This is a genomic window from Piscinibacter lacus, assembly GCF_016735685.1.
Lineage (GTDB): Bacteria > Pseudomonadota > Gammaproteobacteria > Burkholderiales > Burkholderiaceae_C > Aquariibacter > Aquariibacter lacus.
Genome location: NZ_JAERRA010000002.1, coordinates 57672 through 112457, shown reverse-complemented (window position 1 = coordinate 112457; position 54786 = coordinate 57672). Strand labels below are relative to the sequence as shown.

The 54786-nt window shown below is 71.8% G+C and carries 54 protein-coding genes and 2 tRNA genes (2 of these 56 running past the window's edge); 20 read left to right on the top strand and 36 right to left on the bottom strand.

Annotation, left to right across the window (positions count from 1 at the left end; translation table 11 throughout):
• The 4 genes in view from JI742_RS10800 to JI742_RS10785 are tightly spaced (at most 35 nt apart) and all read right to left on the bottom strand, a layout consistent with a single transcriptional unit that may run on beyond the window.
• Positions 1-957, bottom strand: the 5' portion of a protein-coding gene (locus JI742_RS10800) for an efflux transporter outer membrane subunit (RefSeq protein WP_201826763.1). The gene continues 531 nt to the left of window position 1, outside the view; 957 of the gene's 1488 nt are visible here — the first part of the coding sequence; its start codon is at positions 955-957; the stop codon falls past the left edge of the window.
• Positions 954-1655: a CerR family C-terminal domain-containing protein gene (locus JI742_RS10795; protein WP_201826761.1), complete on the bottom strand. Its 702-nt coding sequence runs from the start codon at positions 1653-1655 to the stop codon at positions 954-956. Before JI742_RS10795 ends, JI742_RS10800 begins: the two co-directional genes overlap by 4 nt.
• Positions 1656-1690: 35 nt before the next feature.
• Positions 1691-2746 carry a tRNA glutamyl-Q(34) synthetase GluQRS gene (gene gluQRS / locus JI742_RS10790; protein ID WP_201826758.1) on the bottom strand — a complete coding sequence of 352 codons (1056 nt, stop codon included), beginning with the start codon at positions 2744-2746 and terminating at the stop codon, positions 1691-1693.
• Between the two features lie 10 nt (positions 2747-2756).
• On the bottom strand, positions 2757-3737 hold the full coding sequence (locus JI742_RS10785) for a LysR family transcriptional regulator (protein WP_201826757.1): 981 nt from the start codon (positions 3735-3737) through the stop codon (positions 2757-2759).
• A gap of 172 nt (positions 3738-3909) precedes the next feature.
• On the opposite strand from JI742_RS10785, the gene JI742_RS10780 reads away from it, so the two are divergent.
• The 4 genes from JI742_RS10780 to JI742_RS10765 all read left to right on the top strand — a co-directional run bounded on the left by JI742_RS10780 (position 3910) and on the right by JI742_RS10765 (position 6808).
• Positions 3910-4611, top strand: coding sequence for a pirin family protein (locus tag JI742_RS10780; protein ID WP_201826755.1), 702 nt, complete (start codon positions 3910-3912; stop codon positions 4609-4611).
• 105 nt (positions 4612-4716) lie between these two features.
• Positions 4717-5268, top strand: coding sequence for a flavodoxin family protein (locus JI742_RS10775; protein WP_201826753.1), 552 nt, complete (start codon positions 4717-4719; stop codon positions 5266-5268).
• 175 nt (positions 5269-5443) lie between these two features.
• Positions 5444-6028, top strand: coding sequence for an NADPH-dependent FMN reductase (locus JI742_RS10770; protein ID WP_201826751.1), 585 nt, complete (start codon positions 5444-5446; stop codon positions 6026-6028).
• Positions 6029-6061: 33 nt separating this feature from the next.
• A complete protein-coding gene (locus JI742_RS10765; protein ID WP_201826749.1) occupies positions 6062-6808 on the top strand; it encodes a DUF599 domain-containing protein in 747 nt (248 codons plus the stop codon).
• Between the two features lie 25 nt (positions 6809-6833).
• Here the strand turns inward: JI742_RS10765 and JI742_RS10760 are convergent, their stop codons facing one another.
• The 8 genes from JI742_RS10760 to JI742_RS10725 all read right to left on the bottom strand — a co-directional run bounded on the left by JI742_RS10760 (position 6834) and on the right by JI742_RS10725 (position 16294).
• Positions 6834-7496: an HAD family hydrolase gene (locus JI742_RS10760; RefSeq protein ID WP_286184283.1), complete on the bottom strand. Its 663-nt coding sequence runs from the start codon at positions 7494-7496 to the stop codon at positions 6834-6836.
• Between the two features lie 29 nt (positions 7497-7525).
• Positions 7526-9622, bottom strand: a complete 2097-nt coding sequence (locus JI742_RS10755) for a chorismate-binding protein (protein WP_201826747.1) — start codon at positions 9620-9622, stop codon at positions 7526-7528.
• A gap of 10 nt (positions 9623-9632) precedes the next feature.
• Positions 9633-10166 carry a formaldehyde-activating enzyme gene (gene fae, locus JI742_RS10750; protein ID WP_201826745.1) on the bottom strand — a complete coding sequence of 178 codons (534 nt, stop codon included), beginning with the start codon at positions 10164-10166 and terminating at the stop codon, positions 9633-9635.
• 130 nt (positions 10167-10296) lie between these two features.
• Complete coding sequence (locus JI742_RS10745; RefSeq protein WP_201826743.1) at positions 10297-11157, bottom strand: formylmethanofuran dehydrogenase subunit C; 861 nt, start codon at positions 11155-11157, stop codon at positions 10297-10299.
• Positions 11154-12155 (bottom strand): formylmethanofuran--tetrahydromethanopterin N-formyltransferase, encoded by a 1002-nt coding sequence (gene fhcD / locus JI742_RS10740; RefSeq protein WP_201826741.1) that lies wholly within the window; start codon positions 12153-12155, stop codon positions 11154-11156. Before fhcD ends, JI742_RS10745 begins: the two co-directional genes overlap by 4 nt.
• Complete coding sequence (locus tag JI742_RS10735) at positions 12152-13855, bottom strand: formylmethanofuran dehydrogenase subunit A (protein WP_201826739.1); 1704 nt, start codon at positions 13853-13855, stop codon at positions 12152-12154. Before JI742_RS10735 ends, fhcD begins: the two co-directional genes overlap by 4 nt.
• Positions 13852-15192, bottom strand: a complete 1341-nt coding sequence (locus JI742_RS10730) for a molybdopterin-binding domain-containing protein (protein WP_201826737.1) — start codon at positions 15190-15192, stop codon at positions 13852-13854. The genes JI742_RS10735 and JI742_RS10730 overlap by 4 nt, the downstream gene beginning before the upstream one ends.
• Before the next feature lie 340 nt (positions 15193-15532).
• On the bottom strand, positions 15533-16294 hold the full coding sequence (locus tag JI742_RS10725) for a HisA/HisF-related TIM barrel protein (RefSeq protein WP_201826735.1): 762 nt from the start codon (positions 16292-16294) through the stop codon (positions 15533-15535).
• Between the two features lie 36 nt (positions 16295-16330).
• Here JI742_RS10725 and JI742_RS10720 point away from each other — a divergent pair, with 36 nt between their 5' ends.
• Genes JI742_RS10720 through JI742_RS10710 form a run of 3 tightly spaced genes read left to right on the top strand, consistent with a single transcriptional unit; the run spans position 16331 to position 19087 of the window.
• Positions 16331-17365 (top strand): ATP-grasp domain-containing protein, encoded by a 1035-nt coding sequence (locus JI742_RS10720; RefSeq protein ID WP_201826733.1) that lies wholly within the window; start codon positions 16331-16333, stop codon positions 17363-17365.
• Positions 17359-18468, top strand: coding sequence for a hydantoinase/oxoprolinase family protein (locus JI742_RS10715; RefSeq protein WP_201826731.1), 1110 nt, complete (start codon positions 17359-17361; stop codon positions 18466-18468). The genes JI742_RS10720 and JI742_RS10715 overlap by 7 nt, the downstream gene beginning before the upstream one ends.
• A gap of 1 nt (position 18469) precedes the next feature.
• Positions 18470-19087: an amino acid kinase family protein gene (locus tag JI742_RS10710; RefSeq protein WP_201826729.1), complete on the top strand. Its 618-nt coding sequence runs from the start codon at positions 18470-18472 to the stop codon at positions 19085-19087.
• Between the two features lie 22 nt (positions 19088-19109).
• On the opposite strand, the gene JI742_RS10705 is transcribed toward JI742_RS10710, so the two are convergent.
• The 3 genes from JI742_RS10705 to JI742_RS10695 form a co-directional block, all read right to left on the bottom strand.
• Positions 19110-19625 (bottom strand): c-type cytochrome, encoded by a 516-nt coding sequence (locus JI742_RS10705; protein ID WP_201826727.1) that lies wholly within the window; start codon positions 19623-19625, stop codon positions 19110-19112.
• Between the two features lie 4 nt (positions 19626-19629).
• Entirely contained in the window at positions 19630-20232 is a 603-nt protein-coding gene (locus JI742_RS10700) for a pentapeptide repeat-containing protein (protein WP_201826725.1), read from the bottom strand.
• A 77-nt stretch (positions 20233-20309) separates the two neighbouring features.
• Positions 20310-22184, bottom strand: a complete 1875-nt coding sequence (locus tag JI742_RS10695; RefSeq protein WP_201826723.1) for a methanol/ethanol family PQQ-dependent dehydrogenase — start codon at positions 22182-22184, stop codon at positions 20310-20312.
• A 578-nt stretch (positions 22185-22762) separates the two neighbouring features.
• Between JI742_RS10695 and JI742_RS10690 the strand changes: the two genes are divergently transcribed.
• Positions 22763-24208, top strand: a complete 1446-nt coding sequence (locus JI742_RS10690) for a sensor histidine kinase (RefSeq protein WP_201826721.1) — start codon at positions 22763-22765, stop codon at positions 24206-24208.
• Positions 24205-24834, top strand: coding sequence for a response regulator (locus tag JI742_RS10685; RefSeq protein WP_201826719.1), 630 nt, complete (start codon positions 24205-24207; stop codon positions 24832-24834). The genes JI742_RS10690 and JI742_RS10685 overlap by 4 nt, the downstream gene beginning before the upstream one ends.
• Before the next feature lie 75 nt (positions 24835-24909).
• Here the strand turns inward: JI742_RS10685 and JI742_RS10680 are convergent, their stop codons facing one another.
• On the bottom strand, positions 24910-27243 hold the full coding sequence (locus JI742_RS10680) for a TonB-dependent receptor (protein WP_201826717.1): 2334 nt from the start codon (positions 27241-27243) through the stop codon (positions 24910-24912).
• A 298-nt stretch (positions 27244-27541) separates the two neighbouring features.
• Between JI742_RS10680 and JI742_RS14145 the strand changes: the two genes are divergently transcribed.
• Positions 27542-29152 (top strand): histidine kinase, encoded by a 1611-nt coding sequence (locus JI742_RS14145; protein WP_201826715.1) that lies wholly within the window; start codon positions 27542-27544, stop codon positions 29150-29152.
• Positions 29149-29790, top strand: coding sequence for a response regulator transcription factor (locus JI742_RS10670; protein WP_201826713.1), 642 nt, complete (start codon positions 29149-29151; stop codon positions 29788-29790). The genes JI742_RS14145 and JI742_RS10670 overlap by 4 nt, the downstream gene beginning before the upstream one ends.
• A gap of 47 nt (positions 29791-29837) precedes the next feature.
• Here the strand turns inward: JI742_RS10670 and JI742_RS10665 are convergent, their stop codons facing one another.
• From JI742_RS10665 to pqqB, 13 genes are all read right to left on the bottom strand, one after another.
• The gene (locus JI742_RS10665) at positions 29838-30827 is read right to left on the bottom strand and encodes a tripartite tricarboxylate transporter substrate binding protein (RefSeq protein ID WP_201826709.1); all 990 of its coding nucleotides are present in this window, start codon (positions 30825-30827) and stop codon (positions 29838-29840) included.
• 2 nt (positions 30828-30829) lie between these two features.
• Complete coding sequence (locus JI742_RS10660) at positions 30830-31588, bottom strand: hypothetical protein (protein ID WP_201826707.1); 759 nt, start codon at positions 31586-31588, stop codon at positions 30830-30832.
• A 2-nt stretch (positions 31589-31590) separates the two neighbouring features.
• Positions 31591-32100, bottom strand: a complete 510-nt coding sequence (locus JI742_RS10655; RefSeq protein ID WP_201826705.1) for a hypothetical protein — start codon at positions 32098-32100, stop codon at positions 31591-31593.
• 4 nt (positions 32101-32104) lie between these two features.
• Complete coding sequence (locus JI742_RS10650; protein ID WP_201826703.1) at positions 32105-32707, bottom strand: hypothetical protein; 603 nt, start codon at positions 32705-32707, stop codon at positions 32105-32107.
• A gap of 1 nt (position 32708) precedes the next feature.
• A complete protein-coding gene (locus JI742_RS10645; protein ID WP_201826701.1) occupies positions 32709-33422 on the bottom strand; it encodes a MotA/TolQ/ExbB proton channel family protein in 714 nt (237 codons plus the stop codon).
• Between the two features lie 4 nt (positions 33423-33426).
• On the bottom strand, positions 33427-34302 hold the full coding sequence (locus JI742_RS10640; RefSeq protein ID WP_201826699.1) for an ABC transporter permease: 876 nt from the start codon (positions 34300-34302) through the stop codon (positions 33427-33429).
• Between the two features lie 51 nt (positions 34303-34353).
• Positions 34354-35526 carry a type 1 periplasmic-binding domain-containing protein gene (locus JI742_RS10635; RefSeq protein ID WP_201826697.1) on the bottom strand — a complete coding sequence of 391 codons (1173 nt, stop codon included), beginning with the start codon at positions 35524-35526 and terminating at the stop codon, positions 34354-34356.
• A gap of 8 nt (positions 35527-35534) precedes the next feature.
• A complete protein-coding gene (locus JI742_RS10630; protein WP_201826694.1) occupies positions 35535-36536 on the bottom strand; it encodes a PQQ-dependent catabolism-associated beta-propeller protein in 1002 nt (333 codons plus the stop codon).
• Between the two features lie 39 nt (positions 36537-36575).
• Complete coding sequence (locus JI742_RS10625) at positions 36576-37289, bottom strand: ABC transporter ATP-binding protein (protein ID WP_201826692.1); 714 nt, start codon at positions 37287-37289, stop codon at positions 36576-36578.
• A 237-nt stretch (positions 37290-37526) separates the two neighbouring features.
• Positions 37527-38795 carry a pyrroloquinoline quinone biosynthesis protein PqqE gene (gene pqqE / locus JI742_RS10620; RefSeq protein WP_201826690.1) on the bottom strand — a complete coding sequence of 423 codons (1269 nt, stop codon included), beginning with the start codon at positions 38793-38795 and terminating at the stop codon, positions 37527-37529.
• On the bottom strand, positions 38779-39072 hold the full coding sequence (gene pqqD / locus JI742_RS10615) for a pyrroloquinoline quinone biosynthesis peptide chaperone PqqD (protein ID WP_201826688.1): 294 nt from the start codon (positions 39070-39072) through the stop codon (positions 38779-38781). Before pqqD ends, pqqE begins: the two co-directional genes overlap by 17 nt.
• Positions 39069-39851, bottom strand: a complete 783-nt coding sequence (pqqC, locus tag JI742_RS10610) for a pyrroloquinoline-quinone synthase PqqC (RefSeq protein ID WP_434057647.1) — start codon at positions 39849-39851, stop codon at positions 39069-39071. The genes pqqD and pqqC overlap by 4 nt, the downstream gene beginning before the upstream one ends.
• Positions 39848-40780 carry a pyrroloquinoline quinone biosynthesis protein PqqB gene (gene pqqB, locus JI742_RS10605; protein ID WP_201826684.1) on the bottom strand — a complete coding sequence of 311 codons (933 nt, stop codon included), beginning with the start codon at positions 40778-40780 and terminating at the stop codon, positions 39848-39850. Before pqqB ends, pqqC begins: the two co-directional genes overlap by 4 nt.
• A gap of 243 nt (positions 40781-41023) precedes the next feature.
• Here pqqB and JI742_RS10600 point away from each other — a divergent pair, with 243 nt between their 5' ends.
• The gene (locus tag JI742_RS10600) at positions 41024-42130 is read left to right on the top strand and encodes an alpha/beta fold hydrolase (RefSeq protein WP_201826682.1); all 1107 of its coding nucleotides are present in this window, start codon (positions 41024-41026) and stop codon (positions 42128-42130) included.
• Between the two features lie 40 nt (positions 42131-42170).
• Here the strand turns inward: JI742_RS10600 and JI742_RS10595 are convergent, their stop codons facing one another.
• Positions 42171-44456 (bottom strand): sigma-54-dependent Fis family transcriptional regulator, encoded by a 2286-nt coding sequence (locus JI742_RS10595; protein WP_201826680.1) that lies wholly within the window; start codon positions 44454-44456, stop codon positions 42171-42173.
• Positions 44457-44790: 334 nt separating this feature from the next.
• Here JI742_RS10595 and pedF point away from each other — a divergent pair, with 334 nt between their 5' ends.
• From pedF to coaBC, 8 genes are all read left to right on the top strand, one after another.
• Positions 44791-45288, top strand: a complete 498-nt coding sequence (gene pedF / locus JI742_RS10590; RefSeq protein WP_201827880.1) for a cytochrome c-550 PedF — start codon at positions 44791-44793, stop codon at positions 45286-45288.
• Complete coding sequence (locus tag JI742_RS10585; RefSeq protein WP_201826678.1) at positions 45288-46157, top strand: substrate-binding periplasmic protein; 870 nt, start codon at positions 45288-45290, stop codon at positions 46155-46157. Before pedF ends, JI742_RS10585 begins: the two co-directional genes overlap by 1 nt.
• A gap of 212 nt (positions 46158-46369) precedes the next feature.
• The gene (locus tag JI742_RS10580) at positions 46370-46840 is read left to right on the top strand and encodes a 4Fe-4S dicluster domain-containing protein (protein ID WP_201826676.1); all 471 of its coding nucleotides are present in this window, start codon (positions 46370-46372) and stop codon (positions 46838-46840) included.
• A 13-nt stretch (positions 46841-46853) separates the two neighbouring features.
• The gene (locus JI742_RS10575; RefSeq protein ID WP_201826674.1) at positions 46854-48701 is read left to right on the top strand and encodes an aldehyde ferredoxin oxidoreductase family protein; all 1848 of its coding nucleotides are present in this window, start codon (positions 46854-46856) and stop codon (positions 48699-48701) included.
• Between the two features lie 134 nt (positions 48702-48835).
• Complete coding sequence (locus JI742_RS10570) at positions 48836-50224, top strand: NAD(P)/FAD-dependent oxidoreductase (protein ID WP_201826672.1); 1389 nt, start codon at positions 48836-48838, stop codon at positions 50222-50224.
• A gap of 135 nt (positions 50225-50359) precedes the next feature.
• Positions 50360-50614 (top strand): sulfur carrier protein ThiS, encoded by a 255-nt coding sequence (gene thiS, locus JI742_RS10565; protein ID WP_201826669.1) that lies wholly within the window; start codon positions 50360-50362, stop codon positions 50612-50614.
• Positions 50615-50762: 148 nt separating this feature from the next.
• The gene (locus JI742_RS10560; protein ID WP_201826667.1) at positions 50763-51062 is read left to right on the top strand and encodes a hypothetical protein; all 300 of its coding nucleotides are present in this window, start codon (positions 50763-50765) and stop codon (positions 51060-51062) included.
• A gap of 73 nt (positions 51063-51135) precedes the next feature.
• The gene (coaBC, locus tag JI742_RS10555; RefSeq protein ID WP_201826665.1) at positions 51136-52395 is read left to right on the top strand and encodes a bifunctional phosphopantothenoylcysteine decarboxylase/phosphopantothenate--cysteine ligase CoaBC; all 1260 of its coding nucleotides are present in this window, start codon (positions 51136-51138) and stop codon (positions 52393-52395) included.
• 151 nt (positions 52396-52546) lie between these two features.
• Here coaBC and JI742_RS10550 read toward each other — a convergent pair.
• The 6 genes from JI742_RS10550 to JI742_RS10525 form a co-directional block, all read right to left on the bottom strand.
• Positions 52547-52622 (bottom strand) — tRNA-Thr (locus tag JI742_RS10550).
• Positions 52623-52660: 38 nt separating this feature from the next.
• Positions 52661-53533 (bottom strand): transglutaminase-like domain-containing protein, encoded by an 873-nt coding sequence (locus tag JI742_RS10545; RefSeq protein WP_201827877.1) that lies wholly within the window; start codon positions 53531-53533, stop codon positions 52661-52663.
• 307 nt (positions 53534-53840) lie between these two features.
• Positions 53841-54032 carry a hypothetical protein gene (locus JI742_RS10540; protein WP_201826663.1) on the bottom strand — a complete coding sequence of 64 codons (192 nt, stop codon included), beginning with the start codon at positions 54030-54032 and terminating at the stop codon, positions 53841-53843.
• Between the two features lie 106 nt (positions 54033-54138).
• Positions 54139-54229, bottom strand: a tRNA-Ser gene (locus tag JI742_RS10535).
• Between the two features lie 44 nt (positions 54230-54273).
• Positions 54274-54678: a DUF2237 family protein gene (locus JI742_RS10530; RefSeq protein WP_201826661.1), complete on the bottom strand. Its 405-nt coding sequence runs from the start codon at positions 54676-54678 to the stop codon at positions 54274-54276.
• Between the two features lie 23 nt (positions 54679-54701).
• A protein-coding gene (locus JI742_RS10525; protein WP_201826659.1) for an SPFH domain-containing protein crosses the window boundary here: on the bottom strand, positions 54702-54786 show its final stretch. It continues 854 nt past the right edge of the window; only the last 85 of its 939 coding nucleotides appear in the window; its start codon lies beyond the right edge, outside the window — the gene reads right to left on this strand; it ends in the stop codon at positions 54702-54704.

The following is a 54786-nucleotide window of genomic DNA, read 5'->3' as shown; positions in this document are numbered from 1 at the left end:
GTCGGCGTCGGCCGCGGCGGCCTCGACGGCGGCGCGGGCGGCATCCACATCGGGCCGCTGGCCCAGCAGCTCGGCCGGCAGGGGCAGGGGGCCGAGGCCGGGGGTCTGCGGCAAGCGGCCCGCGCCTTCGGCCAGTTCGCGGCGCAGGGCCGGCTCGGTCCAGTCGCTCAGCTCGACCAGGCCCTTGACCAGGGTGTCGCACTGCGCCTGCTGGGCACGCACCGCGCTGGCGGCCTGCGCCGCCCCGGCCCGGGCCAGGGCGGCGTCGGCCGGCGCGGTGAAGCCCGCACGGGCCGATTGCTCGCTGAGCCGGGCCGTGGCCTCGCGCGAGCGGGCGTCGGCCTCGGTCTGCACAAGCTGGGCTTCACAGGCCCGCAGGCTGATGTAGGCCGTGCCGACCTCGGCGGCCAGCGCCACCCGGGCGGCATGCCAGCCGGCCTCGGCATGGCGCAGTCGCGCAGCGGCGGCCCGCACGCTGGCGGCCACGCCGCCGAAGAGGTCGATCTCCCAGCTCGATTGCAGGCCGATCTGGCGGCTGTTGCTGACGCCGCCGAAGCCGAAGCCGCCGGCCCCGGCCGCTGAACCACCCGAGGCCGGCAGGCTGCGGCTGCGCTGGGCGCTGGCGTTGGCCTCCACCTGGGGCAGGCCCTGGGCCTCGCTGCCCGCCAGGCCGGCGCGGGCCCGGGCGATGCGGGCCTGCGCCGCGGCCAGGTTGGGGCTGCCGGCCTGGGCGGCCTCGACCAGGCGGTTCAGCAGCGGATCGTCGAACAGCGGCCAGCCCGCCGGGCGCGCAGCCCCGGGGTCCGATGGCAGGTCGGCCGGCGGCCGCGGCGCCTGCCAGGCCGCAGCCTGCGCCGCCGCCGGCAGGGTCGCCGGGGGGCGGTCGACCGGCGTGGCGCAGCCGGCCAGCAGGACGATGGAGAGGGCGAACAGGGCGCCGGTCGGGCAGCGGCTCATGACACGGTGTCCTTGGGGGCAGGCGGGGGCGGCGCGCGCCGCCGGGCTTCGGCCTCGACCATGGCCAGGGCGGCTTGCACCAGGGTCTGCTGCCAGCGGTCGAGGGCACCGGGCGCGGTGTTCACGCCGGGGGCGAGGGCCTCGTTGATGTCCAGGCCCACATGCAGGTGCACGCCCAGGCCGGCGATGCACAGGGCCAGGCGCTGCAAGGCCTCGTCGGCTGCCGGCAGGCCGAGCTGCCGGGTGAGCAGGCCGAGCAGGGCATCGTGCAGGGGCTGGATGCTGGCGACCAGGCCGTTCTCGACCAGGCCGGTGCTTTCCAGCATCTCGCGCAGATGCAGCTTGGTGCACAGCCGCGCCTCGTCGCCGTGCCGCAGCGGTTCCAGGAAGCCCGCATAGAAGCCGGCCAGGGCGGCTTCCAGGGGCAGGGCCGGGTCGGTGAAGCGGGCCAGGTCCTCGGTGGGGTCCATGGGCTCCAGGAAGGCCGCGCGGTAGAGGCCGGCCTTGTCGCCGAAGTAGTAGCTGATGGCCGCCACATTGACCTGTGCAGCCTCGGCCAGCTCGCGGGTCGAGGTGCGGCTGTAGCCCTGCTGCGCGAACAGGCGGATGGCGGTGCCGAGCAGGCGGGCACGCGCGTCAGTGCCTTCGGCCGTGGCCGGGGCATGCGCTGGGGGCGGGGGCGGGGCGGAAGGGCTCACGGCGCGGATGCTAAGCCCTTAATCAAACGTTTGTTTTAACCCGGCACTCCGTCGGGCTTTCCCTCGGACATTCGGTCGGGCATGCCGCGCCCGGCGCCGGGCCCCCAGCGCGTGGCCCAGGCGCGCACGGCCGCCGCGCGCCAGTCCGCCGCGCTGCCGGCCCAGCGGCCGGGCGGCAGGTCCAGGCCCAGCACGCGGCCGGCGGCCTGCAGGGCGGCCAGCACCTCGTCGGCATCGCGCAGGCCCAGGCCGGGCGCGCCGTGCTGCTTGCTGAGCTTCTCGCCGTCCGGCCCGCGCACCAGCGGCGTGTGCAGGTAGACGGGGGTCGGCAGGCCCAGCGCGCGCTGCAACAGGATCTGGCGCGGCGTGTTGTCGGTCAGGTCCTCGCCGCGCACGATATGGTTGATGCCCTCGGCGGCATCGTCCACCACCACCGCGAGCTGATAGGCCCAGAGGCCGTCGGCCCGGCGCAGCACGAAGTCGCCGCAGAGGGCGGCCACATCCTGCTGCTGGGGGCCGAGGCGGCGGTCGGTCCAGGCCAGCGCCGCGTCGTCGGACAGGCGCAGGCGCCAGGCCACCGGGCGTATGCCGGGACCGGGTGCAGGGGCAGGCCAGGCCCCGGTCCCTGCCCGCCGATCGCAGCTGCCCTCGGCCCTGCCGGCTGTGCCGCAGTCCCGCCCCGGCCGGCAGGTGCCGGGGTAGGGCCGCTCGACATGGCGCTGCGGCGGCCCGAAGCGCGCCGCCTGCGCCGCGGCAATCTGCGCCCGGGTGCAGTCGCAGGGGTAGGCACGGCCGGCCTCGACCAGCGCTTGCAATGCCGCCGCATAGCGCGCCCCGTGCTGCGACTGGCGGCTGGGCGGCGCGTCGGCCCGCAGGCCCAGCGCGTCTAGCTGGCGCAGGATCTCGGCCTCCGCGCCGGGCGGGCAGCGCGGCATGTCGACATCCTCGATGCGCAGCCGCCACCGGCCGCCGTGCGCGCGCGCATCGAGCCAGCTCGCCAGGGCCGCGACCAGCGAGCCCGCATGCAGCGACCCGGTGGGCGAGGGCGCGAAGCGGCCGACGTAGTCGCCCCCGCCAGGCGCCAGGCTCATGGTCCGAGCCTCACAGCAGCAGGCCGGCGTGCCGCTCCAGCAGCGCGCGGCGGGTCACAGGCTGCGCGAGCTGGTCCAGCCACCACTGCAGGCCCAGGCCGACCGGGCCCTGCGCCGGGCTGCGCCAGCCGTAGTGCAGGCGGACGTGGCGGGCGGGCGTCTCGGTGGCCTTGCGCACGAGGCGGCCGGCCTCGACATGGCGCTGCACCAGCGGCTCGGGCATCCAGCCGCAGCCCAGGCCGCGCAACTGGGCTTCGAGCTTGGCGGCGAGGCTGGGCACGGTCAGCACATCCTGGCCGGGCTGCACGCCGGTGGTGATCGGTGCCATGCGGTGGGCGGTGTCGGCGATCGCGACGATGCGGTGCGCACCGATGCATTGCGGCGTCAGCGGCTCGGCCGCGGCGGCCAGCGGATGGTGCGGCGCCACCGTGAAGCACATCGCGATCTCGCCCAGCGGCGCAATCTGCAAGCCGGGCTGGCTGACGGGGTCGAAGGCGCCGCCGATGGCGAGGTCGGCCTCGCCAGTGACCAGGGCCTCCCAGGTGCCCGACAGCACCTCGCTGCGGATGCGCAGCCGGGTCGGCGGGGCCGTGGCCGCGCCCCCGCCGGCCGGGGTGAGGCGCAAGGCATAGAAGGCCTCGACCAGGTCGTAGATCGCGCTGGGTGCGAGGATCCCGTCCAGCGCCAGGGTGAGCTGCGTCTCCCAGCCGGTGGCGATGCGGCGCACGCGGTTGGCCACCGCGTCCAGCTCGGTCAGCAGGCGGCGGCCCTCGCGCAGCAGTTCCTCGCCGGCGGCGGTCAGGCGGGCCTGGCGCGAGCTGCGGTCGAAGAGCAGCACGTCGAGCGCATCTTCCAGTTGCCGCACGCTGTAGGTGAGGGCCGAGGGCACCTTGCCCAGCTCGCGCGCTGCCGCGGCGAAGCTGCCGCTGCGCGCGATGGCATCCATCATCGTCAGGGCTTCGGGGCTCAGGGCGTGGCGGCGGTCGCTCATCGTCGGACAGGGCAGGGCGTGGGCAGGTCAGCAGGCGGTGGCGGGATTCTCATGCCTTCAAGCCGTTTGAACGGGGCCGTCAAGCGCGCGCAGCCCTGGCGGCGGGGGGCCTGCCTACAGTTCTCCCATCGTCACCGGATGCCCCGGTGCCCACCCCGAAAGGAGCCCCGCCATGATGACCCTGCGACGCTCGGCCGAACGCGGCCATGCCGATCACGGCTGGCTGAAGAGCGCCCACAGTTTTTCCTTCGCCGACTACTTCGACCCGGCCCAAATGGGCTGGGGCAATCTGCGCGTCATCAACGAGGACTGGATCGCGCCCGGCACCGGCTTCGGCATGCACCCGCACCGCGACATGGAGATCGTCACCTACGTGATGCAGGGCGCCCTGGCGCATGAAGACAGCCTGGGCCATGGCGAGACCATCCGCCCCGGCGATGTGCAGCGCATGAGCGCCGGCACCGGCGTGCGCCACAGCGAGTTCAATGCCGCCGACACCACCACCCACCTGCTGCAGATCTGGATGCTGCCGCACAGCCGCAACCTGGCCCCGGGCTATGAGCAGACCCATGTGCCGGCCGAGGCCAAGCGTGGCCGCCTGGCCCTGATCGCCGGCCGCGTGGCGGGCGAGGGCGCCGTGCAGGTGCAGGCCGATGTGCGCTTGCATGCCGGCCTGTTCGACGGCGAGGAGGCCGCCACCCTGGCGCTGGACCCGTCCCGCCTGGCCTATGTGCACCTGGCGCGTGGCGCGCTGACCGTCAACGGCCAGCGCCTGGAAGCGGGCGATGCGCTGCGCCTGGCCGGGGAATCCAGCCTGCGCCTGGAAGCCGGCGAGGACGCCGAGGTCCTGGTCTTCGACCTCGCTGCGATCTGAGCCCCTGAGTTCCTGAGCCCTTGCGCCCTTGAGCGCCCACCCGTCCGGCCCCGCGCCGGGCGGGCCCGTCCCCGGCCCTTCCCTTCACCCCGCAAGGAGATCCCCATGTCCGACATCGTCATTGTTTACCACTCCGGCTACGGCCACACCGCCAAGGTGGCCGAAGCCGTCGCCGCCGGTTCGGGCGCCAGCCTGCTGGCCCTTGATGCCCAGGGCGAGCTGCCCGCAGGCGGCTGGGAGCAGTTGCAGGCCGCCAAGATGATCGTCTTCGGCTCGCCCACCTACATGGGCAGCGTGAGCTGGCAGTTCAAGAAGTTCGCCGACGCCAGCAGCAAGGCCTGGTTCACCCAGGCCTGGAAGGACAAGCTCTTCGCCGGCTTCACCAACAGCGCGTCGATGAACGGCGACAAGCACTCGACCCTGCACTACTTCATCACCCTGGCCATGCAGCACGGCGGCCTGTGGGTGGGCAGCGGCCTGATGCCGAGCAACAACAAGGCGGCCACCCGCGACAGCTTGAACTATGTGGCCTCCTTCGCCGGCCTGATGACGGCCACGCCCTCCGACGCCTCGCCCGAGGAGATGGTGCCGGGCGACCTGGCCACCGCCCGCGCCTTCGGCGAGCGCCTGAAGGCCAGCACCGCGGCGCGCGGCTGAGCCTGCGGGGGCCGGCCCCGGACCAGGCTCGGGGCCTGAGCCTGCGCGCAGGGCGGGATCGCCGGGCGGGATCGGGATCGGCCCTTGCCCTCTATCCTGTCCTGACCCCGCCCAGTCTCGTCTCGGCGAGACTCTGCCCTCGTCGACCCGACCCGACCCCTCCCGGAGCCCCCCGATGACCGCCCCCCTGCGCATCCTGCTGATCAGCGGCAGCGCCCGCCGCGACAGCTTCAACACCCGCCTGCTTGACCTGGCGGCCGCCCGCCTGCGCGAGGCCGGGGCCGAGCCCCAGCGCCTCGACCTCGGCGCCCTGGCCCTGCCGATCTACGACGGCGATCTGGAAGCCGCCCAGGGCCAGCCGGCTGGCGCCCAGGCGCTTGTCGATGCCCTGGCTGCGGCCGATGCGCTGCTGATCGCCAGCCCCGAGTACAACGCCTTCCCCACCCCGCTGCTGATCAATGCCCTGGACTGGGCCAGCCGCCGCCCCGGCTTCAAGGCCGCCGTGCAGGGCAAGCCGGTGACCATGGTCTCGGCCTCGCCCGGCGCGCTGGGCGGCCTGCGCGGCTTGCTGGTGCTGCGCAACTTCCTGGCGGTGAACCTGGGCTTCCTGGTGCTGCCTTCGCAGTTCGCGCTGGGCGGTGCGGGCAAGGCCTTCGACGCGGCCGGAGGCCTCGCCGAAGCCGCGCGCCTGGAGGCGCTGGACGCCGTGCTTGCCGAGCTGCGCAGCACCGCCGCCGCACTGCGCGCCCCGGCGGCCTGATCGCGCCACCAAGCCGCCCGCCGTGTCGAAGCCATGTCGCCCGCCTTCACCGTCCTCAGCCTCCTGCCCTGGGCCGACTGGCTGGTGCTGGCCTGCTTCTTCATCGCCTGGGCGGGCTATGCCCACTTTGCGCGCCGCCGGGCCGAGCGCAAGCCGTCCATCCTGGCGACGACCAACCTGATCCGCCGCAAGTGGATGCTGCAATCCACCTTCCGCGAGGTGCGGCTGATCGACAGCGTGGTGATGCAGAGCCTGTCGTCGAGCGCGAGCTTCTTCGCCTCGACGACCATCCTGATCCTCGGCGGCCTGCTGGCCGTGCTGGGCGCGGGCGACAAGGCCAGCGACCTGGTGCAGGAGATCCCCTTCGCCGCCCGCACCACCGCCCTGGTCTTCGACCTCAAGCTGCTGCTGCTCGCCGGCATCTTCGTCTACGCCTTCTTCCGCTTCACCTGGTCGATGCGGCAGTACAGCTTCGCGGCCATGCTGGTGGCCACCACGCCCGAGTTGCGGCAGTTCAATGCGATGGATGAGGCCGAGGCCCAGACCCTGCGCGAAGGCTTTGGCGACCGTGCCGGCCGCGTCGCCGGCCTGGCGGCCGAGACCTTCAACGACGGCCTGCGGGCTTACTACATGAGCTTCGCCGCCATCGGCTGGTTCTTCTCGCCGCTGGTCTTCGCGGCGGCCACGGCGGGCGTGCTCTGGATCCTCTACCGCCGCGAGTTCCACTCCGACGTGCTGGCCCTGCTGCGCTCGGCCAGCGCCATGCCGCCCGAGCGCTGAGCCTGCGCCCGGCGGCCGGGCGGCTTCAGGCCGGGTCGCTGCCGTCCAGGCGTCGGATCGGCCAGCCACGCTCGGCCGCCAGCGCGGCCAGGCGGGCATCGGGCCGCACGGCCACCGGATGGTCCACGGCCTCCAGCAGCGGCAGGTCGCTGATGGAATCGCTGTAGAACCAGCTCGGCCCGGCCGTGGCCAGGCTCAGGCCCCGAGCCTGAAGCCAGCGTTCGACATGGCGGACCTTGCCGGCGCGGAAGCAGGGCTCGCCCTCGACCTCGCCGGTCCAGCGGCCGGCGGCATCCACCGCCGGCTCGGTGGCCAGCACGGTGTCGATGCCGAAGAGCGGTGCGAAGGCCTCGGCCACATAGCGCGTCGTCGCCGTCACGATCAGGCAGGCATGGCCGGCCGCGCGATGCGCCGCCACCGCATCGCGCGTGGCCTGCGGCACCCGCGCCTGCATGGCCTCGCTCAGGCTGGCGCGCAGGGCCTCCAGCCGCGGGCGCGGATGGCCGGCAATCGCGCCGACCATGCGCCGGTGCAGCGCCAGGATGTCCAGCGTACCCGCCACATAGGCCTGGCAGGCGGCCAGGTACTCGTCGGCGTAATGCGCCTCCAGCTCGCCCTCGGCGATCAGGTGCTGCGTCCAGGCCATGCCGGTGTCGAAGGGCACCAGGGTGTGGTCCAGGTCGAACAGGGCCAGGCCGGGCCAGGGGGAGGGCGGGTTCAGAGCGCGGCTCCGTCTTCGAACACCGCCGCCAGCGCCCCGCGCAGCGCATTGCAGACGATCAGTTCCTCGGCCCGGGCCAGTTCGGCGGCGGTGATCGAGCGTTCGCGGGCCCCCAGGGCCGGGTCGGCGAGCAGGGCGGCGCGCATCACGCCGGGCAGGGCGCCGTCGGCGACCGGCGGGGTGTACCAGCGGCCGTCGAGCCGGACGAAGACGCTGCTGCGGCCGCCCTCGACCAGGCGGCCGTCGACGGTGAAGAAGAGGGCGTCGAAGGCGTCCGCGGCCTCGGCGACGCGCACGGCGTCGTCGTAATGCTGGCGGCGGCTGGTCTTGTGCGCGGCCAGGGGGTGCGGAATGTCGGGCAGGGCCAGCGCGGCGCGGTGCAGGCGGATGCGGCCCCGCGCATCGTGCAGGGCTGCGGGCAGCGGGGCCAGGGTGGCGCTGCGGGTGTCGAGCCGGCCGCTGGGGTGCAGGTCCAGCCGCAGCCGGCGGGGCTGGTCCAGCGCATCGGGGGCGCGGCTGTCGGGGCGGGCATCGGGCTGGGCGGGGTGCTCGCCAGCCTGGCCGGCAGCCACGGCCTCGGCCAGCCGATGGGCCCAGGCGCTGCGGGCCAGGGCCGATTCGGCCAGGGTGGCGGGCAGGCGGGTCGGGCCCAGGCCGAGGGCCGCATCAAGCGCGGCCTCGGCCGCCGCGCGGTCGAAGGCAAAGCCCAGGGCGGCGGCGCTGCGGGCCAGGCGGTCGAGGTGGGCTTCGCGCTGGCGGATGCCCTCGCGCCGGGTGGCATGCAGGGTCTCGAAGAGGGTGAAGCCGGGTTCCAGGCCGGTGAGGAAGCGGCCCTTCAGGCGGCATTCCTGGTACTCGGCCTCGGGTTCGCTGTCGAGCACGATGCCCGCGCCGATGCCCAGGCGGCCGGGCCGCAGGCCGTCGGCGCGCGGTGCATCCAGCGTCAGCGTGCGGATCGCGACCGAGAAGCAGCCCGCACCCAGGCTTGCGCCCGGCGCCGGCGGCTCGAACCAGCCGATCGCGCCGGTGTAGAGGCCGCGCGGCGTGCCCTCCAGGCTGCGGATCAGCTTCATCGTCTGGTGCTTGGGCGCGCCGGTGATGGAGCCGCAGGGGTAGAGCGCGCGCAGCAGCTCGGGCATCGTCAGGCCGGCGCGCGGGCGGGCCTCGATGGTCGAGGTCATCTGGAAGACGGTGGCATGCGCCTCCACCGCGAACAGGGCCGGCACCTTGACCGTGCCGACCTCGGCGATGCGCGACAGGTCGTTGCGCAGCAGGTCCACGATCATCAGGTTCTCGGCGCGGTTCTTCACGTCCTCATGCAGGCCGCGGGCGGTTTCGCTGTCGCCTTCGGGGATGAACTCGCGCCGGGCCGTGCCCTTCATGGGCTGGGCGATCAGGCCGCCGCCTTCGATCCGCACGAAAAGCTCGGGCGAGCAGGACAGCACATGGCTGGGGCCGGCGCCCTCGAAGCCCGGCACCGCCGGCAGGGCCAGGTAGGCGCCATAGCGCACCGGCTGGCGTGCTCGCATCCGCCGGTAGAGCGCGGCCGGCGTGCCATGCGCCGCGAAGTGCAGGCGGTAGGTGTAGTTGACCTGGTAGGTCTCGCCGTTGCGGATGGCCTCGCGGATGGTCTCGATGTCGCGGTGGAAGGCGTCCCGGTCCAGGCTGGCCTGCAAGCCGGTGATGCCGGCCGGGCCGGGCGACTCGGCCAGGGGGTCGCCGCCGGGTGCCGCCACGCCCCAGGGCGTGGCGGCATCCTCACGCGCTTCCTGGGCGACCAGCCAGTCGCCGGCGGCCTCGCGCGAGAGCCGCTCCAGGCGCTCGAACATCAGCACCCGCAGCGCCCAGGGCGGCTGCCCCGGCTCCGGCGGCCGGTGCCCGGCGCCGACGAGCTGGGCGCCCCACTCGTAATCGGCCAGCAGCACGGCTTGCAGGCCGGCGGCCTGGTCGGCCTCGACCTGCGCCCAGACGGCGTCCAGCGTGGCCGCATCCTCGCAGCGGTGCTCGCGGACGAAGCCGGTGTAGAGCCGGCTCGTCGGCCGCGCCGGGGTGGACTCGCGGTCGTCCAGCAGGGCGAAGACGGTGGGGTTCATGCGCGGCGGATCAGGACCAGTCGTCCATGTCGTGCTTGATGGCGTGGCGGTTCGCGATCAGCTCGTCGATCGAGGGCTCGTTGTGCAGGGCACGACGGATGGCCAGCTTGGTGGCCTCGTAGTTCGTGCGGTACATGTCCTTCTTGTCCAGGTTCGGGTCCTTGGCACAGCGCGGATCGATCCAGACCAGGCTGATGATGCACAGCTCGTTGGCCACGTCCTTGGGGATCACGCCTTCGATCACGCAGTCGATCACCGCATCGGCGGTGGCGGCCTGCACCACGCCGCCGAAGAGGTCGATGTTGGCGCTGTCCTTGAGCGTGACCTTGGGCACGGTGATGGTCGCCGGGCGGACCATCTGGTTGCAGGCGCGGATGGCGAACATGGCGGTGTGGCCCTTGCTCTGGGCCATCATGTTCGCGAAGGCGGCGCCGACCGGGCCGTCGGTGCGGCCGATCAGGATCTCGGGCATCGCATCGGTGAACTGGCCGTCGGCGGCCAGGACGGTGGCTTCACCGGCGTGGAAGGTGTAGGGCTGGCTCATGGGGTCTCCAGGGGCGGTTCAGGGGGCGGGGGAATGAGCGGCCTGCCCCGACGGGGCGGCAGCATAAGGGACCGGGCCCCACCCGCGCGGGGCAGGGCCTGTCCGGGAAAGGGGGGCTCGGCGCCGGGCTTCAGGCCCCGGCCAGCCACCATTCGCCGCGGCCGTCGGCGGCGGTGTCGCCGGCCCAGCGGCTGGGCTTGCGCTGCGGCAGGGCATGGATCGGCGAGGCCGCGTCCAGGCCATGGGCCCGGGCCAGTCGTGCCACGTCGCGGGCGATGAGCTGCCAGGCCACGTCCGCCGTGTGCCGGGTGGGCACGAAGGTGGCGGGCGGTATCGGCGCCGGGCCGGCAAACAGCAGGCTGCCACGGCGCTGGCCGTAGCCGGCATGGGCGCCGGCCCGGCCGCCCAGGGCCAGGGTGCCGGCGACCAGGCGCGAGGCGAAGAAATCGCCCGCATCGCCGCCGACGATGGCCACGCCGCGCCGCATGCGGTCGCCAAAGCGCGAGCCGACCGAGCCGTGCACGACGATCACGCCGCCGCGCACCCCGTCCATCGCGCCGGGCAGGGCGCCGGCGGCGTAGTCGCCCAGGTTGCCGTGCACGACCAGGCTGCCACCGCGCAGGCCCATCGCGGCCTGCAGGCCGGCCGAGCCGTGCAGGGTGACGCGGCCGCTCAGCAGGCCGGCGGCGAAGAAGTCGCCCGCATCGCCGTGCACGAGCAGCGTGCCGCCGTCCATGCACCAGCCCAGGCGGTCGCAGCGGGCGGCGCCGCCCGCCACCACCAAGGTGGGCTCGGGCCGGCCGTCATCGGCCAGGGTGATGTCGAAGAAATCGCCCAGCGCGGCGGCCTGCCGGCCTTGCCAGACGGGCAGGGCGGCAATGCCGGCGGCATCCAGGCCGGCGCAGGCGGCGGGGTGGATGCGGCGCAGGTCCAGGCGCAGGCCGGTGTCGTCGGCGGGGGCCTGGCGCGGGCTCAGGGTGATGCGGCTCATGCGCGCGCTCCTTGTCCGGCCGCGCCGGGCGCGCCTTCGTGCCAGATCTTGCGCAGGTGGAAGAGGTAGGGCCCCAGCTTGCCGCCGTAGTTGCCCGCCGCGATGCGCAGCACGCCGCGTGCGGCGCCGTGGTCCACCGCGGTCTGCATGCCCACGCGCATGGCCTGGGCGACGGCGGCCTCGCTCAGGCCGTCGATCACGATCTCCATCACGCAGCGCACCTCGGGCGTCAGCTCGGTCTTTTTCGCCAGGCCGATCAGGGCCGGGCAGTAGGCATCGTTGGTCGAGGCGCCGAGCGCCGGGTACTTGCTGCCGACCTTGGAGCCCGAGCGCACGACGCCGCCGGGGAAGGGCATGATCACGCCGGGCACGGCCTTCATCGCGGCCACGGCGGCCTCGGACACGGCCAGGGCCTCGTCGGTGCCGGTGCAGCAGAACAGCAGGTTGCCGCCGCCCACCGCACGCAGCATCGGCGTGGTTTCTTGCGCGACGAATTCGCCGTCCATCACCGGGATGCGCCAGTAGCGAACGCCGTCGATCATCTTGCTGATCTGCCAGCCGTCGCCGAAGAAGCGCAGGTTCTTGCCCAGCGGCAGGGTGTCGGCGCTGGCGTCCATCGGCAGGCCGGCATACACGGCCGTGGTCGGGCAGGTCAGCACGCACTGGCCGACGCGGCGCTCAAGCTGCTTGGCGAGTTCCTTGCTGCTCATCGCGAAGATCAGCAAGGCCAGGCCGGGCCGGCCGTCGGGCGTCTCGTCGGGGCCGAGCACGCGCTCGATGCCGGCCTCGGCGCCGCAGGCGATCACGCTGGTCGCGAAGCCGGTGGCAGCGGCACCCGCATGCATCGCCCAGGTGGCGTTGTGCGCGGTGACGATCAGGCGCGTGGCGCGCATCGGGAAGGCTTCGGCGAAGCTCTCGTCGATGCTGACGCCGTTCACAACGAGGGGTGCGATCAAGGGCGCGGCCGCAGCCGTCACGGGGGTCTGGGCCTCGCTCATGCGCCGGCCTCCTGAAGGTTGAAGCACTCGACCGGCAGCAGCCGGCCGCCGCGGCAGCAGGCGCAGAGCTCGTCATGGCCGATGGGCACGCCCTCCAGCTCGGTGCTCTGATGGTCCTGCCAGTGGGCGCGCAGCGTCTTCTCGATGCTGCGGTCGAACTCGGGCTCGACGAAGTGGGTGCCGCCCGCGGGTGCTGCGACGATGCGCCCCTCGCGCGCCACCAGCAGCCCGTCCTTGAAGACCCAGGCCGGCGTGCGGAACATGGTCTCGGGGTTGGCGTCGTCGCGGTAGATCGCCAAGTCGGCGGCGCCGCCCACGCCCACATGCCCGCGGTCCTTCAGGCCCAGCAGGCGGGCCGGGCCGCTGCGGGTCATGATGGCGATCTCTTCGAGCGTCAGCTCGCGCTTCATTTCCTTGAGCGCGCAGTTCGCAGCCACCTCCGGGTGCAGCTTGGCAAGCTGCTCCTCTCGGAAGGCGCGGTCCATCAGCAGGCGGATCAGGTGCGGGTAGCTGGTGAAGGGGCCGCCGTTGGGATGGTCGGTGGTCAGCACCACGCGCCAGGGGTCCTCGACGCTGAGGAAGATCTCCAGCCCCACCACCCATTGCAGGGCGTTCACATAGCTCTGCTCGCGGTACTTGAAGGGCACGACGCCGCAGCCGGCCTCGCCCTCCATGTCGGCGCCGATCCACTTGCGCGGGTCGGCCAGGCCGGCATTGGCATGCTGGCGCATGGTGTCGCCCGAGGCGGTCACCGTCTGGCCGAACATGATCTGGCCGACGTCGATGCTGATGTTCTTGTGCCGGTTGACCGCCTCGGCCAGCCGCAGCGCGGCGGAGGAGAACTTCTTCGGCCCCTCGGTCCCGTAGCTGTGGAACTGGATGTGCGTCAGGTGGCCGGGCAGGCCCTCCAGCGCGTCGATGGTGGCCAGGGTCGATTCGATGTTGCCGGCCACGCCCAGGTTGCTGCCGTGGATGTGCAGCGGATGCGGCACCTTCAGCTCGTGCAGGGCGCGGGCCAGGGTCTGCACCACCTGGCGCGGCGTGACCTGCCAGTGGCGGTGGCCCTCGTCCACGTCCAGCTTGCGCTGGTTGAACTTGAAGGCCGAGATGCCGCCCGGATTGACCACCTTCACGCCCAGGGCCTTGCTGGCGTTCATCGTCCAGCCGACGTAGTCGCGGATCGTCTCGAAGTCGCGGCCCTCGGCCAGCAGGCGCAGGAAGAGCTCGTCGTTGCCGAGCATCACATAGGCGCCGTGGTCCAGGATGGGCGTGTCGCCCATCTCCAGATGGGTGTGGCGCGCATTGGCGGCCATCATGGCCGGCTCGAAGGCGGCCGTGTAGCCCATCTCCACATAGCGGTAGCCGGTGGCCAGCGTGCCGGGGGTGCAGGTGCCGCAGGAGGGCAGCTCCAGCGCGTTCTCGGGCAGGGGCAGGGGCTCGAAGTTGCCGCGGTGGTCCTCGGGCAGCAGCAGGCGGGCCAGGTTGACCTTGCCGCCGCCGATGTGGCTGTGCAGGTCGATGCCGCCGGCCATCAGGGTGTGGCCGCTGGCGTCGATGGTCTGGTCGGCCGGCTGGCCGGCGGGCAGCTCGACCAGGCGGCCGTCCTGGATGCCGACCTCGCGCACGGCGCTGGCACCGGGCCGGGCCGGATCGACGACGCGTGCGCCGGTGATGCGGATCGTGGGGGAGGACGCGCTCATGCGGGGGCCTTGGCTGCGTGCGGGGAAGAGGGGGCGGGCGCGCCGGCCATCGCCTCGGCGACGGCCGCGACGACGGTGCCGACCGCGGGCAGTTCGCTCGGGTCGCCGGCCGGCAGGTGCAGCACGGTCGTGCCCTCGCTGCGGAAGAGGTGGCCGGCATGGTCCAGGCCGGGCGTGCCGACCGGGATCACCAGCAGCGGCCCCGTGCCCTCGGGCACCGGCGCGCCGGGCGGCACCAGGGCGATGCGCGGCAGGCCGGCGGCGGCCGGCGCGGCCGGTTCGTTGCCGAAGGCGGCCACCCACAGCAGCAGGTCGGCGCCGCCGGTGGCGATCAGGCGGGCCGCATCGTGCCGGCGCGGCTCATGCTCCAGGCCCAGGGGGCCGACGCGGGTGCGCAGCGGCAGGCCGCTGAGCCAAGTGTGCGCATAGTGCGCGGTGGCCAGGCCATGGTGGCCCGAGAGCGGCAGGCTGGCCGCGCGGCCCTTGGCATTGAGCGTGCCGACCAGGCGCTGCACGCCCTCGATCAGCAGGCCGCCCTGGGCCGGCAGCTTGGACGGTTCATAGACCAGCACCGCGTACTGCGCCGCATGCAGCTCGGCCGCCAGCGCGTGCAGGGCGGGGTCGGCATCGCGCGCCACGCGGCCGGCGGCCAGGGCATTGAGCTGGGCCAGGGCGCCGAACAGGTCCAGGCCGTCGATCGCCGTGGCGCCGAGGGCGGCCAGCGCCTCGCCCGCCGGCGCACCCAGCACCCGCAGCCTGCGGCCGGCAGGCACCGGGCAGGCCGAGCCGGGGTGGGCGGCCCGGCTGGGCGCGCCGTCCAGGCCGGCGCGGCGCAGGAAGGAGGGCAGCCGCGCCTCGGGCGTGCTGCCGAGGAAGAGGACCAGGTCGGCCCGCTCGCGCACTTCCGACAGGGTGGTGGTGAACTGGCCGCGGTCCTGCAGGGCCATCAGGGCCTCGGCCCAGGTGGCGCCGCCGACCGGGTCGCTGATCGCGCCGCAGGCCGCCGCCAGGCGGAACAGCGCGCGCTGGCCGTCCACATCGGCGGCCAGGCCGGTGATCAGCGGCTGCTGCGCCTGGGCCAGCCAGCGCGCGGCGGTGGCGTGGGCGGTGGCGCTATCGAGCGGCTGGCCGTCGAGCGTGGGCATGCGCGGCGCATCGCGGCGCGCGGCGCGCAGGGCCAGGGCGGCGGCAGTGAGGGGGCAGGGCGCGGGCGTGTCGGCAGCCAGGGCGAGCGTGCCGTCGGCGGCGCGGGCCAGGCGCTGGTCGGCATCGAGCAGCGCCGTCCAGGGGCTGACCCAGCCAGCGGCCGGCAGGGGGGTGGGGGAGGAGGTGCTCATCGAGGGAGGAAGGTTCGCAAGCGATGTGCCCGGCCGTCGGAGCCTGTGGCCGGGGCGGGTGCGCCCCGGCAGCGGCCGGGGCAGAGACGGGCTGTCACCCTCCGTCTCCCGGCCGGCGCAGGCTGAGCCGCTCGGGCGACCGCGACGGCGGGCTGTGGCCGCCGCCCGCCGGCCTTGCGCGGCCTGGATTCTTGCCCCTGCGCCCCACGCCACCCGGGAGTTTTACCCCGATGCGTCCCCCGGGCCGGCACGGTCCACTCGGGGTCCGGTCGCGCGGGGGCAGCATCGCCCGGCACGCTTCCTGATTCAGCCGTCCCATGGTGCCCGACTTCCCTGCCCTTCACGCCCTTGCGAGCCCGCCCAGGCGGCCCTCATGCAGGGCCGAGGCGACCAGCCAGGCCGAGGCGCCAGCGGCGGCGGCTTCCTCGGCATCGGCCGGGCCGCGCAGGCCGCCGGCGCCGATCCAGCATTTGCCGGGCACGGCGGCGCGCAGCCGGCGCAGCAGGGCCAGGTCCGGGCCCTCGCCGCTGCCGACGCGCTCCAGCGTCATCAGGATCAGGCTGTCGGGCCAGGCTTCGGGCCGGTCCCAGCAGCCGGCCGGGTCCAGCGGTAGGTCGCCGCGCCGGTCGAGCGAAAGCAGGCCGGTCGTGCGTGCGGCCGCATCGGGCAGCGCGGCTTGCAAGGCGGCGGCATCGGACAAGGCCTCGCTGGCCCAGACCGGCCGCAGGCCGGGGCTGGCATTCGCGTCCAGCGGGGCGCCGGCCGCCAGCGGGCAGCCCAAGGTCTCGGCCAGGGCTTGCAGATCGGCCGGCCGGCGCAAGCCGGCGTCCAGCCACAGCGTCAGGCCGGGCAGGGCGCGCAGCAGGCGGGCGATCACGGCGGTCTGCGGCGCGCCGCCTTGCAGGGCATCCAGGTCGGCCAGGTACAGCACGCGGCTGGCGCAGGCGGCCAGCAGGCGCTGGGCGCAGTCCAGCGGCTCGGGCCCGGCGCCCAGGGCCGAGCCGCTGAGCGGCTGGTACGACGCGCGTTCGCCACGCCGCGCCCGCACCACCTGGCCGGCGCGCAGGTCCAGCACGGGAATCAGGCGCAGCGGCGGGCTCATGGCCCGACCCTACCGCAGCCGCGCCGGGGGGCGGCCGTGAGCGGCCCACATCCGCCCGCCGCCGCGCCGGCCCGGCTCTGGCTGCACGAGGCGCTGAGCGCCGCCGGCCTGCCCGCCGGCGCGGGGCCCGATGAGATCGCGATGCAGGCCGAGGGCCGCGCGATGCGCGACACCCTGGCGGCCGACCTCGCCACCCTGCCCGGCCTGCATCTAACCCTGGCCCTGGGGCCCGACGAAGCCCCGCGCCCCGGCGGCGAGGCGCCGCAGCCGGGCGCCACGCCGCTCGCCCGGCTGTGCGACGCCGCCCGCCGCCACGACGCCGTCTGGGCCATCGCGCCCGAATGCGGCGGCGAGCTGCTCGCCTGGGCCGAGGCGGTGGCCGCCGCCGGCCGGGCGCGCTGGATCGGCTCCAGGCCCGAGGCCATCCGCCGCGCCACATCCAAGGGCCTGACCCTGGCGGCCTGGGCCGCCGCCGGCCTCCACACGCCCGCGCCGGATCAGGCCCCGGCCGATGCGCCCTGGATCGTCAAGCCCGAGGACGGCGCCGGCGGCCTGCACACCCACCGCCACCCCCATCGCGCAGCGGCCGAGGCCGAGGCCGCCCGGCGCCGCGCGGCCGGCGAGGCGGTGCGCGTCGAGCCCTGGATCGCGGGCGAGGCCCTGAGCTTCTCGCTGCGCGTGCCGCCCGGCGGCGGCGCGCCTGAGCTGCTGGCCTGCAACCGCCAGCGCCTGCACTGGCGGTCGGCCGGCGGCCGGGACGTGGCCGAGCTGGGCCCGGTCGACAGCGGCGCACTCGATGCCGACCCGCGCCGCCCGGCCTGGGCCGGCTGGGCCGCCCGGGCGGTGGCGGCCCTGCCGGGCCTGGCCGGCTTCGTCGGCATCGATGCCGTGCTCTCGCCGCAGCACGGCCTGGTGGGCCTGGAGCTGAACCCGCGCCTGACCAGCGCCTACGTCAGCCTGCCGCCCGCCCGGCGCCGCGCGCTGCTGCGCGCCATGCTGGCCGATTTCGGCCTGGGCCCCGAGGCGCTGCCCGGGACCCGCCAGCCCAAGGCGGAGGGGGCCGCATGCTGAGCCGCGCCCCGGCCGCACGCACCGCGCCGCGTCGCGCCCTGCACGGCTGGGACGTGGGCGGTGCCCACCTCAAGATCGCCCGGCTCGATGCGGCCGGCCGGGTCGAGGTCGGCCAGTGGCCCTGCCCGCTGTGGACCGGCCTGGCCGCGCTGGATGTCGCCCTCGACGCAGCCTGCATGCGCTGGCCCGATCTGCCCGAGGGCGCCCATGCCCTGACCATGAGCGGCGAGATGGTCGATGCCTTCCCGGACCGTGCCGCGGGCGTGCAGGCCCTGGTGGGTCATCTGGTCGCCCGTCTGCGCGGCCCGCTGCGCGTCTATGCCGGCGAGGGGCCGGACGGGCGCTGGTGCCTTCCGTCGGATGCCGGCCGGCGCTGGGCCGAGGTGGCCTCGGCCAACTGGCAGGCCACGGCCGCCTGGGTGGCGCGCAGCTTGCCCGAGGCCCTGCTGATCGACGTGGGCAGCACGACCAGCGACCTGATCGTGCTGCGCGCCGGCTGCGTGATGGAGGCCGGCGCCAGCGATGCCGATCGCCTGCACAGCGGCGCCCTGGTCTACCAGGGCGTGGTGCGCACGCCGCTGTGCGCGCTGGGGCCCAGCCTGCCGGTGGATGGCCGCGAGACCGGGTTGATGAACGAGTTCTTCGCGACCACGGCCGATGTCTATCGCCTGCTCGGCATGCTCGATCCGGCCCACGACCAGCAGCCCCCCGCCGACGGCGGCACCAAGGATGCCGCCGGCAGCCGCCAGCGCCTGGCCCGCATGGTCGGGCGCGATGCGGCCGAGCTGCCGGCCGAGGCCTGGCAGGCCTTGGCCGCCGCCTTTCGCGCCCGCCAGATCGAACGCCTGGCCGGGCCGCTCGATGCCCTGGTCTCGGCCCACGGCCTGCCGCCGCAGGCGCCGATCGTGGCGGCCGGCTGCGGCGCCTTTCTGGCCCAGGCGCTGGCCGCGGCGCGCGGCCGCCCGCTGTGGCGCCTGGCCGCGGACGGGCCGCAGCCCTGGCCGGCCGGCGCGCCGCCACTGGCCGGAGAAGCAGCCTGGGCCGGCGTCGCCGCGCCCAGCCTGGCGGTGGCGCGGTTGGCCCTTGGGGACGAGGAGAACTGAGATGTGGGTCGTCAAGCTCGGTGGCAGCCTGAACCTGGACCCGGCCCTGCCGGACTGGCTGGAGCTGATCGCCGCCCAGGGCGGCGGCCGGGTCATCCTGGTGCCCGGTGGCGGCGGCTTCGCCGACGAGGTGCGCCGCCACCAGCGCCACTGGGGCCACGATGACTTGACCGCGCACAACATGGCCGTGCTCGCCATGTGCCAGACCGGCCTGATGCTGCATGCCCTGCTGGCCACGCGCCAGCCCGCCCTGGCTCGGACCATGAGCCTGGCGCAGCGCGAGGCCGAGCTGCGCCCGGCGCTGTGCCAGGGCCGGGTTGCCGTCTGGCTGCCCTTCGAGCTGCTGCGCGAGCGTCCCGAGCCGCCGCTGACCGCCTGGGACAGCAGCGCCGACACCCTGGCCCTGCGCCTGGCCCTGCGCCTGCATGCCGAGCGCCTGGTGCTGGTCAAGAGCTGCCCGGTGCCGCCGCCGCCGCTGGACCTGGACGCGCTCAGCGCGGCCGGCGTGCTCGACCGCGCCTTCCCCCAGGCCGCGCGCGGCGCGCCCTTCCCGATCGAGCTGATCTCACGCACTGAGCCCGAGCGCCTGCGCGCCGGGCTTTGCGGCTTGGTGGCCTGAGTCGCGTCCGGCGCGCCGGGGCTCAGCCCCCGGCGCCCGAAGGCAGCTTGTCGCCCTTGGCAGGCCGGCGGCTTTCGAGGAAGGTCCGGATGGCCCAGATCGCTTCCTGCGACAGCACATCCTTCCAGGCCGGCATGTGCGTCACGCCCGCGCGGCGCTTGCCCTCCAGCACCGAAAGCTTGAAGAAGTCGTCGTTGTCGCGCACGCAGTGGGCGCGCACCGCCGGGTCCTCGATCCGCCGGTGGCAGTAGATGTCGAGCATGCGCAGGTCGTTGCCGACGTAGCGGGTCGCGTCGCCCTCCGGGCCGTGGCAGCGGGCGCAGGACTCGTTGTAGAGGCTGCGGCCGATGGCGGCCACCCGGGCATCGCCGCGGTAGGGGTTGTCGACCCGCCAGGTCTCGCCCAGCGGCGGCAGGTCCTTGAGCAGCGCGGCGGGCGGGGTCGGCGGCGCTTCGGTCGCGAGGCTCAGGCTGCAGCCCAGGCCCAGCAGGACCGTGGCGGCCAGGGCTTGCAGTCGCTTGATCAGGGGGAGCGTCATGGGGTCACCAGCCTTCCGGGCAACCGGTGCAGCCTTCGAAGAAGGCACCGGGGAAGATCGTGAAGCGCAACACGGTGTCGCGCATCGTCGCCTTGGCGAAATTGGCCGAGTTGAACTTGGCCTCTTGCAGGTTCGTCTCGATGAACTTCGCGCCGACGAACCAGGCGTACATGCCGCGGGCCACTTCCATATTGGCCCGCGTGAAGTCGGCATCGCGGAAGTCCGAACGCATCAGGCGGGCATGCTCGAGGTTCGCCCCGACGAAGCGTGCGCCCTTGAAGGAGGTGGCTGGCGCATTGACCTTGCTCAGGTTGGCGCCGCTGAGGTCGGCTCCGTCGAGGTTGGCGCCGGCCAGGTTGGCCAGGCTCAGGTCGGCCCCGCGCAGGTCGGCCCCGCGCAGATCGGCCCCGGCCAGATTGCGGGTGGACAGGTCGAGCCCGCGCAGGTCGGCGCCCGGGCAGCGCATGCGCGGCCAGATGCCGCAGCCCTTGTGGTAGTGGTCTTTCGGGGGCTTGACCTCGGTCTCGGCGCCGATGGCGTGGAGCGGGTCCGCGCCCAGCGCGCTGATCAGGGCCAGCGCGGCGGCGAACTTGGGAAGGGCAGTCATGGGGACAGCTCGTGAGGGAAGACGAAGGGGTCGGCGCGAGCGCGCCGACCCCTCGGGACATCAAGCGCCGCGCGCGGTCACTTCGGCAGCTTGAAGACCCACATCGCGCCGCCCTGGGTGACGGTCTTGGTCAGCTCGGCCATGTCGCCGCCCCACAGCGGCACCGCGCCGCCATAGCCCGACTGGATGGCCACGTACTGCTCGCCGCCCTGTTCCCAGGTGACCGGCACCGAGACCACGCCCGAGCCGGTCTGGAACTTCCACAGCTCCTTGCCGTTCTTGGCGTCGAAGGCCTTCACATAGCCGTCCGAGGTGCCGGTGAAGAGCAGGCCGCCCGCGGTGGTGACCGTGCCGGCCCACAGCGGCAGCTTCTCCTTGTGCTCCCAGGCGATCTTGCCGGTCTTCGGGTCGATCGCGCGCAGCACGCCGACGTGGTCATCGAACAGGCGCTTGATGCGGAAGCCCTGGCCCAGGTAGGCCGCGCCAGCCTTGTAGGTCACGTTCTCGGACCAGTAGTCCATCGCCCAGTGGTTGGCGGGGATGTAGAACAGCTCGGTCTCCGGGCTGTAGGCCATCGGCATCCAGTTGGTGCCGCCGAGGAAGGGCGGCGACACGAAGATCGAGTCGCCCTTGTCGGCGCCCGGCTTCGGCTCCGGCGGGTACTGCTCCATCGGCACCTCGGGCATGCCGGTCTTCAGGTTGAAGCCCTTGGTCCAGGTGATGCCGTCCACGAAAGGCCAGGCGCCAATGATGGCGTTCTGCTTCCAGGGATGACCGCCACCCGCCGCCAGCTTCTCGCGGTCGGTCACGAAGAAGTAGCCATTGCGGTCGGCATGGGCCGAGGCCTTGACCAGCTTGCCGGTCTTCGAGTCCTTGTATTCGAAGAGCAGCACCGAGTTGTTGCCCGAGAAGTCCCAGGCGTCGTTCGGGGTGTGCGAGAAGAAGCCCTTGAGCTCGCCGGTCGAGGCGTCGATGTAAGCCTGGCCCGAGGTGTAGAGGCTGGGCCAGTTCAGCGGCTTCTTGTCGGCGCCGGTGCGCTTCCAGGTGTTCCACGGTGCCGGGTTGCCGGTGCCGACGACGATGGTGTTGGTCTCGACATCGAAGGTCGCGGTCTGCCACGGGGCGCCGCCGCCTTGGGCCCAGGCCTCGACCTTGCCGGTCTTGGAGTTGGGATCATCCGGCCAGGTCGGGGCCTTGGGATCGCCGGTCGGCACGCTATCCTTGCCGTTCAGGCGACCGACATGGCCTTCGACCAGCGGGCGCATCCAGACCTCCTCGCCGGTGTCCACGTTGCGGGCGAAGAGCTTGCCCACCACGCCGAACTCGTCGCCCGAGGAGCCGTGCACCAGAAGCACCTTGCCGGTCTTCTTGTCCTTCACCACGAAGGGCGCGCCGGTCATGGTGTAGCCCACCTTGTGGTCGGCGAACTTCTCCTTCCACACCACCTTGCCGGTCGCGCGGTCCAGGGCGACGATGCTCGCGTCCAGGGTGCCGAAGAAGACCTTGTCGCCGTAGATGGCCGGGCCGCGGTTGACGACGTCGCAGCAGGGCCGGATGTCCTCGGGCAGGCGGTGCTCGTAGGCCCAAAGCTGCTTGCCGGTCTTGGCGTCGAGTGCGTAGAAGCGCGAGTAGGACGCGGTGACGTACATCACGCCGTCATGCACCAGCACCTGCCCTTCCTGGCCGCGCTGCTTCTCGCCGCCGTACGAGAAGGACCAGGCCGGGACCAGCTTGCTGACATTCTTGGTGTTGATCGTCTTCAGCGGGCTGTGCCGCTGGGCCTTGAGGCCCAGGCCGTAGCTCAACACATCGCTGGTGGTCTTGTGGTCGTTGGCCAGGTCGTCCCAAGCGACCGGCTTGACCGCCAGGGCCGGCAGGGCCAGCGTGGCGCCTGCCAGGCCCAGCGCGAGCGTCAGGGCGCGCAGGCGGAAAGGGTTTTGCGTGACTCGCATGATGGAACTCCTCGATTTCAAAAATAGTTTCTCGTGGCTCAGGCATCGCATGTTTCGACGCCGAGCCAGTCTAGGAATCGGGTTCGCATCGCTGTCCCCGGGGGATCGCGCGGCGGGGCCGTGAAGCTCGCCCGCCGTTGCCGGGAAGCCTTCTGCCTGGAGCAGGAAGACATCCCGCCCGCCCGGGAGCCTTGCCTGGGACTGCTCCAGTCCCGCACATCGAGGCCCGTGGCCGGGTGGCAGGGATCGGTCCAGCTGCCACAACGGCGCTCCGGGCCGCCTGCGAGCGCGGCCTGGGCGAAATCAAGCGGCCAAGAAAAAGGCCACCGCAAGCGGTGGCCTGAAAAGGTGACTTGCGGCTTGAAGGCCGAGTAACCCCACGAAGACATCCGGCGTCGGCGCAGTTTCCGGAGGGAATTCAGAAACCGTGTTGATGCAAGACAACTTCAGTTTAGGGAGCGGTCCGGCAAGCGTCTCGGGAGACTCACCCGAGCGGCTCGGGAAGGGTTCCCTATCGATCGGCCGCAGCCGCGCCGACCATGGCGACCCGTCCCTGCGCCCCGCGCCGTGCATCGCCCATGAGCCCCTCCCTTCCCCTGCCGCCGCTGGACTTGCGCGCCCGCCTGATGGCCTGGCTGGGGCTGGGCGCGCTGCTGTGGCTGGGGATTGCGCTGCTGCTCACGGCCTTCACTCTGCGCCGGGGCGTGGCCGAGGAATCGGCCGGCGCCCATGCCTTGACCGAGCTGCTGATTCTCGCGGGCGAGGCCCATGTCGACCCGCGGCCCGAGCCCCTGGCCCGGCTCAATGCCCTGGTCGAGTCGGAGCGGGTTCGGCACCTGCTGGTGCGCTGGGCGCCGCAGGGGCCCGAGGCCCCGCCCGAGGTGGAGGGGCCGCTGGCCCGCGACGTCCAGCCGCCTGAACCGCCGACCGGTCCTGCGGTCTGGCTGGGCCGCAAGCTCGGTATGGTCGAGGCCGCGGCGGCGCCGGCGCTGAGCCATCGCATTCCGGTCGGCGACCGGCTGCTGCTGCTCTCGCCCGACCCGCATGCCGAGATCGAGGAGATCGTCGACGACAGCCTGCCGCTGCTGCTGGCCTGGCTGCTGATCGGCCTGGGCATGATGGCCGGCGTCGGCGTCATCGTGGCCCGCGCCCTGGCCCCGGCGCGCGAGCTTTGCGCCGGCCTGATCCGGCTGGAAGGGGGCGCGGCCAGCCCGGGCTTCGGCCGCTTCCGCCTGCGCGAGTACGCGGCGATCGCCGAGGGCATCGAGCACATGGCCCTGCGCTTGGGCCAGGCCCACCGCGCCCAGCAGCGCCTGACGCAGCGCCTGATCGGCCTGCAGGAGGAAGAGCGCCGCGCCCTGGCCCGCGACCTGCACGACGAGCTGGGCCAGCACCTGACCGGCATGGCCGCCCAGGTCGCGCTGCTGCAACGCCATGCCGACAAGCTCTCGCCGGCCCGCGTGCAGGCCAGCGCCGAGGCGCTGCAGGCCGAGCTGCGCTGCGTCAGCCAGCAACTGCGCCAACTGCTCTCGCAACTGCGCCCGCACGGCCTGAGCGCGGCCGGCCTGCCCGACGAGCTGGCCTTGCTGGTCGAGCACTGGCGCGCGCGCTGCCCCGAGGTGGACATCGCGCTGCAACTCGACGAGCCCCTGCCGCCGATCGACGACGAGGCCGTGCTGGTGCTTTACCGCGGCCTGCAGGAGGGCCTGACCAATGCCTTCCGCCACAGCCAGGCCCGCGCGCTGCGCATCCACCTGGCGGCGCCGGGCGGCGGGCAGGTGCGGCTGCACATCGTCGACAACGGCTGCGGCCTGCCACCGGACGGACCGGGCAATGAGGGCACCGGCCTGCTCGCCATGCGTGAGCGGGCGGCCCGCGTCGGCGGCCGGCTTGATCTCGCACCCGCAGGCGGCCCGCCGGGCCGCCCGGGCTTGGCACTGACGCTGTCGGTGCCCTGCATGACGGCCGTCGACGCGCCTGAAGAGGACGCGGACGCCTGGCCCTTGGAAGGAGTGTTGACGTGATCCATGTGCTGCTGCTCGACGACCATGCGGTCGTCCGCGCCGGCTACCGCCAGCTCATCGATGCCGAGCCCGACATGAGCGTGGTCGCCGAGGCCTCGGGCTCGGCCCAGGCCTGCGAGGCGCTGCGCCATCATGTGGTCGATGTTGCCGTGGTCGACCTGAGCCTGAAGGACGACAGCGGCCTGGAGGCCGTGCGCCGCATGCGCGCCCGGGTGCCGGGCCTGAAGGTGCTGGTCTTCACCATGCATGCCCACAGCGGCTATGCCCTGCAAGCCCTGCGGGCCGGTGCCCTGGGCTACCTGACCAAGGACAGCGACCCGGCCCGCATGCTGGACGCCGTGCGCGAGGTGGCGCAGGGCCGGCGCGTGTTCTCGGCCGATGTGACGTACAGCGTGCTGGGCGAGACGGCCGAGGGCCGTGGCCCGCTGGCCCAGCTCACGCCGCGCGAGTTCGAGGTGCTGCGCCTCGCGGTGGAGGGCCATGCGATCCGCAGCATCGCGGCCTCGCTCAAGCTCAGCGAGAAGACGGTGTTCAACACCATGTCGCTGATCCGCCGCAAGCTGGATGCGCCCAGCGACTTCCAGTTGCTGCGGCTTGCCGCCCGCTACGGCCTGGTGCAGCTCTGAGCACCATGAAAAAAAGGGCCGGCCCCCAGGCCGACCCCTTGTGCGTGAAGCCCTTGCGCCCCTGCGGGCGCAGCTTCAGAAGCGGTAGCGCAGGCCCATGGTGAAGCTGCGCGGCGTGCCGGGCGCGACGAAGAGCGCATCGCGCTCGTCGGCATAGGCATTGCCGCCCTGCGGGTCGAAGATGGTCTCGCCCAGCGCGCCGAAGTTTTCGTAGCGGCGGTCGAAGACGTTGGCGACGTTGGCGTAGAAGGTCCAGTCCTGCTTGAAGCGCCACTGGGTGCGCAGGTTGAAGATGGCATAGCCGCCGACCTTCAGGCGGCGAGCTTCCGGGTCGGTCGCGGGATCGCCATCGTCGTCCTCCAGCAGCCCGTCCTCATTGCCCGAGACGGTGCGCGAAGACAGCAGCACGGCATCGGCCCCGATCGTCCAGCCCTGGCCCACGGCCCAGTCGGCAGCCACCTTGAAGGTGTGCTTGGGCAGGCCGGCGATGCGGGTGCCCGGCGTCACGGTCACGCTGCGCTCGCCCTGCTGGATGTTGTCGCGGGCTTCGTAGGTGGCCTTGAGGTAGCTGTAGCTCGCGCTCAGGTCGACGGCGCCGAAGCGGCTGCTGATCTCGGCATCCAGGCCCTGGTTGCGGGTCTTGTCGAAGTTCTCGAAGTAGCCGAAGCCCATGCGCTGGGCGGTGCGAAAGAGGATGTCGTCGCGGTTGTCGGTGCGGAAGACGGCCAGGTTCAGCCGCGTGTCGCGGCTCAGCGGCCAGCGGAAGCCGAACTCCAGCGTGGTCGACTTGACCTGCTCCAGGAAGGGGTCGGCCTGCAGGCCGGCCGGCAGGCGGCAAGGCTCGTCCGGGTCGGCGCAGCCCAGCTCGATCACCGTCGGCACCCGAGTGTTGCGCGCCAAGTTGGCGAACAGGGTGGGGCCGCCGGCCAGCTTGTGGGCAATGCCCAGGGCCGGGTTCAGGCTGTTGTAGGTGAAGGTCTCCTTGGGCTTGACCTCGACGATGTCGGTGTCGTCGTCGCGCGTGGTCAGGCTGTTGCTCACCCGGCTGCGGTTGTAGCGCAGGGTGCCGGTGACATGGGTGCGGGCACCCAGGGCATAGGTGTCGCTGGCATACAGGCCGATGGAGCTGGCCCGGCCGCGCACCCGGGCGCTGAGCTCGCGCTCCTCGCCCGCGATGGGCACGACGCCGCGGCTGTCGTCGAGCATGCCTTCCTGCTCGAACTGGGCGTAGCGGGTGCGGCTGGCCTCGAACTGGGCGCCGACCTGCCACTGGTGCGCGCCGCTCGTCGAGGCCAGGCGCAAGCCGCCGCCGACGCTGGTCTGTTCGGTCAGGCTGGTGTTGAAGGAGCCGGTCGGATCGCCGGGGTTGACGGGATCTTCCTCGGCCTCGTCGCCGTTGACCGTGTCGCGCTTGGAATCGCGCACATAGAGCAGGCTCGACAGCGTGGTCTTCGCGTCGATCGCATGGTTGGCATTGATGGCGACTTGCAGCAGGCGGTTCTTGGTCTCGTCGGGATGGGTGTAGACGGCGCCACGGCGCTCGAAGTACAGGTCCTTCTCCAGCGCGTCGTCGTCGACCTCGAAGGCCGGAAGCAGGCCGTTGCCCACCAGCTTGCTGCGGCCGGCCAGCAGCGAGACCGTCCAGTCCGACGTGCCGTTGTCGTGGCCGACCTTGGCCAGCACATTGCCGAGCGTGCCGTCGGAATGGTCGCGCCAGCCCTTCTCGTCGAAGGCGCTGGCGGCGATGTAGCTGTGCCAGCCGCTGTCGTCGCTCAGGCCGTAGGACACGCCGATCTTCTTACGGGCGAAGCTGCCGTAGGACAGCTCGGCCCGTGCGCCCGGCGCGCTGCGGCCGTCGTGGGTGGTGTAGCTCAGGGCGCCGCCCAGGCTGTTGAGGCCGAAGGCCGGATTCGCACCCGGTACCAGGCCGATGGTGCGCACCGCGAACTCGGGGATGAGATCGAAGTTGACGACATCGCCGAAGGGCTCGTTGATGCGCACGCCGTCGAGGTAGACCGACAGGCCCTGTCCGGCGCCGAGCAGCGGCGAGGCGCGGAAGCCACGGAAGGTCAGGTCGCCCTGGTAGGGACTGCCCTGGATGTCATTGACCTGCACGCCGGCGGTCGTGCGGTTCAGGAAGTCGCCGAGGTTCGTTGGCTGCGCGCGGTCGGCCTGCTCGCGCTTGAGGATCTGGGTCGAGTAGGGCAGCAGGTCGCGGTCGATGCCCTGGCCGGGCAGCGGGCTGGTGCCGATGATCTCGACGCCGGGCAGTTGCGCGCCGGCCGGCGCCTGCTGGGCCAGGGCAGGCAGCGCCAGGCCGGGGGCGCCGAGAAGCAGGCCGCGCAGCAGGGCGCTCAGGGGCTTGAGGCGGGGCCGGTGGGCCGGGGGGCGGGACACAGTCTTGGGCATGGGAAATCCGGTTCGGGAACATGGGTCGGCCGTCTGCAGGGCCCGACCATCATCGGTCGCTTGATCTCGCGAGCAAGTCGCCGAGCGTGGCAAGTGCAACGAATCGAGATCATCCCGAGGTCGTTGGGATGTTTTCCCGGGAATAAATCCTGACCCACTCCGGCGGCCCTTGGGGCTTGCCCCTAGAAGGCCGTCCGGCAGGGGGCCGGAGCGGCTTCATCGCCCCGGAGCGGTCCCGGCCGCGTCGTAAGCTCGCGGCCCGCCGGTCGCCCGGATGTCTCCCGTCGCCGGACCTTTCGTGCCGCCTCCGTCCGCCCCTGCCCCCTCCGCCTCGACCCGGCCTGCCGCGCCGCTGGACCTGCCCCGCCTGGTCATGCGCCGCGCCGGCCTGCTGGCCTCGGCCTGCCTGGTCGCGGCCCTGCTGCTCGGCCTGTGGCGCGCCCAGGGCGACACCCGCACGGAGCTGCAGGACGCGGCGCAGACGGCGCTGCTCAGCCAGACCCTGTCCACGCTCTCGCTCGACGATGACGAGCGCGCCCTGCTGCGCCTGCGCGCCCTGCAGGCCACGCCGGCGGCGCGGCATTGGTCGATGCAGATCCTCGATGCCCAGGGCCAGCAGCTCGTCGGCCCGCAGCCGCTGCCCGAGCCTTCGGCCAGCATGCAGTTGCTGCTGGCGCTGAACCAGCGCCTCTTCCCGCCGCCGCTGCCCGAGGACCTGCGCTGGAGCCTGCCGCGCCCCGACGGCCGGGCCTGGCTGGTGCTGCTGCGCGTCTCGCCCGAACGCGAGCAGCGCGAGGCCCTGAGCAACTGGCTCGACATGTTCGGCATGCTGGTGCTGGCCTGCGCCGGCACCCTGGCCGTCATGCACATCAACTTGCGGCGGGCGCTGCGGCCCTTGCAATCGCTGCTCGATGCCATCGCCGGCCTGGAGCATGGCCAGAGCAGCGCCATCCTGCGCCTGCCGCGCATGCCGGTGCGCGAGCTGGACGCGGTGGCCGAGGCCCTGCGCCGCCTGTCGGCCTCGCTCGACGAGGCCCAGGCCGCGCGGCGCGTGCTGGCCCAGCAGATCTTCAGCCTGCAAGAAGATGAGCGCGCCCGCCTGGCCCGCGAGCTGCATGACGAGTTCGGCCAGCGTCTGACCGCGCTGCGCGCCGATGCCGCCTGGCTGCTGCGCCGGCTGGACGAAGGCTCGGCCCTGCGCAGCGTGGTGGAGGGCATGAGCGAGCAATGCCGCCTGATCCACCAGGACACCCGCGCCCTGCTGGCCGAGCTGCGACCCCTGGGCCCCCTGGCCGACCAGGCCGGCCGCGACGAGACCGCCGTCCGCCTGCACGAGCTGCTGCGCGCCCTGGTGCGCGGCTGGAACAGCGCGCCCAGCCACGGCCTGCAAGTGCACCTGGACCTGCGCCTGCGCCGCCCCGAGGGCAGCGAGCGCGAATGGCACCGCGCCGAGGCGGCCGGCCTGATGCTGCCGCGTGCCGTGCTGCTGGCGCTCTACCGCATCAGCCAGGAAGCCCTGACCAATGTCGCCCGCCATGCCCAGGCCCGTCAGGTGCGGCTCTGCCTGACCCTGGAAACGGCGGCCGTCGAGCCGGCCCTGGATGTGATCGCCCCCGGCGACCGGGCCTGGACGGCGCGCCGGCCCATGGCGCTGCGCTGGTCGGTCGAGGATGACGGCCGCGGCGTCGCCGACCCCGCCGCCGCCCTGCAGCACGGCACTGGCCTCGCTGGCCTGCGCGAGCGGCTGTGGGCCCTGGGCGCCGAGCTGCAATGGGGCCCGGGCAGCGAGGGCCGAGGCTGGCGCCTGGCCACCCGCTTGCTGCTGGACCTGCCCGGGGGCGGCGAAACCCTTGCCCCCCTTCGAGACGGCCCCCCCGAAACCGCCGAACTGCTGGAGAAGCTTTCATGATCCAACCGGTGCGCAGCCTGCGCGTGGCCCTGGCCGACGACCACGCCGTGGTGCGGGCGGGCTACCGCCGCCTGCTTGAGCTTGAGCCCGACATCCAGGTCGTCGCCGAGTACGGCGATGCCGAGTCCGCCTATTTCGCCCTCACCCAGACCCAGCCCTGCCCGGCCGACCTGCTGGTGCTGGACCTGTCGATGCCGGGCCGCAGCGGCCTGGAGATCCTGCGTCGCCTGGGCCAGCGCCTGCCGGCCCTGCATGTGCTGATCTTCACCATGCATGACGGCGCGGCCATGCTCAGCCAGTGCCGCCAAGCCGGTGCCCGCGGCTTCGTCACCAAGAGCAGCGAACCCGAGGTGCTGATCGATGCCGTGCGCCGCAGCGGCCGCGGCGAGGGAGTCTGGCCGCGCAGTGCCGAGCAGGCCGAGCGCGACGGCCCGCCGCATGAGCGCCTCTCGCCGCGCGAATTCGATGTGCTCCAGCACCTGCTGGCCGGCCGCGGCGTCGACGAGATCGCCGGCCTGCTGCACCTCAGCGCCAAGACGGTGGCCAATTACCAGACCCTGATCCGCCAGAAGCTGGGCGTGGGCACGGCCATCGAGCTGCTGCACTACGCGCGCCAGCATCGCCTGATGGAGCTGTGAGCCCCGGCCACCGGCAGGGCGCCGGGGCCGGGCTCAGGCCCTGAGCCTCAGCCGCCGTTGGCGCGGCCCAGGCCGAGGCGCTCGACCACGCGCTTTTCCTCGGCATAGGTCTCGCGCATGGCCTGGGCGTAGTCCTTGCTGCCCAGGTAGACCAGTTCCTGGTCGAACTTGGCCAGCTCGGCGATGTAGGCTGGCTCCAGCATGGCGGCGCGGAAGGCGTCGTGCAGGATGCGGACGATGGGCTCGGGCACGCCGCGCGGCCCGGCCAGGCCGTAGGGCGAAGTCGCGACGATGTTGTGGCCCAGCTCCTTGAGGGTGGGCACATTCGGCCAACGCTTGCTGCGCTTGGCGCCGAAGGTGGCCAGCAGCCGCAGCCGGCCCTGGTCGATGAAGCTGCCGAAGCCGGTCGAGCCCACGCCCACCTTGACCTGGCCCGAGACCACCGCCAGCGCCTGCTCCGACGCGCCCTTGTAGGGCACATGGGTGTAGCGCAGGAAGCGCTGCTGCATCAGCTCGTCGATGACCAGGTGCGGCGTGGTGCCCACGCCATTGCTCGCCACCGTCATCTCGCCGGGGCGCTGGCGCGCGGCCTCGAACACATCCTCGACCGACTGGAGCGGGCTGTCGGTGGCCACCACCATGCCGAAGGTGGTGCCGCTGAGCTGCAGGATGGGCGTGGTGTCGCGCAGCGGGTCCCACAGCACGCGCTGCGTGTGCGGGGCGCGGAAGACCGTCTGCGGCAACTGGGCGAGGGTGTAGCCGTCGGGCTGAGCGGTTTGCAGCGCCGGCATGGCCAGGGTGCCGCCGGCGCCCGCGCGGTTCTCGATGTTGACCTTCTGGCGCAGGTGCTGGCCGGCGGCTTCCGCCAGGATGCGCATGCTCAGGTCGGTGCCGCCGCCGGCCGGCCAGGGCACCAGCAGGGTCAGGGGCCGCGACGGAAAGCTTTCCGCCCGCAGGCCGGCCGGCCAGGTGCCCGCCAGCAGCAGGCCCGCGCCGGCGGCCAGGCAGTGGCGCCGGCGGATCGGTTTCGGACTCATCCTCAGGTTTCCTCGATCAGTTCCATCAGGAGACGACCCCCGTAGGTGTAGCGCGAGCCCGTGAGTTCCTCGCGCTCCAGCCGCACCAGGCCGCTGCCGGGGCAGAACCACTCGCGTTGCAGCACGGGCACGTCGCGGAAGCCCACCACCGGGTCGACGAAGAGATGCAGCGCGCCCCGGCCCTCGACCTTCAGGCAGTCGCTGTAGACCTTGCCGTTGACCTTGACCTCGACCGCGGTGGCGACGATGGCGTAGGTGATGGGCAGTTGCGGGTGGACATGGCGGATCTCGCGCGGCCAGTCCTGGGTGCGCACCAGCAGGTAGGGCGTGGTCTCGCCCGTCCAGTTCGTGCCCTCGGCATAGGGCTGCTTGAGCACATAGCGCGGCTGGGCATCGGGCTGGGGCTCGGCCTGCAAGTCGCTCTTGGAGGCGACGCGGTAGATGCCGGACGCATCGCTGCGCAGCCAGTAGTCGACGCCGCTGTCGCTGCGCCGCCGCCAGGCCTCGCCGGGCTTGCGGGCGGCGACATCGTCGAGCATCTCCGGGCCCAGGGTGCGCAGGGTGAGGGTCTCGACCTCGCGGCTCTCGTCCTCGCGCTCGGTGATGACGCGGTAGGTCCAGACCCGGCCGGCGTCGAGCGGGAAGAGCTCGCTGCCGCGCGGCACCGAGGGCTGGCAGGCCGCAAGCAGCAGCAGGGCGGCCAGCGGGGCCAGCAGGCGGGGCAGGGCGCCGGACAGGCGGCGGAGCGGATGGCGCGGCATGCTCACTTCTCCGGCAACTGCGGCACGGGCATGTCGCGGATCTTCACGTCCAGCACCTCGCCGCCCGGCCGCAGCCAGGAGGTGCCGCTGCCGGCCTTGGTGCTGGTCGTGCCCATCTGGCTCACGCCCTGGCGGACCTTCTTCATCGCCTCGCTCAGGTCGCTGTGCATCTCCTTGCTGTAGGGCAGCTTGAAGGCGCGCGGCTCGGCCACCGGCTTGCCGTCTTCCAGGGCATTGACCCACACATAGAGCGCACCGGCGGTCTTGGGGCTGGGCTCCTCGATCACGGTGGCCAGCAGCACGAAGCGCTCGGGCATGGCCTCGCGGCTGGGCCAGCCCCAGACATCGAGCAGCACCTGGTGGGCGAAGAAGTACAGGCCGGTCACGCCCAGCACCAGCAGGGCCTTGCCCCACTTGGGCCAGTTGGAGGCGACCAGGGCCAGGGCGGCCAGGGCAGCCAGGGCGACATAGGCCCAGAGCAGGCTGTTGCTGTCGGCGGGCAGGTTGCTCATGGGCTCAGATGCGTTGGACCAGGGACTTCGGCAGGGTGTTCACCCCGGTGACGCGGCCGTCACCCGCCACGGTGAAGCGCACCGCCGTGACCTCGTCGCCCTTGCGGGCGAGCTGGGTGGTGCCATAGAAAACCACCTCGGCGCGCGGGTTCACCTTGACCACCGACACCGTCACCTCGACGGGGTCGCTGTTCTTGCTCTCGTAGTAGAAGAGGTTGACCGTGTACTCGCCAGGGGCGAAGCCGCGAACCGTCACCACCTCTTGGTTCAGCGGGTTGACGATCTGCTGGCCGTTGACGATCAGCGTGTCGTTGGCCAGGCCGCGGTCGTCGCGGTCCAGGTGCATCATCCCGCCCTCGCGCTGGCGGAACCAGATCAGGTTCTGGCCGGGGTCCTGCACCCAAGTGTCGATGTCATTGGGGTTCAGGTCGGGCCAGGTGACGGTGATGATGAACTCGGCCTTGGCATCGATCACCCCGGTCTTGGCCTTCGGGTTCATCGCGATCAGCGCGATCGCGAACAGCATCACGAAGGCCAGCAGGGTGTTGAAGAGCAGGTCGCTGAAGGGGTCGATGTCGTCCTGGCGACGCTTGCGCAGCAGGGCCATGTCAAGTCTCCCGGCCCGGCTCGCGCAGGATGTCGGCCGCCAGGGCGTCGGCCGAGCGGTCGAGCACCAGCAGCAGGAAGCCCATCCACAGGTTGGCGATCAGGCCGACCAGGGTGGTGTAGAGCGCGATCGCCATGCCCGCCGTCATCTGCTGCAGCAGGGCCTGGATCTCGGCCAGCTCGAAGACCTTGGAGTTCGCGATCTGGGTGGCCATGATGATGAAGCCCACCACCGTGCCGAGCAGGCCCAGCTTGATCGCCGCCGAGGCGAACCACCAGGCGGTCTCGTGCGGGCCGTGGGTGCGCTCGGCCAGGCGTTGCGAGGTCTCGGGCACTTGCTCGGCCCGGTCGGCGCGGTAGGCCAGGCGCCAGGGGCTGTCGGGCCTGGCCTCGGCGGCGAGGCGGTGCATGCGCAGGCCGGCCCAGACGCTGACGATCACCGTCAGCGCCAGGATGCCCAGGCTGATGCCGCTCGGGTCGCCGCGGTGCAGCTCGGCCAGCAGGCCGCGATGCTTGACCCACCAGCCGACGAAGACCAGCACGCCCGCCAGCACCCACCAGCCCCAGGCCAGGCGGTTCAGGCGCCGCTCCAGCGGCGTGCCGCCCGGGCGGGGCAGCAGGCGCTGGGCGCGGCCGGGGGCCGGGGCGGCCGCATCGGCGGCAGACAGGCCGGGCGCGAACACGCTCCGCCCCAGGGCGCTCAGATGACGCAGCATGGCCTCAGCCTCGCTTGGTGAGTTGGCCGAAACCGCGCTGCGGGTCGTAGCCCCAGCAGGCCAGCGTGAAGAAGACGAGGGTGCAGCCCAGCACGACGAAGGGCGCGAAGCCCGGGTCCTTGTCGTAGAGCGCGAAGCGGATCCACTCCACCGCATGCGTGAAGGGGTTGAAGCGCGCGATCTGGTAGACCCACTCGGCGCCCGATTCCTGCAACTTCCACAGCGGATAGAGCGCGGTGGAGAGGAAGTACATCGGGAAGATGACGAAGTTCATCGTGCCCGCGAAGTTCTCCAGTTGCTTGATGTGCACCGACAGCAGCAGGCCCAGCGCACCCAGCATCAGCGCGGCCGACAGCGCAGCCAGCAGGGCATGCAGGCCGTGCCAGCCCAGCAGCGGCAGCTCGGTGCCGATCAGCCAGGCGACGATCACGAAGGCCACCGCCTGAAGCAGCGAGAGCAGGGCCGTGGCCGCCAGCTTGCAGAACAGCAGCCAGGGCCGCGGCAGCGGGGCCGTCAGCAGCAGGCGCATCAGGCCCATCTCGCGGTCGTAGACCATGGCCAAGCTGCTCTGCATGCCGTTGAACAGCAGCACCATGCCGATCAGCCCGGGCGCGATGTAGACGTCGTAGGGGATGTAGGTGTCGTAGGGCTCGACGATGGCCACGCCGAAGACATTGCGGAAGCCCGCCGCGAACACCGCCAGCCACAGCAGCGGCCGCACCAGGGCCGAGACCAGGCGGCCAGTCTGCTGCATGAACTTCAGCACCTCGCGGGTGACGATGGCCTGCAGGGCTTGCAAGGCATGCGGCAGGCCGCGCCGCACCAGCGGGTCGCCGGCCCGGCGGGCATCGGGCGGGGTTGAGGGGACGGCAGCAGTCATTGCAGGCTCGGGCTACGGAATCGGTGGGAAATCGGACGCGGCAGGCCCGGCTCAGCGCGGGGTCTTGCAGAGCTTCTCGGGCGCATCGGCGCCGAGCGTGTCGAGCACATTGACCGGATGCAGGATGCCTTCGACCGGGGCCTGCGAGATCACGCCCTGGCCGTCAGTCAGCAGCAGCGGCTGGCGCAGTTGGCCGTCCCAGGGGCGGAAGCTCATGCTCACGCCCTTGCTGCCGTCCAGGGCCAGCTTGGGCAGGGCCGCAGCCCAGGCCGCGGCATTGCCCTTGGGCTGGGCGGCGGCCAGGGCCACCAGGGCTTTGCCGGCCATCCAGCCGGTCCAGTCGTGGGCCGTCATCGGCCGCTTGGCGGCCTTGGCGAAGCGGCGCGAGACCTGCGGCGCGCCGAAGCGCTCGAACTGTGCATGCCAGCCCACGGCGACCAGGCCGGCATCGCCCACCACCGGCCGCGGCAGCACCGTGCGATAGGGCAGGCTGCGGGCGAATTCGCCGTCGCTGTCGACCACCCAGACCGCGTCGTACTGGGCGCCGGCGGTCAGCAGCAGCGGGTTGGCCAGGTCGCGCTCGCGCGGATCGCCCGAGAGCTTGAAGGGCTTGACTGCGCCCACCGGCTGCAGGCCGTAGCGCTTCATCGCCGCCTGCACCACCGTCAGCCGGGCCTGATCGGCCGGGCTGGAACCGGCCAGCACCAGCACCTTCTGCCACTTGCGCTGCAACAGGCCCTGGGCCAGGGCGTCGGCGCGCATGCGCTCGCTGGGCAGCAGGTGGAAGAGCCGGGCGCGGCAGTCGGCCGCGCGCAGGCGGTCCTCGGCCGCGCCGATGTTGAGCACCGGCACCTTGACCGCATCGGCCACGGCCAGCAGCCAGTCGGCCGGCAGCTCGGCGACGATCACCGCCGCGCCGGCCTTCTCGGCGGCCAGGGCGGCGGCGCGGGCCGCGGCCAGGTCGGCCACGGCGCGGCTGTCGAGCTCCACCTTGGCGCCGACGGCTTCCAGCTCGAAGCCGCCTTCCTCCAGCGCCAGGCGCACGCCGTCCTCGGGCAAGCCGGTGGGGTGGCCGAGGTAGGCGCGCTCGGCGCGCGAACGCTCCAGGCGCGGATCGTCCTCGCGGCTCAGCAGCGCGGCCTTGAGGGTGGCGGCCTGGGCGCCGAGCGCGGCCAGCAGCAGGGCCGCACCGAGGGCGGCCGGTCGCAGGGTGGGCAGTCGCATGGCCGGCCTCATTCCGCGATCACCACGCCATAGGGCACGCGGCCGACCGGCACGGTCTTGAGGGCCTTGCCGCTCTGGGTGTCGATCACGGTCAGGTCGTCGCTCAGGCCGTTGACGACGAAGAGCCGTGCCTCGGCCTTGTCCAGCGCCACATTCCAGGCCCGCTTGCCGACCAGGGTGATCTGCGTGACCTTGCGGCCCGCCACGTCGACGAAGGCCACATGGTTGGCCTTGCCGAGCGCGACATAGGCGCGCTTGCCGTCGCGGGTCATGGTGATGCCGACGGGCGAGATGTCCTCGGCGCGGGCGCCCTTGACCTCGAACTTGATCGTGCCGATCACCGTGTGGTCGGCGGTCGAGAGGATGGAGACGGTCGCGTCCAGCTCGTTGGTGACCCACAGCTCCTTGCCGTCGGGCGTCAGCGCGAAGCGCCGCGGCCGCTGGCCGACCTTGACGTTCTTGACCACCTTGCCGGTGGCGGTGTCGATCACATGGACCAGGCTGGCGACCTCGGAGGTGATGTAGAGCGTCTTGCCGTCGGCGCTGACCTTGACGCCCTCGGGCTCCTCGCCGACCTTGACCTTCTTCAGCACCTTGCCGGTGGCCGCGTCGATGAAGCTGGCCTCGCCCTCGTCCTCGTTGGACACATAGATCGTCTTGCCGTCGGGCGAGAGGTCGAAGGCCTCGGGCTCATCGCCCAGGGGCACCCGGCGCACCGACTTGCCGCTGGCCAGGTCGATCACGTCGGCCGCATTGGAATCGGTGCAAGCCACCATGAGCTGCTTGCCGCCCGGCAGCATCTGCAAGTGGCGGGCGCGCTTGCAAGTGGCAAGGGTGCCCTTGACGGTCAGGGTCTTGAGGTCGATCAGGGTCAGCGCGTTGTCCTTCTCGCTGGACACATAGGCGGTCTGCGCCTGCGCGGCGCCGAGCGCGCCGCTCAGCAGCAGGGTGGCGAGGGCGCAGCGAAGGAAGGGGGAGGGGCGGGGGCTCATGCGGGGATCTCCTGGCATCGGGGAAAGGGGCAGGCCCGGTGCGGGCCGCGGACCACCTCAGGTGGTGCGGGCAATGAAGCCCTGCTCCAGGCTAGGTTCGCCCAAAGCCCGCGTGACTTCTTCCCGACTGCCATCGGCGAGCAGCTTGCCCTTGTGCAGCACGACGACGCGGTCGGCCTGCTCGGCTTCCTCCACCCAGTGGGTGGCCCACAGCACGCTGCAGCCGCGGGTAGCCACATCCTCGTGCAGGGCGGCGAGCAGGTCGCGGCGCGACTTGGGGTCCAGGCCCACCGTGGCCTCGTCCATCAGCAGCACCTGCGGCCGGTGCAGGCCGGCGCGCACCAGCTCGACCTTGCGGCGGTTGCCGCCGGACAGCTCGCGCACCTTGCGGTCCAGGTCCACATCCACATTCAGGCGGCGGCAGCCTTCGACGATGCGCTCGGCCGCCACCTTGCGCGGCAGGCCGTGCAGATCGGCTTGCAGCGAGAGGTTGCGGCGGATCGACAGGTCCAGGTCCAGCGACATCTGCTGGAAGACCACGCCCAGCGAGCGCAGCGCGGCCGCCGGCTCGCTGCGGTGCGAGAAGCCGGCCACCGTGACCTCGCCCTCATCGGCCGCGAACAGGCCGGTCAGCACCTGGAACAAGGTGGACTTGCCCGCGCCATTGGGGCCGAGTAGCACGGTGAAGCTGCCCGGCGCGATCTCCAGGTTCAGCTTGTCGAGCGCGGTGCGCTCGCCGTAGCGTTTGGTCAGTCCGCGGATGCTCAGCATGCGGGGCCTCGTCGTGGGTCTCGGTGCAGCGGTTTCATGGAAGGCAGGGTCGGGCAGGGGGCCGCCACAGGGCGGGACGGTGTCCCGGCACGGAGCGCGGGCGAGGATAAGCGCGATCCCCCGGGCTTGCACACCCGGGGGCGGCCCGCAGGCCCGGCGTCGCGCGGCAAGGTGTGAGCCCTGGGGCTTGCCCCAGGTTCAATCCGATGCCGGCGCGCGGCCCCGCCTCGCGGCGGCTCAGGCGGTGAGGCGGCCCACGGCGCCGCGGGCGACCAGGTCGGCCGAGTTGGCGTCGGTGCGGTAGAACATCTCGCCGCCGCGCGCCGCATTGGGCACGAATTTCAGCGCATGGGTGCTGCCCGGCGCACCAGCCTCGGCCTGGGCCACGGCCGCGCGCAGGGCCTCGTCGATCAGGCCGCGATCCGGGCTCTGGGGGCAAACCGGGTCGGTGGCCTCGGCCGAGCCGGTCACCAGGAAGGCCTGGCAGCGGCAGCCGCCGTGGTCGATTTCCTTCTGGTCGCAGCTCTGGCAGGTCTCGCTCATCCAGTCGGTGCCGCGGTAGCGGTTGAAGGCATCGCTGTCGCGCCAGATGTGGGCGACGTCATGCGTCTTCACGTTCGGGAAGTCGAAGCCCGGCAGCATCCGCGCGCTGTGGCAGGGCAGGGCGGTGCCGTCCGGCGCGACCACCAGGAAGACCGCACCCCAGCCCGCCATGCAGGGCTTGGCCTTGGCATCCACATAGTCGGGCGAGACCCAGAAGATCTTCATCTTGCCGGCCAGCCGCGCCTTGTGGACATTGACCTTGGCCTCGGCCTCGCGCAGCTCGTCGGGCGTGGGCATGAGCTGGGCGCGGTTCTGCCAGGCCCAGCCGTAGTACTGGGTGTTGGCCAGCTCCAGGAACTCGGCACCCATGGCCTCGGCCATCTCGATGATGCGTTCGACCTGCGGCAGGTTGTAGCGATGCATCACGCAGTTCAGCACCATGGGGTAGCCGAGCGACTTGATGATCTTGGCGACCTTGTTCTTGTGGTCGAAGGTGCGGGTGGACGACAGGAAGTCGTTCATCTCCTTGGACGAGTCCTGGAAGCTGAGCTGGATGTGGTCCAGCCCCGCGTCCTTGAGCGCCTGGGCGCGCTTCTCGGTCAGGCCGATGCCCGAGGTGATGAGGTTGGTGTAGAAGCCCAGCTCATGCGCATAGGCGACGAGCTCCTCCAGGTCCTCGCGCAGCAGCGGCTCGCCGCCCGACAGGCCGAGCTGCACCGAGCCCATGGCCCGGGCCTCGCGGAAGGTGCGCTTCCAGGTCTCGGTGTCCAGCTCCTGGCCATGGGCGGCGTAGTCCACCGGGTTGGAGCAGAACACGCAGTGCAGCGGGCAGCGGTAGGTCAGCTCGGCCAGCAGCCACATCGGCGGCCCGCCCTTCTTCAGGGTGCGGGCCACGGGGGCGGCGCCGGGGGCCAGGCGGGGGTCGCGCGCGGTGCCCACGGCGGCTTCAGACGATCCAGCCATAGTTGCTCGCCTCCTTCAGGAAGTGTTCGACATCGGCCCGCAGCTCGGCGCCGTTGAAGGCGGCGCTGAGGTCGGCGATCAGTTGCGCGACCGTGGTCTTGCCATCGACGCGCTTGAGGATCTCGGCCGCCGGCCCGTTGAGCTGGATCAGGCCTTCGGGGTAGAGCAGCACCCAACTGTCCTGGGCCGGCTCGAACTGCATGCGAAAGCCGTGCGGCAGGCGGGGAATGGCCTCGTCGCTCACGACGAAGCGGCGGTCACCGGTGTCGGCGCTCATGGGCGAAGCTCCTCGGCCAGGTCGTCGGGATAGGCCTTCTCGACCGCGTCGAGCAGGCTCCACAGCACGTCGAGCTTGAATTGCAGGATCTGGATGGCGCGCTCCTGCTTGGCCCGGGTGTCGCACCAGGAGAGCGCGACCTCCAGGCCGTGCTCGACATCGCGCTGCGCCAGCGGGATGCGGCTGCGGAAATAGCCCAGGCCGCTCTGGTCGATCCAGGGGTAGGCGCTGGGCCATGTGGCCAGGCGGTCGGCGTGGATCTTGGGCGCGAACATCTCGGTCAGCGAGGAGATGATCCCCTCCTGCCAGGGCGCCTTGCGCGCGAAGTTGACGTAGGCATCGACCGCGAAGCGCGTGCCGGCCTGCACATGCTTGAAGGACCACAGGTCCTCGCGCGTCAGGCCGGTGGCCAGGCCCAGGCGGGTCCAGGTCTCGATGCCGCCGCCGCGGCCTTCCTCGACATTGAAATCGCCGTGGCCGTCGTGGTCGGTGATGCGTTCCAGCCAGCGGCGGCGGGTCGCGCGGTCCGGGCAGTTGCCCATGATCGCGGCGTCCTTCATCGGGATCGCGGCCTGGTAATAAAAGCGGTTGGCGACCCAGCCGCGCACCTGGAAGGGCTGGAGCGCGCCGCTGTTCAGGCGTTTGTTGAAGGCGTGGAAGATGTGGTACTTCGCTTCCTTCGCGCGCAACTGGGCTTCGAATTCGGCCGGGGTCCAGGGCGTGCGGCCGTCGTTGGCCGGCACCTCGTTGGGGAAGTTGGGGTTCAGGCTCGCGCTCACAGCGTGATCTCCATGCCGTCGAAGGCCACCTCGATGCCGTGCTGGGCGAGCTCGGCGCATTCCGGCCCCTGGCCGTCGAGGATGGGGTTGCTGTTGTTGATGTGGATGAGGATCTTGCGCTCGGCCTCGACCTGGTCGAGCGCGGCAATCATCCCCGGCTGCCCCGGGCTGCCGCGCTGCGGCAGGTGGCCCATGTCGGCGCCGGTCTTGCTGCCCAGGCCGCGGACGATCATCTCGTCGTTGGTCCACAGCGTGCCGTCGACCATCACGCAATCGGCCTCGTTCATCCAGCCCAGTTCAAGCGGGCCGACTTCGCCCAGGCCCGGGGCATAGAAGAAGCGCTTGCCGCTGCGCTCGTCCAGCACCGACAGGGCGATGTTGTCGCCGACCGTCGGGTTGTGCCGGTGCGGCGAGTAGGGCGGCGCCTTGCCCGGGATGGCGATGGCGCGCAAGCGCAGGCCGTCGAAGCCGTCGACCGTGAACTCGGCGACCCGCTGGTCGCCCGCCACCGGCAGCATGTGCCAGCGCACGCCGCAGTAGTGCTCCAGCACGCTGAGGATGGGCAGGCCGGTCGTCAGGTCCTCGAACACGCAGGGCGTGATGTGCAGGTGGATGGGCGGGCCTTCGCGCAGGCTCAGCAGGCCGGTGGCATGGTCGATCTGCGCGTCCATCAGGATGACGGCCTTGATCGGCGTGTGCCGCAGGCCCTGCTTGGGCCACAGCGCGGGCGTGTTGCGCAACTGGGTGCCGATGTCGGGCGAGGCATTGAGCAGGATCCAGTCCTCGCCGTCCTGCGAGATCGCGATCGAGCTTTGGGTGCGGACGGGGATGCCGCGGGCGGCATCGCGCTGGGCGGCGCACATCGCGCAGTTGCAGTTCCACTGGGGGCTGCCGCCGCCAGCGCCGGAACCAAGCACAACAATCTTCATGGGGGAGTCGGGTGGGGGTCAGGGAGGGGCCGGGTCCGGCCCGCGACGGAGAGTCGTCGCCCCCACAATGGCTGCGCTCGCTGCGGCCCGCACCAGGGTGCGTGACAAGCCTGGCCAAGCGGCCGGGACCTGATCTTGAAGGGGGTCCGAATCCGTCGCGCCGGGGCGCAGCCACGATTCGTCAAGGTTGCGAGACTCGGCCGCAGCAGCGTCGTTCGCACTCACGTTGGATTGTGCCAAGCCATGCCCACCCTGAAGCTCGAATTCCTGCCCCCCGATCCCGGCCATAGCCAGGGGTTTTCCCTGGGTCTTGCCGGCGAGCTGGCGCTGGACGAGGGGCAGTTCATGGCAGTTCAGGCCGGCCCGCCGGCGGCCTGGCAGGCCGGGGCCGAGCCCTTGCCGACCCTGCTGCTGCTGCATGGCGGGCCCGGCGGGCAGACCCGACCGGCCAGCCTCACGCCCTGGGACGGCCTGCCGCTGCGCTGGATCGCAGCCGACCAGCGTGGCTGCGGCCGCAGCCGCCCGCCGGGCGAGCGCCAGGGGCAGACGCTGGACGCCCTGGTCGCCGACCTGGAGGCGCTGCGCAGGGCCCTGGACCTGTCGGCCTGGGGCCTGGCCTCGGGCTCCTGGGGCTGCCGGCTGGCCCTGGCCTATGCCGCCCGCCATCCCTCGCGGGTCAGCGGCCTCTGGCTGCGCAGCCCCTTCCTCGGCAGTCTGGCGGAGACGCAGCGCTACATCGCGCCCTGGCGGCGCTGGCTGGGCGAGGCTGGCCGTGCCGCCCTGGGGCCGGCTGCCGTGGATGCGCTGGAGGCCTTGTATGCCGCCCCGGCCGATCCCGCCCTGGCGGCCGCAGCAGCGGCCGGTGAACTGCCCGCCAGCCTGGATGAGCCGCGTCTGGCCCGCGTCTGGCAGGCCTTCGACGAGGCGCAATCCGCGGCCGGCGGCCTGGACGCCCGGCCCGAGCTGCGCGCCGATCCGGCCCTTTGGACCGACACGCCCGCCGATGCCGAGGCCGAGCGGGCGCGGATGCGATCCTGGGCCATCCATGCCCTGCACGGCTTGCAGGCCTGGGGCGGGGCGTGCAGCGGGCCGCAGGCCGGCGCGGGAGCCTGGGTCGAGGCGCGGGCGTTGCAGGTACTGGCGCTGGGGCCGCGCGCCATCGTGGGCGGCCGGGCCGATGCCTGCTGCGATCCGGCGGTGGTCGATGGCCTGGCGCGCTTGTGGCCCGATGCGGTGGTGGACCGTGTCGAGGGCGCCGGCCACCGCATGGGCGACGAGCGCCTGGCCCCGCGCCTTCAGGCCAGCGCCCAGGCCTGGGCGCGGCGCTGGCTGGCCACGGCCCGGCCCTGAGGCTGGCGCCGTCGCCCGCGCTGCGGGCCGGCCGCGCCGCTCAGGTCGCCGAGCCGTTGCGCCAGCGCAGCTTGCGGTAGATGGTGTTGCGGCTGATGCCCAGGCGCTTGCTCGCCACCGAGATGTTGCCGCCCGCGGCCTCCAGGGCCTGGCGGATGACTTGCAGCTCCATGGCTTCGAGGGTGCCGCTTTCGCCTTCGCCGGGCACGCCCAGGGCGGGCGCCGGCTCGCCTGCACCCGGGACGGCCGGAGCCTCGTCCGTCTCGTCGGCAGCCTGCGGGGCGGCAAGCGGCGCCGGGGCGGCCGGCCGTGCGGCTGCGCCAGCCGGCGCGGCCGGGCTGCGCCGGGCGTCCTCGATGAAATCGTCGGAAAGATGATCGAGCGTGATCTGCGGCTCGTCGCCCGCCATGACCACGGCGGTGCGCAGCACATTGCCCATCTGGCGCAGGTTGCCGGGCCAGGGGTAGCGGGTCATGAGGTCGACCACGGTGGGCGCCAGCTCGGGCACGCGCGGGCCGCCCTTCTCGCGCTGGAGAAGCAGGCGGGCCAGGGCCAGCAGGTCGCTGCGCTCGCGCAGCGGCGGCAGCTTCACGGCCAGGCCGTTGAGGCGGTAGTAGAGGTCCTCGCGGAAGCTCTGCGCCTCGATCATCTCGCGCAGGTTGCGGTGGGTGGCGCTGATCACGGTCACATCCACCTCGATGGACTTGCTGCTGCCCAGCGGCGTCACCTGCCGTTCCTGCAGCACGCGCAGCAGGCGGGCCTGCAGGGCCAGCGGCATGTCGCCGATCTCGTCGAGGAAGAGCGTGCCGCCATGCGCCTGCACGATCTTGCCGACCGCACCCTTGCGCCGCGCGCCGGTGAAGGCGCCATCGGCATAGCCGAAGAGCTCGGACTCGATCAGGGTCTCGGGGATCGAGGCGCAGTTCACCGCGATGAAGGGCTGGCGGGCGCGGGCCGAGTCCTGGTGGATGGCGCGGGCCAGCACCTCCTTGCCGGTGCCGGTCTCGCCCAGGATGAGGATGGGGATGTCGCGGTCGAGCACGCGTCGGACCTTGCCGATCACGGCCTCCATCTGCGCATCGCCCGTCTGCAGGGCACGCAGATTGGCCACCGGCGCGCTGTCGCTGCCGCGGCTGCGCGGCGGGCTGCTGCGTGCCATGCCCTCGGGGCTGGCGCGGCCGTCCTCACCCGGCACGGTGGCGCCGGGGGGCAGGGTCTCGCCGGTGCCACGGGCCGTGCGCAGGGCGGTTTCCTGCAGCACCACGGCTTCGCTCGCCTCGCTCTTGCGCTCGGGCGCGGTGAGGCCTTCGGGGCCCACTTCATCCACCGGCTCCATGCGGCTGCCGGTCTCGGTGCCGGCCTGCCAGCCGCCATGCCAGGTCGGCCAGTTGCAGCGGGCCTGCACATGCACCGGCTGGCCATTGGGCAGCAGCAGGCGCAAGGGGCCGGCGACGGGCGAGCGGAAGGCGTCGACAACCGCGCCGACCGGCGTGCCGAAGAGGCTGGTGACGCTGTGCATGCGCACGGCCGCGCCGCTCATCTGCAGCAGGTCGAGCGCGCTGCGGTTGGCGCCGAGGATCTTGCCGTCGCGACCGACCGCGACGATGCCCTCCATCAGCGTGCCGATGAACTCCGGCCGGCCGTGGAAGTGCAGCCGCATGGCATGGCGGAAGTCCTCGTTCAGCCAGTGGTTCTCGATCATCCGCGCCGACATCTTCACCAGCGCCATGGTGTGCTGGTGGTAGCCGTGGTAGTCGCTGCTCACATCCAGCACGCCGAGGATGTTGCCGCGTGGGTCGAGGATGGGCGCGGCCGAGCAGGTCAGGAAGTGGTTGGCATGCATGAAGTGCTCGTCGGCATGGACGAGCGTCGGCGATTCGTCGATCAAGGCCGTGCCGATGGCATTCGTGCCCTTGGCGCATTCCGACCAGTTCACGCCCGGTTGCAGGGCCACGCGCGAGGCCTTGTCGATGAATTCGTCGTCGCCGATGCTGTGCAGGATGGTGCCCTGGGCATCGGTCAGCAGCACCAGGCTCTGGGTGCGAACGATCTGCTCGAAGAGCAGTTCCATGATCGGCGCCGCATGGACATAGAGCCGCTGGTTGCGCTCGCGCACCAGGCGCAGGTCGGAGCGGCCGAGCGGCGAATAGTCGGGCGACTCGATGCGGCGCAGGCCCAGCGCGGCGCAGCGCTGGTGCGACTCTTCGATGGAATGCAGGTGCTGGCCATCAAGCGCGAGGCTGGCGGCAATCGGTCGCTGCTGGAGCAGTTCCCGCTGCCGACGGCTGGCGCTGAGCGCCGAAGCACTGGGTGGGTTGCTGCTCATGATCGGACTCCTCAGGCTGCTTGCGCCGTTTGCAGGACGCTGTGTGTCGTTCCCGTCGCAAGCCAGGCGGCTTCGCAGCGGTCGCGCATGCTAGGCGATGCGCGGCCCTTGTTCAACTCGGACACGAAGTGGTTGAAGCTGGAGCAGTGGACTTTGGCTCCCGGGACTTGCCCGGGGGGCCTGAACCTTTCACCCAGCCGCGGCCTCGCAGCCCCTGTCTCCCATGAGACGCGCCAGGCCCTTGCGCCGACGCGCCGCCCGCCGGGCTTGTGGCATGCCCTTTGCACCCCTGACCCCACAGCGTTCCGACGCTTCGATTTCTTGCTTCACCTTGATGGAGACACTGGTGTTTTCCCTGAATCAAAAGTCCGCGCACGCCCTGCGCCTCGTGGTTGGTGCCCTTGCCTTTGCGGCTTCGGGTCTGGTGCAAGCGCACGGTGACGTCACGCCCCAATCGGTGGACGTCAGCACGCTGCCCAAGCTCGGCGAAAAGTGGAGCCAAGAGAACCCGTACATCGGCAACAAAGAGGCGCTGCGCGTTGGCTCCTCGGCCTACAACCAAAACTGCGCCCGCTGTCATGGCCTGGAAGCGGTCTCTGGCGGTATCGCCCCTGACCTGCGCAAGCTTGATGCCGAATGCGCGACCAAGACCGATCCGAAGAAGAAGCAAGCCTGCGTGATCGAGTTCAACGAGTACTACACCTCGGTGGTGCTCAAGGGCCGCGTGCGCAACGGCGCCGTCTACATGCCGCCTTTCGAGGGCCTGCTGCAGCAAGAGGCGGTCTGGGCGATCAAGACCTACCTCGAGTCGCGCCGCGAGAAGCCGCTCTGATGAAGCCGCCGATCACCGAGCCCCGCGATCCGGGGCGACGCGACGCCCTGGCACGCGGGCTGTTCACCGCCCTCGGACTGGGCCTGGGCGCTTCGGCGGCACGGGCCGAGCCCGGTGATCTGGAAGCCATCCGCAAGCGCGGCGTGCTGACGGTCGCCGTCTACAACGACCTGCCGCCCTTCCATGTCAAGGGCGAAGGCATCGATGTGCTGGTCGCCCAGGCGCTCGCCCGCGAACTGGGCTTCAAGCTCTCGCTGCTGCCCTTCCAGGCCGACGAGGAAATGGCCGACGACCTGCGTCACATGGTCACCCGGGGCCACTACATGGGCTTCGGCCCGGCCGACGTGATGCTGCACGTGCCCGTGGACACCCGGCTCATGCAGGAGAACCCCGGCGTGCTGGCCTTCGCCCCCTACTACCGGGAGCGGGTCGTGATGGCGCGTCGCCTCGCCGTGCTGCCGAAACTGGAGCAGATGGCCGACCTGGGCAAGCATCGCGTCGCCGTGGCGGGCCAGTCGCTGGCCGGCTGGCTGGTGCTGGGCACGGACAACGGCGCCTACGCCGCGCAGACGGTCACGCGCTGGCCCGACGGCGTGGCCGCCGCCCGGGCCATGAAGGCCGGCGAGTTCGATGTCGTGGCGGGTGCGGCCTCCGAGCTCGAATCGGTGCTGTCCCGCGAAGCGGGCATCGCCATCGAGCCGCTGCCGGTGCCGCGCGCGCCCAAGGACGGCTGGGCCGTCGGCTGCGCGGTGAAGAAATCCGCCACCGCGCTGGCCCAGGCGGTGCAGGCTGCGATGAACACCCTGGCCGACAAGGGTGAGCTTCAAGCCATCTTCAGCGCGTCCGGCGTGAGCTGGCGCAAGGTCTGAAGCGGTCTTCTCCGACCCAACGATGCCAAGGGCTCCTTCGGGAGCCTTTTTTCCACCTTGTGATGCTGCGGCATGGAGCATCCCTAAGGGAAAACCTGCGCTATCGGCAGGGGGGCGGCCCTCTGAAGATAGGCAGTGAACTGCTGAAGTTTTGCGCCGAACCCGACCGCTGACCCGACTTCAGCCCCCATAGCCCGCGGAGCCCGCCAGCCATGCAGAAAACACTGCACATCAATCCCGAGAAGTGCACCGGCTGCCTTCAGTGCGAGATGGCCTGTTCCTACGAGAACTACGCCACCTATGCGCCGAGCAAGTCGCGCATCAAGGTCTTTGATTTCCATCACACCGGCCGCAAGGTGCCCTACACCTGTACCCAGTGCGACGAGGCCTGGTGCCTGCACGCCTGCCCGGTGGAAGCGATCACCCTGGACGCCGTGACCGGCGCCAAGGTTGTCAACGAGACCACCTGCGTCGGCTGCAAGGTCTGCACGATCTCCTGCCCCTTCGGCACGATCAACTACGTGCAGGAAACCGGTAAGGTCCAGAAATGCGACCTGTGCGGCGGCGAGCCGGCCTGCGCCGAAGCCTGCCCCACCGGCGCCATCACCTACATCGACGCCAACTGGACCGGTCTGAACAAGATGCAAGCCTGGGCTGACAAGCTCGGCAACCAGACGGCATAAGGAGTAAACGCAAATGTCCTGGGCTGGAAAGATTCTCCGCGTCAACCTGAGCACCGGCGCCATCAGCCGCGAGCCGCTGAAGATGGAGTGGGCCAAGGCCTACCTCGGCTCGCGCGGCTTGGCGTCCAAGTACCTGATCAGCGAGATCGACCCCAAGGTCGATCCGCTGTCGGCCGACAACAAGCTGATCTGGGCCACCGGCCCGCTGACCGGCACCATGGCCTCCACCGGCGGCCGCTACACCGTCGTCACCAAGGGCCCGCTGACGGGCGCCATCGCCTGCTCCAACTCGGGCGGCTACTGGGGCGCCGAGTTCAAGTTCGCCGGCTGGGACATGCTGATCTTCGAAGGCAAGTCGGACAAGCCGGTCTACCTGTCGATCGAGGACGACCATGTCGAGCTGCGCGATGCCGCGCACCTCTGGGGCAAGTCGGTCTGGGAGACCGAAGAGATCATCAAGAAGCAGCACCAGGATCCGCTGGTGCGCGTCTCCAGCATCGGCCTGGCGGGCGAGAACGGCGTGCTCTATGCCGCCGTCGTCAACGACCTGCACCGCGCGGCTGGCCGCTCGGGCGTGGGAGCCGTGATGGGCAGCAAGAACCTCAAGGCCATCGCGGTTCGGGGCACCAAGGGCGTCGGCAACATCCGCGACCCCAAGGGTTTCATGAAGGCCACCTTCGAGAAGAAGAAGATCCTGGCCGACAACGCGGTCACCGGCCAGGGCCTGCCGACCTATGGCACCCAGGTGCTGATGAACGTGATCAATGAGATCGGCGCCTCGCCGACCCGCAACCATCGTGACGTGCAGTTTGAAGGTGCCAAGGACATCTCTGCCGAAGCCATGGCCACCCCGCGTGCCAGCGACGGCAAGGCGCAACTGGTGACCAACCAAGCCTGCTTCGGCTGCACCATCGCCTGCGGCCGCATCAGCAAGATCGACCAGACGCACTTCTCTGTGCAGAACAAGCCGCAGTACTGGGGCGCCACCGGCGGCCTGGAGTACGAAGCCGCCTGGGCCCTGGGCAATGCCAACGGCGTGAGCGACCTCGAAGCCCTGCAGTACTGCAACACCCTTTGCAATGAGCAGGGCATGGACCCGATCTCCTTCGGTGCCACCATCGGCGCGGTGATGGAGCTGTACGAGATCGGCGCGCTGACCCGCGAGCAGATCGGCGTCGATGCACCCTTCGGCTCGGCCGAGGCCCTGGTGCAGCTCACCGAGATGACCGCGATGGGTGTCGGCTTCGGCAAGGAAATCGGCATGGGCTCGGCCCGGCTGACCGCCAAGTACGGCCACCCGGAACTCAGCATGAGCGTCAAGGGCCAGGAGTTCCCGGCCTACGACTCGCGCGGCATCCAGGGCATGGGCCTGGCCTATGCGACCAGTAACCGCGGTGCCTGCCACCTGCGCGGCTATACCGTGGCTTCGGAAGTGCTGGGCATCCCGGTCAAGACCGACCCGCTGGCGGCCGACGGCAAGCCCGAACTCGTCAAGGCCTTCCAGGACGCGACCGCCGTGTTCGACTCGGCCGGCATCTGCGTCTTCACCAGCTTCGCCTGGGGCTTGGCCGATGTGCAGCCGCAGGTCGCTGCGGCCTGCGGCGAGGAGTTCACCCTCGACAACCTGAACGAGATCGGCGAGCGCATCTGGAACATGGAGCGCGAGTTCAACAATGCGGCCGGCTTCACCGCCAAGGACGACTCGCTGCCGCCGCGCCTGCTGAACGAGCCGGCCAAGACCGGCCCGGCCACCGGCCTGGTCAACAAGCTGCCGGAGATGCTGCCGAAGTACTACGCGATCCGCGGCTGGGACACCGAGGGCCGTCCGCTGCCCGAGACCCGTGCCCGGCTCAGCCTCTGAGCCCCAGGGCTTGATTCACCGCAGCCTCATCGGCTGAGAGCCCGCCCGCCGCAAGGCGCGAGCGGGGCAGGGCGGACAAGGCCACTTGATCCGCCCTTTGTCTTGTTTGAACGCTTGATTCCTGGAGACGAGCGATGCGTCACCTGATCCTCGGGGCCGGCCCGGCCGGCGTGATCGCCGCCGAGACGATCCGCAAGTACTCGCCCTACGACACCATCACCGTCGTCGGTGACGAGCCGGAGCCGCCCTATTCGCGCATGGCCATCCCCTATCTGCTGATCGGCAAGGTCGGCGAGGACGGCACCTACCTGCGCCGCAGCGAGGCCAATTTCCGCGCGCAGAACATCCAGGTGCTGCGCCAGCGCGCAGTCCGTGTCGATGCGGCGGGCAAGACCGTCACGCTCGACAACGGCAGCATCCTGGGCTACGACAAGCTGCTGATCGCCACCGGCAGCCAGCCCGTGCGCCCGCCCATCCCGGGCATGGACCTGCCCGGCGTGCAGCCCTGCTGGACGCTGGAGAACGCCCGCGCCATCGCCGCCCTGGCCCAGCCCGGCGCGCGCGTGCTGCAGATGGGCGCCGGCTTCATCGGCTGCATCATCATGGAGGCGCTGGCCCTGCGCGGCGTCAAGCTCACCGTCGTCGAGATGGGTGACCGCATGGTGCCCCGCATGATGGGCCCGACCGCCGGCACCATGATCAAGACCTGGTGCGAGAAGAAGGGCGTGCGGGTCTTCACCAGCACCCGCGTCGAGGCCATCCGCCCGGCCGCTGCGGCCGCCGCGGCACCCGCGCCGGCCGAGGCTGGGGGCCTGCTCGACAAGGTCAAGGGCTTCCTCGGTCTCGGCGGTGGCGCCGCAGCGGCCCCGGCCGCCCCGGCGCCGGCCGATGGCCCGATGCAGGTCCAGCTCTCCAACGGCCAGACCCTGGAGGTGGACCTCGTCATCAGTGCCACCGGCGTCAAGCCGAATGTCGCGTTCCTGAAGGACAGCGGCCTGGCGATCGACGGCGGCATCGTCGCCGACGAACGACTGCGCACCAACCTGCCCGATGTCTACACCGCGGGCGATTGCGCGGCCGCCTACGACCTGGCCACCAAGAGCCATGTCGTCAGCGCCATCCAGCCCAATGCCGCCGACCAGGCTTTCGTCGCCGCCATGAACATGCTCGGCCGCCATGCCGTGCTCAAGCGCGTGCCGCAGATCAATGTGCTCGACACCCTGGGCCTGATCTCGGCCAGCTTCGGCGCCTGGGACGGCGTGCCTGGCGGTGAGCAGGTCGAGCTGCTCGACGAGGCCAACTACAAGCTGCTGAGCCTGCAATTCGACGCCGGTGAGCGACTGGTGGGCTGCAACAGCATCGGCTGGACCGACCATGTGGGCGTCATGCGCGGCTTGGTCGAGGGCCGCATCCGCCTGGGCGAATGGAAGGCCAAGCTCAAGGCCGATCCGACCCGCCTGATGGAAGCCTACCTAGCCCAGGCCCAGGCGCAGTCGGCCTGGGCCACCGCCCGACCGCACTGAACGTGCACGACCGCAGCGTCCTGAGGCGACTGCGGTTCAGGCCTTGCGCCGCGCAGGTCCGTCCGGCCTGCGCGGCGCCGTCGTTTTCAGCGATGCTCGCGCCTGCCCGACCCGCCGCAGCGCCCCGCCCGACCCATGCAGATCACCTTCAAGCTCTACGCCTCGCTGACCGATCACCTGCCGCCCGAAGCCCGGCGCAGCAACCAGGTTCTCATCGAGGTGCCGGACGGCGCCACTCTGGCCCAGATCATCGAGCCCTATGCGCTGCCGATGCGCCTGGTGCATCTGGTGCTGATCAACGGCGTCTACGTGCCCCCCGAGGAACGCGACACCCGCAGCCTGAAGCCCGGCGACACCCTCGCCATCTGGCCCCCTATCGCCGGTGGGTGAGTGCGGACTGCCCTGGGTCCCTGCGGACCCAGGGCAGCCGCACGAACCGACCGAGTTCCGCGAGGTCGTGGGCGTGTCAGGACGATGCCCTGGGTCCCTGCGGACCCAGGGCAGCCGCACGAACCGACCGAGCTCCGGCACCCTCCTCATGCAATCCACCTACCCTGAACAGTTCGAGCGCGACATGGCCTGCACCGAGACCGAATGGCTGGGCTGGCTTCCCGGTGCGGTGCAGTCGCATGCCCTGAGCCTGGCGCCCGGCAGCGCCCGGGTGCAGATCGATGCGGGGGAACTGCGGCTGAGCTGGTCCGCACTGCCGCCGCGTCGCATCGCCCTGCTGACCCTGCCCAGGCTGGGGGTGCGCTTTGCCTTCAGCGGACTGGACCATGCGGCGCGCCTGGCCTTCATGCGGCACTTCGACCTGTGGATGCAGCGCGGCGGCGGCTGAGCCCGCCCTCCGGAGCCGGCCCGGGTTCGCGGTTTAAGCTCGCGACCCCAGCGATCGACCCCTCCCCCTGCCGATGAACGCCCCCCTTGCCCCCGCCGAGCTTGCCGGCCGCCGCCTCGTGCTCGCCCTGTCCGGCGGCGTGGCCTGCTACAAGGCGGCCGAGCTGCTGCGCCTGCTCGGCAAGGCCGGCGCCGAGGTCACGGTGATGATGAGCGAGGCCGCGCAGCAGTTCATCGGCGTGGCGACGATGCAGGCCCTGTCCGGCCGACCGGTGCACACCACGCCCTGGGATGCGGCCACGCCCAACCACATGCCGCACATCGTGCTGGGCCGCGAGGCCGAGGCCCTGCTGATCGCGCCGGCCAGCGCCGACCTGATCGCCCGCCTGGCCCACGGCCGGGCCGACGAGCTGCTGAGCCTCACCGCCCTGGCCCGCCCGCGCGAGCGCTGCGCCCTGCTGGTGGCCCCGGCCATGAACCGCGAGATGTGGAGCCATCCGGCCACCCAGCGCAACCTGGCGCAGTTGCGCGCCGACGGTGCCGAAATCCTCGGCCCCGACCATGGCGAGCAGGCTTGCGGCGAAACCGGCGATGGCCGCATGCTGGAGCCGCAGGCCCTTCTGGAGGCCGTGATCGCGCACTTCCGGCCCAAGCGGCTGGCGGGCTGCGAATTGCTGATCACCGCCGGCCCCACCTTCGAGCCCATCGATCCGGTGCGCGGCCTGACCAACCGCTCCAGCGGCAAGATGGGCTTTGCACTGGCCCGCGCCGCGGCCGAGGCCGGCGCCCGCGTCACCCTGGTGGCCGGTCCGGTGCACCTGCCCACGCCGGCGGGCGTGCAGCGCATCGACGTGCAGACCGCCCAGGACATGCTGCAGGCCGTGCTGCCGCGCGCCCAGGCCCTGGGCCGGCAAGGCGTCTTCATCGCCACCGCCGCCGTGGCCGACTGGCGCCCGGCCGCGCTGGCGCCGCACAAGCTCAAGAAAGACGGCAAGAAGGTGCCGCCGCAACTGGAGCTGAGCGAGAACGAGGACATCCTCGCCCGCGTCGCGGCACTGCCGGCGCCGCCCTTCTGCGTCGGCTTCGCGGCCGAGAGCGAGCAGCTTGAGGCCCATGCTCGCGACAAGCTGATCCGCAAGAAGCTGCCTCTGGTCGTGGGCAACCTCGGCCCGGCCACCTTCGGCCGCGACGACAACAGCCTGCTGCTGGTCGACGCCCACCACGCCACGCCGCTGCCCGCCGACGGCCGCAGCGCCGACAAGCGCTTGCTGGCCTGCGCCCTCATCGACGAGATCGCCCGCCGCCGCCTGGACTGGCTGCATACCCAGGCCTGAGCCCGGCCTTGGGTGGCCCTTGGGGGGCCGTCCGGCTCGGCCCGTTCTGGCCCGTCTCCTCAGCGCGTGGCCTTGTGGTCTTGCGGCTGCCTGCTGCAGCCAAGAAAAAACCCCCGGCGTCCGGTGGACAGCGGGGGTTTCTCGCGAGCGATGGTGCCGGTGAAGAGAGTCGAACTCCCGACCTTCGCATTACGAATGCGCTGCTCTACCAACTGAGCTACACCGGCGACAAGCCCGCAAGTATAGCCGCGGCTCGCGGGCCCACTCAGCCGGGCAGGCCGCGACCGCCATCGGTCGACAGGGCGTCGCGGGTGCGCGTCGGCAACACATGGTGCGGCAGGCCGCCGAGGCGCGCCTCGCTGTGGATGCCCGGCGCATGGGTGCGCACGCCGCCGAAGACCGTGGCGAAGGCCACATCCGCCGCATCGCGGCCCGTGGCCAGGCGCATCAAGCCCATCGGGATGGCGGTGCCGGAGGGGTCGAACAGGTACCAGCGGTCGCCGAGGTAGGCCTCCACATAGGCATGGAAGTCCGGCGGGCCCAGCGCCGGGTCGGCGCCGTAGTCTGTCGCGGTCACGAAGCGGGCCGGGATGTTCAGCGCGCGGCACAGCGCGATCATCAGGTGCGCAAAGTCGCGGCAGACGCCGACCCGCGATTGCAGCGTGTCGAGCGCCGAAGTCGCCGAATTCGAGGTGTTCGGCGTGAAGCGCATGTGCTGCTGCACCCAGGCCTGGATGGCCTGCACTCGACCGTGCCCCTGCCAGTGCCCGCCGAAGAGCTGGCAGGCCATGGCCGTGAGCTGATCGGACTGGCAGTAGCGGCTGGGGTAGAGGTAGGGGATGGCTTCGGCCGGCAGGCGGCAGACGGGCACCTCGCCGACCAAGGTCGGATCCATGCGGTGGTGCTCGACGTCGACGCTGGCCGTGTAGTGCAGCAGCAGTTCGCCGGGCAGCGCGCGCAGGCGCAGGCTGCGGTTGCCGGTGGCCGGGTCCAGGGCCATGCGTGGTGCGATCGGCTGGCTCAGCCGCAGGCTTTCCGACAGCACCGTCTGGCAGGCCGTGTTGGCCGCGTGGATGTGGAAGATGAAGTCTGCGCCCTGCGCATCGATCTCGTAGCGCAGATCGACGCGCAGGTCCATGCGCACGCCCGTCCGGACGGCGCCGGAGCCGCCCGAAAGCGGGCTGGGGGAGAGGAGGATCAAGGTATCCAGTCGGCCGGCCCGGTGCAGGGGCGGCTCAGCAAGCACACCGGCGAGCCGGTGGGGCGGCGGCCGGACCTGCCGTCGGCCTGAGGGGACCGGCCGGCGGCCTCGGCCCTCGGAAGACGGGTCCTTCGGGGCCGGCACACAGCCAGACTCTGCGAGAGACGCGCTTCAAATGTAGTCCCTGACGCCGCAGAGCCCCGCGGCGGGGCGTGCGGGGGCCGCAGGGGCAGCCTTGCGGCCTTCAGCCCGCCGGGTCGTCCCGCTTGCGCAACACGTCCTGGCCGGCGTGGCGCGTGCCCAGCAAGCGGGCGACCAGCATCTCCCACATGCCCATGGCCTGCCGGTGCTCCTCATCGCTGTCGAAGAGCGCGCGCTCGGGCGGCTGCGGCAGGGTCTGGCGGATCTCGTCGCGGATTTCGTTCCAAAGATTCATCGCGGTTTCCTCACGGCAGTTCTGGAAGCGACTGGATGCCCACAAAAAAGCCCCGTCATGCGGGGCTTTGCTGCTTGTTCGGGCCGGAAGGCGCTGGCCTGTCGAATGGCGGAGAGAGCGGGATTCGAACCCGCGGTGGGCTGTTAACCCACACACGCTTTCCAGGCGTGCGACTTAAACCACTCATCCATCTCTCCGGATCCCGGCAGGACGCAGTCGGCCTTTCGGGAAGCGGCGCAGTCTACCCGACTGGCTTGTGGGCATGCGCCTGGAGTTGCGCCAGGGTGACGAAGGCCAGCGCGCGTTCGTGGGTGGCCTCCAGCACGACCGGCGGCGCGCAGCCGGCCTGCAGGGCCTCCTTCCAGCGCAGCACGCACAGGCACCAGCGGTCGCCGGGCTTGAGGCCGGCGAAGCGCCACTGCGGCCGCGGGGTGACCAGGTCGTTGCCGCGCTCGACCGAGAAGGCCAGGAACTCGGCGCTCACGCGGGCGCAGAGCAGGTGCCGGCCGCTGTCCTCGGGCGGCGCCTGGCAGCAGCCGTCGCGCAGGTAGCCGGTCAGCGGATCGTAGGAGCAGGCTTGCAGCGGGCCGCCCAGCACATTGCGGGCGAGCACCGTCGGGGCCTCGCGTTCAGGGGCTTCACTCATCGGCAGTCCGGGTGTGAAAGGGGTCAGCGCGGGTCGGCGGGCGGCGGGGCCGTGGCCGGACCCTGCTTGAGCAGGGCCATGGCGGTGCCGATCAGGCCAGCCACTTCG

Coding starts and splice junctions, on each gene's coding strand:
- gluQRS (WP_201826758.1), bottom strand. CDS start 2,746: ATGAGCCTGGCGCCTGGCGGGGGCGACTACGTCGGCCGCTTCGCGCCC.
- JI742_RS10785 (WP_201826757.1), bottom strand. CDS start 3,737: ATGAGCGACCGCCGCCACGCCCTGAGCCCCGAAGCCCTGACGATGATG.
- JI742_RS10780 (WP_201826755.1), top strand. CDS start 3,910: ATGATGACCCTGCGACGCTCGGCCGAACGCGGCCATGCCGATCACGGC.
- JI742_RS10775 (WP_201826753.1), top strand. CDS start 4,717: ATGTCCGACATCGTCATTGTTTACCACTCCGGCTACGGCCACACCGCC.
- JI742_RS10770 (WP_201826751.1), top strand. CDS start 5,444: ATGACCGCCCCCCTGCGCATCCTGCTGATCAGCGGCAGCGCCCGCCGC.
- JI742_RS10765 (WP_201826749.1), top strand. CDS start 6,062: ATGTCGCCCGCCTTCACCGTCCTCAGCCTCCTGCCCTGGGCCGACTGG.
- JI742_RS10755 (WP_201826747.1), bottom strand. CDS start 9,622: ATGAACCCCACCGTCTTCGCCCTGCTGGACGACCGCGAGTCCACCCCG.
- fae (WP_201826745.1), bottom strand. CDS start 10,166: ATGAGCCAGCCCTACACCTTCCACGCCGGTGAAGCCACCGTCCTGGCC.
- JI742_RS10745 (WP_201826743.1), bottom strand. CDS start 11,157: ATGAGCCGCATCACCCTGAGCCCGCGCCAGGCCCCCGCCGACGACACC.
- fhcD (WP_201826741.1), bottom strand. CDS start 12,155: ATGAGCGAGGCCCAGACCCCCGTGACGGCTGCGGCCGCGCCCTTGATC.
- JI742_RS10735 (WP_201826739.1), bottom strand. CDS start 13,855: ATGAGCGCGTCCTCCCCCACGATCCGCATCACCGGCGCACGCGTCGTC.
- JI742_RS10730 (WP_201826737.1), bottom strand. CDS start 15,192: ATGAGCACCTCCTCCCCCACCCCCCTGCCGGCCGCTGGCTGGGTCAGC.
- JI742_RS10725 (WP_201826735.1), bottom strand. CDS start 16,294: ATGAGCCCGCCGCTGCGCCTGATTCCCGTGCTGGACCTGCGCGCCGGC.
- JI742_RS10715 (WP_201826731.1), top strand. CDS start 17,359: ATGCTGAGCCGCGCCCCGGCCGCACGCACCGCGCCGCGTCGCGCCCTG.
- JI742_RS10710 (WP_201826729.1), top strand. CDS start 18,470: ATGTGGGTCGTCAAGCTCGGTGGCAGCCTGAACCTGGACCCGGCCCTG.
- JI742_RS10705 (WP_201826727.1), bottom strand. CDS start 19,625: ATGACGCTCCCCCTGATCAAGCGACTGCAAGCCCTGGCCGCCACGGTC.
- JI742_RS10700 (WP_201826725.1), bottom strand. CDS start 20,232: ATGACTGCCCTTCCCAAGTTCGCCGCCGCGCTGGCCCTGATCAGCGCG.
- JI742_RS10695 (WP_201826723.1), bottom strand. CDS start 22,184: ATGCGAGTCACGCAAAACCCTTTCCGCCTGCGCGCCCTGACGCTCGCG.
- JI742_RS10690 (WP_201826721.1), top strand. CDS start 22,763: ATGAGCCCCTCCCTTCCCCTGCCGCCGCTGGACTTGCGCGCCCGCCTG.
- JI742_RS10680 (WP_201826717.1), bottom strand. CDS start 27,243: ATGCCCAAGACTGTGTCCCGCCCCCCGGCCCACCGGCCCCGCCTCAAG.
- JI742_RS10670 (WP_201826713.1), top strand. CDS start 29,149: ATGATCCAACCGGTGCGCAGCCTGCGCGTGGCCCTGGCCGACGACCAC.
- JI742_RS10665 (WP_201826709.1), bottom strand. CDS start 30,827: ATGAGTCCGAAACCGATCCGCCGGCGCCACTGCCTGGCCGCCGGCGCG.
- JI742_RS10660 (WP_201826707.1), bottom strand. CDS start 31,588: ATGCCGCGCCATCCGCTCCGCCGCCTGTCCGGCGCCCTGCCCCGCCTG.
- JI742_RS10655 (WP_201826705.1), bottom strand. CDS start 32,100: ATGAGCAACCTGCCCGCCGACAGCAACAGCCTGCTCTGGGCCTATGTC.
- JI742_RS10650 (WP_201826703.1), bottom strand. CDS start 32,707: ATGGCCCTGCTGCGCAAGCGTCGCCAGGACGACATCGACCCCTTCAGC.
- JI742_RS10645 (WP_201826701.1), bottom strand. CDS start 33,422: ATGCTGCGTCATCTGAGCGCCCTGGGGCGGAGCGTGTTCGCGCCCGGC.
- JI742_RS10640 (WP_201826699.1), bottom strand. CDS start 34,302: ATGACTGCTGCCGTCCCCTCAACCCCGCCCGATGCCCGCCGGGCCGGC.
- JI742_RS10635 (WP_201826697.1), bottom strand. CDS start 35,526: ATGCGACTGCCCACCCTGCGACCGGCCGCCCTCGGTGCGGCCCTGCTG.
- JI742_RS10630 (WP_201826694.1), bottom strand. CDS start 36,536: ATGCCAGGAGATCCCCGCATGAGCCCCCGCCCCTCCCCCTTCCTTCGC.
- JI742_RS10625 (WP_201826692.1), bottom strand. CDS start 37,289: ATGCTGAGCATCCGCGGACTGACCAAACGCTACGGCGAGCGCACCGCG.
- pqqE (WP_201826690.1), bottom strand. CDS start 38,795: ATGGCTGGATCGTCTGAAGCCGCCGTGGGCACCGCGCGCGACCCCCGC.
- pqqD (WP_201826688.1), bottom strand. CDS start 39,072: ATGAGCGCCGACACCGGTGACCGCCGCTTCGTCGTGAGCGACGAGGCC.
- pqqB (WP_201826684.1), bottom strand. CDS start 40,780: ATGAAGATTGTTGTGCTTGGTTCCGGCGCTGGCGGCGGCAGCCCCCAG.
- JI742_RS10600 (WP_201826682.1), top strand. CDS start 41,024: ATGCCCACCCTGAAGCTCGAATTCCTGCCCCCCGATCCCGGCCATAGC.
- JI742_RS10595 (WP_201826680.1), bottom strand. CDS start 44,456: ATGAGCAGCAACCCACCCAGTGCTTCGGCGCTCAGCGCCAGCCGTCGG.
- pedF (WP_201827880.1), top strand. CDS start 44,791: ATGGAGACACTGGTGTTTTCCCTGAATCAAAAGTCCGCGCACGCCCTG.
- JI742_RS10585 (WP_201826678.1), top strand. CDS start 45,288: ATGAAGCCGCCGATCACCGAGCCCCGCGATCCGGGGCGACGCGACGCC.
- JI742_RS10580 (WP_201826676.1), top strand. CDS start 46,370: ATGCAGAAAACACTGCACATCAATCCCGAGAAGTGCACCGGCTGCCTT.
- JI742_RS10575 (WP_201826674.1), top strand. CDS start 46,854: ATGTCCTGGGCTGGAAAGATTCTCCGCGTCAACCTGAGCACCGGCGCC.
- JI742_RS10570 (WP_201826672.1), top strand. CDS start 48,836: ATGCGTCACCTGATCCTCGGGGCCGGCCCGGCCGGCGTGATCGCCGCC.
- thiS (WP_201826669.1), top strand. CDS start 50,360: ATGCAGATCACCTTCAAGCTCTACGCCTCGCTGACCGATCACCTGCCG.
- JI742_RS10560 (WP_201826667.1), top strand. CDS start 50,763: ATGCAATCCACCTACCCTGAACAGTTCGAGCGCGACATGGCCTGCACC.
- coaBC (WP_201826665.1), top strand. CDS start 51,136: ATGAACGCCCCCCTTGCCCCCGCCGAGCTTGCCGGCCGCCGCCTCGTG.
- JI742_RS10545 (WP_201827877.1), bottom strand. CDS start 53,533: ATGGACCTGCGCGTCGATCTGCGCTACGAGATCGATGCGCAGGGCGCA.
- JI742_RS10540 (WP_201826663.1), bottom strand. CDS start 54,032: ATGAATCTTTGGAACGAAATCCGCGACGAGATCCGCCAGACCCTGCCG.
- JI742_RS10530 (WP_201826661.1), bottom strand. CDS start 54,678: ATGAGTGAAGCCCCTGAACGCGAGGCCCCGACGGTGCTCGCCCGCAAT.